Raw genomic sequence first — 56,418 nt, forward strand, 5'->3', positions numbered from 1 at the left:
CTCAGCTCAGCTGAGCTGAGCCATTGCCGGATAACTCATGTGCTACTGAGTTGCCCTCAGTTTTTTTCTTCACCCTTGCTGGTCGCGGCCAAAGCGTTGGTCAATCTGATCACTGCGGCTTGGTCAGCTTCGCTGAGCGACCGCAGGTTCTGCAGAACGGTGAACTCGGCTTCTGACATCGCATCAGTGCTGCTTGCATGCCGCTCACCAGTAAGCACAAACATCACGTCGACACCTTCCGCCGCGATAGACGACAGGTAGTCAGAGTCGGGCGATCGATTGCCCTTTTCGTAATTCGCTTGGGAGTTGCGATTAACACCACCAAGCGCCCCGAAAGCCTCTTGATTTAGCTCCAAACGGTCTCGCTCCGCCCGCAGGCGCTCGCCAACTGAACTCATTTGCGAGCATCAACCCCTTGCATACTCATAATCGTGTGCATAACTGAATCTGTGTGAACTCAATTGAATGCTTTTGAACTATGCCAAACCTCAGAACACCAGAGCAAGCACGCGAGTGGCTTGATTCACTTGGCAAAACGGTCACCGATTTTGCCGCAGAGAATCAGCTGGATCTGCACACCACCTACCAGGTGCTCGCCGGCACCAAGAAAGGCCGACGTGGCAAAGCACACCAAGCGGCTGTTGCCCTGGGCATCAAACGGGGCACGGTAGAACCCTACCCCGCTGCTGCGGTAGAGGGGTAACAGAAGATGACCCGCGAAATTCTTGAAACCCGTCGCCAGGCGGTTAGCGCCATCACCCGCGCCTACCCCGGTGGGCGTGAGGGCGCAGCTGGCCGGCTTAGCTCGCCGGCAAAGGCGAAATAGTGACGTCAAGAGCGCAACTAAAGAGCCCAACACGACGCATCCAATCTGTCACTCCGCCGTCACAATAAGCTGCAACCATCAGGCTTCCCCACGCCCGAGTGCATCATGAGCGACGCGCAACACCAGATTCACCGTCACCTCCCCGAACACGCGCAGCTTGAACAGCTGCTGCATCAGGCGGCGCGGCATCTGCGGGTCAGTACGCCGCTACATGTACCCGTCAACGGGCTGTCCATTCCGGTACGGGTGATCGAGCTGGGCAGCCGCTCACCGCGGGCGCCGGTGATCGGCTTTTTTGGCGGGGTTCATGGCGTTGAGCGCATTGGCACGCAGGTGCTGATTTCCTGGCTGCACAGCCTGGTGCATCGGCTCGACTGGGACGATCAGTTGCGCGAGCAACTGGAGCGGGTACGCCTGCTGTTTATGCCGATGATCAACCCCGGCGGCATCTGGCATCACCGGCGCAGCAATCTCAACGGCGTAGACCTGATGCGCAACGCTCCGGTGGACGCCATGGGTCCGGTGCCCTGGCTGGTCAGCGGCCACCGCATCAGCCGGCGTCTGCCCTGGTACCGAGGCAAGCTGGGCGCACCCATGGAGGCCGAGGCGATGGCGGTGGTGAATACCGTACAGCAGCGCATGCAGTCCGCCCCCTTTGCCATGAGTGTGGATTGCCACAGCGGCTTTGGCCGCCGCGACCGGCTGTGGTGCAGTTATGCCCGCAGTCACAAGCCCATCGCGCATATCGCCGAGGTGCTGCGTCTCAAACAGCTGTTCGAGCAGACCTACCCGCACCACCATCCCTATATCATCGAGCCGCAGTCGATCAACTACACCACCCACGGTGATCTCTGGGACTACCTCTACGACCACAGCCAGGAGCACCAGCCCGACAACCTGTTCCTGCCCTTTACGCTGGAGATGGGCTCTTGGCTGTGGGTGCGCAAAAACCCCCGCCAGATGCTCGACTATTTCGGTTACTTCAACCCGGTCATCAGCCACCGCAAGCGCCGTGTGCTGCGCCAGCATCTGCCGCTGTTCGAGTTTCTGACCCATGCCACCCGCTGCTGGCGCACCTGGATACCTACTCCGCAAAACCGCGATGCACTGACCAGCGAAGCTATCGAGCTGTGGTTTGTCGACAAGCCGTAACCTCCCCGTCGTCCCCCTGTCACGCACGGCTGGCATAAGGAAGCGCTGACCAACACAATCAACAGGAGCAGTAACGTGGGCGGATTCAATCGGCGGGATTTTTTGCGTGCCTCGGCTTTGGCCTTCGGCAGCATCGTGGTATCCAGTGGCTTGCAGGGCTGTCTGTCGAGCAGTTCTTCCAGTGACGACGAAACAGTGCGCGGCCTGGCCTTCGAACATGGCGTTGCCAGCGGTGATCCGTTGACCGACCGCGTGCTGCTCTGGACCCGTATCACACCGACTGACGGCAACAACGCCGACGTACAGATCGGCTGGGAAATCGCCACCGACAGCGGCTTCACCGACCTGGTCCACAGCGGCACCGCCAGCACCAATGCCGCCCGAGACTTTACCCTCAAGGTCGACGCGCAGAACCTGCTGCCGGGCACCCGCTATTACTTCCGCTTCAAGGTAGCAGGCGTGACCTCTCCCGTCGGGCACTGCAAGACCTTGCCTGCCGGTAGCATCGAGCAGGTGCGCTTTGCCGTGCTGTCGTGCTCCAACTATCCCGCCGGCCTGTTCCATGTCTATGCCGCGGCTGCGGCCGAGTCAGAACTGGACGCTGTGCTGCACCTGGGCGACTACATCTACGAATACGGCAACGGCGGCTACGCCACCGAAGATGCCGCCGCCCTGGGCCGTCTGTTACCGGAAGACAACGCCAACGAGATCCTCTCGCTGGACGACTACCGCAAGCGCTATGCCCTGTACCGCACAGACACAGACCTGCAGTCGCTGCACGCCAGCGCGCCCTTCATTGCCGTGTGGGATGACCACGAAGTCGCCAACGACACCTGGCGCGACGGTGCCGAGAACCATAATGACGGCGAAGGTGACTTTACCGAACGCAAGCTCGCGGCCCTGCAGGCCTACTTCGAGTGGATGCCGGTGCGCCCGGCCAGCGACGACGATGAAGAAACCATCTACCGCCGCTTTGACTTTGGCGACCTGGTCAGTCTGCACATGCTCGACACCCGCATCATTGGTCGCGACGAGCAGCTCGACTTTGCCGACTACATTGGTGCCGGCGGTTTTGACGCCGCGCGTTTTACCGCCGACATCAGCGATACCAGCCGCACACTGCTGGGCCTCGCGCAACTCGACTGGCTGCAGACGCAACTGGCTACCTCCACCGCCACCTGGCAGGTTCTCGGCCAGCAGATTCTGATGGGGCGTATGTTGCTGCCGGCGGAAATGCTCACCGCGCTGCAGAACCCGGGCGCAACAGACCTCACGGCCATGCTCACCGAGCTGGTGACCATCAAGTTGCGCCAGCAGGCCGGCGACCCGACGCTGACGCCAGCCGAGATAGCCCGTATCGAAACCCTGATCCCCTACAACCTGGATGCCTGGGATGGCTACGCCTATGAGCGGGAGGTCGTGCTGGGCACCGCCCGCACCCTGAACAAGAATCTGATCGTGCTGGCTGGCGACACGCACAACGCCTGGGCCAACAACCTGACCACACAGGCTGGCGATGCGGTCGGCGTGGAGTTCGCGACCGCCTCGGTCAGCTCACCGGGCCTGGAGTCGTATCTGGGCCTGAGCGAAGCGCAGATCCCGGCCGCCGAGCAAGCCATTACCACGCTGGTGGATGGTCTGCAGTACCTGAACGCCAATCAGCGTGGCTATCTGCTGGTAACCTTTACCGCCGAGGAGGCCCGTGCAGACTGGCGCTACGTAAGCACCGTCAAGGCAGCCGACTACAGCATGGACACTGCGCGAGCTCGCAGCCTGCGTACCCTGCCCGGCGCTGGCAATCGCACACTGGTGCCAACGGTCTAAAGATCAACCTTGCCGCGTAGCTGCTTGGTCTGACCGCGCTTGACCTTGCCGTCCACCCGTTTGACCTGCGAACTGCGGGTCGGACGGGTCGGGCGCCGCTTCTTCTGTACCACACCGGCAGCCAGAATCATCTCGCGCAACCGGTTGATGGCATCCTCACGGTTCATTTCCTGGGTACGGTACTGCTGCGCCTTGATCACGATGACACCCTCACTGGTGATACGCGAGTCACGCAGTGCCAGCAGCCGTTCCTTGTAGAACGGCGGCAGGCTGGAGGTGTTGATGTCAAAACGCAGATGAATCGCGCTGGACACCTTGTTGACGTTCTGTCCGCCCGCACCTTGGGCGCGAACGGCGCTCATCTCGACTTCCCAGTCGCCGAGCTGAACCTGATTGGAGATAAAAATCATGGGCGCTCCCGCGCAGAATAAGGGTGCGGAGCAGGATACGCCGCTACCGGGCCCCAGGCAAAGCCTGCCCCTGTTGCAGGAAGTTGACGATCCAGTCAAACATCAGGTCGCTGTCCAGCTCCGCGTGCAGCGATGCCTTGCCGGCGCGGACCCGCGCGGGCGGTATGCTATGCGAGCGCATGTCCATCAGGTCGCGGGAGTAGGCCTTTTCAAACTCCGGGTGCCCCTGCACGCTGAGGAAGCAATCACCGTACTGCAGCAGGTAATGCGGGCAGAAGTCACTGCTGGCGATCACCTGGGCCTGGGCTGGCAGGTCGATAACCTGATCCTGATGACTGACGATCAGGTCAAGCGAGTCCTGTGCCGGCTGCATCCAGGGCTGCGGTTCTATCACCTGGTTAAAAGATACGCCCACGCCCCAGCCACGCTCAGACTTCTGTACATGACCGCCCATGGCGCGGGCCATCAGTTGGTGGCCAAAGCAGACACCCACCAGCGGCTTTTCTTCCGCCCAGAGGCTGCGCACAAAGCCTTCCAGCTCACGAATCCAGTCAAGATCGTCGTACACGCCATGCTTGCTACCGGTGGTCAGATAGACGTCGCACTCGTGCACATCGGCAGGCAACTCGCCGCGATGGGCCTGGTATACGCGATAGTGCATCTGCGGCAGGCGCTTGCGCAGCGCCTGTTCAAACATCTGCGGATAATTGCCATGCGCGCCCAGCAGCTCATCGGCGACATCATCACATTGCAACAGCCCTACTTTCATACCCTTCCACCTGCCTCAGTCATTTTCACAGCCCGGCACCCCTTGACGGATACGCCGGGAAAACGGCACATCGCTACCCTCATCCCGCGCCCGCTCGGTAATGCGACCCCGCTGGCGCAGCTCTGCCAGCGACAACCCCTTCTGCAGCCCGCCCTGGGCGTACACGTAACTGTCCAGGTAGCCGCTGAGCAGCAAGCGAATGTCACTGCGCAGGTCCGGGCGAATCCGCTGCATCAACGCGAACACCACATTGGTGCAGTTGGCCCGCACCGTATGATAAAAGCGTGGGCGTACCGCCAGCCGGTTGGCTGCTTCGACGTAACCCAGCAGCAACTGACGGCCGGCGGCCGGCGATAGCCGGGTGCGATACAAATACATGTCTTCGCCGCGGTGATTGCTGCGCACCTTGACGATATCGGTCTCATCACTGGCGACGATGTTCAGCTCAAAGTGCTTGAAGAACCCGGCGATGGCCGAGTATTCCTGATCACGCACACGACGGATTTCGACCGACCAGCTCAGGTAACGGCCGTCGGTAAAACCAAAGGAGATCAGCATGTGGGCAATGGACCGGTGCCCCCAGAACGAGGTCAGCATATCTACCGAGCGTAAGGCTGACAGCGAGTACTCGCGGCTCTCCCAGCAGATCTGATAGTCCGTGGCGCTGCGCCAGTCAAAACAGCGCACGCGCTGCAGGCGCAGGCTGTCACCGTCCACCACGCCGGTAGTGGTATAGGCCATGTCGTCAGCCCAATCGCAGTTGCCCTTGGGCATAACACCCCGCCACCACAACAGCAACGGCGCAAAACCGGCGAGGAAACACAGGCTCGCACGCAGGGGCTCATCCCGCATGGCGAGCACCACAACCAGAGACATCAGCAACAGCCAGAGAGCAAGAGGAAGATAACGCAGAGCAAGGCGACGGGGACGGTGATACCAGAGCGCCGGCAGCGCCCACAGCGACACCAGCAGCACCACCAATACCTGCAAACACAACAGCATGACGCCTCCTCAACGGACCGCCGTTGAATACAGCGTTTCCACCAAGGCGCAGTCTACACCCTTGCACGCCGGGTGCCATCCACCAGACGGGCTATACTGCGGCTATGGGGCAAGGGGCTGGATTGCAGCCCTGCGGGGCTTACTTCCCGCTGAGGAGCCAGACAACATGAGCAGAGTCCATCTTGCCGTACTGTTGTTACCCGCCATCGCCTGCGCGCAAACCGTGCCCATTGACGACACCGACCTCGCACCCTGGGCCGTTGAGACCATCACACCGGTGCACGACCGCGTCACCCGCTGGGTCGACAGCACTGCGCGCAACCTCGACGGTTTCTTTGGCACGCTGGACAGCGACCAGGTAGAGAACGAGTCCTACCTGCGCCTGAGCAGCGACGTTGACTGGGCCGAATCTGAAGACTTTGAGATAGACCCCGGCATTCGTTTCAAGCTCGACCTGCCGACCACCCGCGAGCGCCTGCGCCTGATCATCGAGAGCGACCCGGAAGAGTCCCGCGGTACCCTGGGCGAGCAAGGCGCTGAACCCCTGCGCCCGCAAAATGACAGCCTGAGCAACACGGTCGTGGGTCTCGCCGGCCTGGGTAACGAGGACCCGTCGACGGGCTGGAAAACCCGCCTGGGTGCCGGCGTTAAAGTCCGCTGGCCGCTCAACCCGTATGCCCGCGCCAGTGCCGAACGGCTGTGGCAACTGGGCGATACCCCCTGGCAGCTGTCCAACTACAACCGTGCGTCCTGGTTTGAGGACGACGGCTATTCCGCACGCACGCAATGGGATATCGGCCGCCCGCTGGACAGCACACGACACCTGCGCTTTATCAGCCAACTGCAATGGCAAGAGGACTACGACACCCTGGAGTTCTCTCAGAGCGCGCAGATCAACCAGGTACTGGGCCACCGCAGCGCCATCCGCTATGCCGGCGTGATGGTCGGTGACAGCGCCTCCCATCCACGGATCAATGACTACTATCTGCTCGCCGACTACCGCCGTGACGTGCATCGGCAAATGCTGTACGTGGACATCGTGCCCGAGCTGCATTTCCCACGTGAATCGGACTTTCAACCGCGTTGGGCAATCAGTCTGCGCATCGAAATGCTGTTTAGGGGGCAGCTGTCGCGCTACTAGGATCTGTTGCCGTTTCGTTCGCCCGCCTGTTGCAGCCTGTAAAGCCGCCAATCAAGGAGCGAGGAGCGTAGGTTGTTCAACGCATCCCTGCGTTTCACCCCTGCGAGGCTGGCGCGCAAAAACGCTCCCGGCGTTTTTGTGGTCAGTCCACGTGAGCGACGCCAAGTGGTGGCTTTACAGGCGCAACCTCGGCGGCCCCACCCGGAGGGCCGGGGCCATTTTTAGGCCATGCTGCGTCGTCGGTCGCTTATGTAGAGCGACTAGACTGCACTCCCTCCGCCTTGCCTGGCCGGAAAATGGCCTCCGGCAGGCGGATGAACCAAACGGCAACAGACCCTAGGGAAGCATAAACTGCCGCAGCACCTATACTGCCGCGTAGGAATGGAAGCTGAAGGAACAACAACCATGACGCCAGGTACGCAGCACGGCAAAACCTTGCTTCTGTACTTTCTCGCGATCTGGCTGCCACCCGCGCTGCTGATTGCCATCGTCACCGCCTTGCTGGTCAACGATCAGCGCAAGCAGGCGATGCACGCAGCCGTCATGGAGCAGCAAGCCGAGGTACAAACCGCAGAGAAAATACTCAGCGAACGCCTGTCCGGCGTACAGACTGACATTGTCTACCTGGCAGATCAGTTGCAACAGCTAGACTCGATACCCCAGACCACAGGATTGTTCGACACTTTTCAACGCCACCACCGGCAGTACTACCAGATCCGCCTGATCGACGCGGCAGGCCAGGAACGCGTCCGGGTCGAGTGGCGCGAGGACCGCCCCCAGGCCCTGCCCCGGCAGGCACTGCAGGACAAAAGCTATCGATACTATGTACAGCAAGGCTTGCAACTGCCGCTTGGCAGCGTCTACCTGTCACCCTTTGACCTGAACGTCGAGCATGGCCAGGTCGAGACGCCACTTCGCCCCACCATTCGCGTTGTTACCAGCACCGGCAGCAACCACAGGAGGTGCTGATACCCGCCGAGGTCGCCACACGTCATGTGGCCCACCGCGAAGGCTACGCCCGCGCGGCACAGCCCAGACCCATGGGCATGGGATTGAGCCTGAGCGGGAGACGCAAGGACGGCAGCCAGTTGCCGGTCGAAATCAGCCTCAGCCCCATCAACACCGCCGAGGCCCGGCTGATTTTCTGCGCCGTGCGCGACGCCACCGAGCGCCGCGCCACCGAACGTCAGATTCGCCGCCTGAATGAAGGATTGGAGCGCCAGAATACGGAGCTGCAAGCGGTCAACAACGAGCTGGAAGCCTTCAGCTACTCCGTCTCCCATGACTTGCGCGCGCCGCTCAGGGCCATCGACGGCTTCAGCAAGATACTGCAGAGCAGCCTTGAGGGCAGTCTCAGCGAGCGCGACAGCGACTACTTCAACCGCATCCGCAAAGCCGCGCAGAACATGAGCAAGCTGATCGACGACCTGCTCACCCTGGCGCGCGTCACCCGCGCTGACGTCAAGCTGGCCAGCCTTAACCTCAGCCGTCTGGCCACCGCCGTCGCGGATCGCCTGCTGGAGAACCAGCCCGAGCGCAATGTTACCCTGCAGATAGCGCCTGACATAAAGGTGCTGGCCGACCCCGCGCTGCTGCAGGTTGCCATGGAGAACCTGTTGGGCAACGCCTTCAAGTTCACCTCCACCAAGGAAAAGGCCCTTATCGAGGTAGGCTGCATGAGCAAGGATGGCGAGACGGTGGTTTTCGTCCGTGACAACGGTGTCGGCTTTGATATGAACTATGCTGACAAATTGTTCACCCCGTTCCAGCGCTTGCACAGCGCCAGCGAATTTCCCGGCACAGGCATAGGCCTGGCCTCGATCAAACGGGTCATGAGCAAACTCGGCGGCCGTATCTGGGCAGAATCCAGCGTCGGCGAGGGCGCCACCTTCTATCTCCAATTCGCCCGTATCGGAGCAGAGCAATGAACAGACAGAGTATCCTGCTCGTCGAAGATAACCCGGACGATATCGCCCTGATGCTGCACGCCCTGAGCGACAACCAGATCGCCAACCCCGTGGTGGTTGTCGAGGATGGCGAGCAGGCCCTGCAAACCCTGTTCGGCGCAGCCGGACAAGCAGAACGTGGCGTCCCTGCGCTCATTCTGCTGGACCTCAACCTGCCCAAGCGCAATGGCCTGGAGGTACTGCGCGAGCTGCGCAACCACCCGAACACCCGTCTGGTGCCGGTGGTAATACTGACCTCCTCGCTGGAGCCCAGCGACCGCCTGAACGCCTATCAGGCCGGCGCCAACAGCTATTTGCGCAAGCCAGTGGACTTCGACGAGTTTGTTCATGTGGCACAGCAGGTCGGCAGCTACTGGCTCCGCCTCAACCAGCCAGCAGTGGACAACTGAACGGAGCGACACCATGAGTCCGGACGACCAAAGCAACCACTGGAATGTCCTCATGCTGGAGGACAACGAAGACGACGCGCTGCTGATCATCAACCACCTTGAGACCCACGGGTGCGACATCAGCTGGACGCGTATCGAAACCGAGCCTGATCTGCGCAAACATCTGGCAAACGACGAATGGGATGTCGTGCTGTCAGACTACAGCATGCCCCTGTTCGACGGCGTCAGTGCGCTGCGGGTGGTCCGCGAACTGGACCCGGACATGCCCTTCGTCTTTGTATCCGGCACCCTGGGAGAAAAGGCTGCCGTTGCGGCCATCAAGGGCGGCGCCCAGGACTACGTGGTCAAGCATGATCTCAGCCGCCTGGCGCCGGTGGTCGAACGCGCCATCGCCGACCAGGCGCTGCAAAAAAGGCATCGGCTGGCCCAGGATGTGCTTCGCAAATTGTCACAGGCGGTCGAGCAGGCCGCCGACAGCATATTTATCACCAATTGCCAGGGCGAGTTCGAGTACGTCAACCCCGCCTTCGAGAAGATGACCGGCTACCGGGCAGAAGCGATTGCCGGGCGCACGCCGTCGGTACTCAAGGCGACGCAGCAGAACCCCGCCGCCTACTCCGAGCTGTGGGAAACCGTGTTGGGCAAGCAGACCTATCGCGGCACCCTGGTCAACCGCAAGCACGATGGCGCAACCTTCTATGAAGAAAAAGTCATTACGCCGCTGGTTAACCAGGCAGGGCAAATCACCCACTTTGTCTCGACCGGTCGTGACATCAGCGACCGGGTCAAGGCGGACGAGGACCGCGCGCGTCTCAATGCCATTCTCGAGGCAACTACCGACATCGTCGCCATTGCCGATGCCACCGGCGCCGTGATCTATGTGAACAAGGCCGGTCACAGCCTGCTGGCCGAGATCAAACCGGACAGCAGTGCGACCCAGGCGGCCGGTGAACTGATCGGCAACGCACTCGGACAGGCCGAAAAGCACGGCGTCTGGGGCGCGAGTCGGTACTGTCGGGCGGTGACGGCCAGACCATATACCTGCACCAGGTGATCATGTCGCACCGTGATCAGAACGGGAACATCGCCTACTTTTCCACCATTGCCCGCAACATCAGTGAGCGCAAGCAGTTCGAGGCAGAGTTACAGCATCAGGCCACTCACGACGTGCTGACCGGCCTGGCCAACCGCGTATTGCTGGCCGAGCAACTGCAAACCGAGATGAATCGCTCGCAACGGCGCAACAGCGTGACCGCGGTGGTGTTCCTGGACATGGACAATTTCAAGCGGGTCAACGACAGCCTGGGACACGGCATCGGGGATCAGTTGCTGCAGCAGGTCAGTGTGCGACTGGGCCGACATATCCGGCCTAACGATATTCTCGCCCGCTACGGCGGCGACGAATTTGTCATTGTTGCCAGCGACCTGGAGAACGCCGATGCCATTACCGCCATCTTGGACAAACTGAACCGCGCCTTCGAACACCCCGTTCACGTCGCCAGACAGGATATCTTTGTCAGTTTCAGCGCCGGTATCGCCGTGTACCCGGATGACGGCGGTGACGCAGACACCCTGCTGCGCAACGCCGACTCGGCCATGTATCAGAGCAAGGCCGATGGTGGTCGCGCCTTTCGCTTCTATGCCCCGGCCATGAACGAGCGCCAGCAACGCTTGCTGGCCATGGAGTCAGAGTTGCATCGGGCGCTGGTGCGTAACGAGTTTGTTGTGTACTACCAGCCGCAGGCCGAGCTGGCCAGCGGCCAGGTGACGGGTGCCGAAGCACTCATCCGCTGGCGGCACCCGCAGCGTGGGCTGGTGCCGCCAGACGAGTTCATTCCGTTGCTGGAAGAAACTGGCCTGATCAATGAGGTGGGGCTATGGGTGTTGCGGCGCGCGTGCCTTGACATGACAACCTATACCCAGACCCACGGCCTGTGCCCTCGCGTCTCGGTAAACCTGTCGGCCCGGCAGTTCGCCTCTGGCGAGCTGGTGCAACAGGTCGCACAAGTGCTGGAGGAAACCGGCTTCCCGCCGGACCGGCTGGAGCTGGAAATAACCGAGCAAATTCTGATCAGCGACTTGCAGGCATCCAAGGCTATCCTCGGGGCCCTGCACGATATGGGTGTGAGCGTGGCGATTGACGACTTTGGCACCGGCTACTGTTCGCTGGCCTATCTCAAACGTCTGCCACTGCATGTATTGAAAGTAGACCGCACCTTCGTCGCGGGCCTGCCGGCCGACCACAACGACCTGGCCATCGTGGAGGCGATCATCCTGCTTGCGCACAAGCTGGATCTGCAGGTGGTTGCCGAGGGCGTAGAAACCCTCGGGCAACTCGAGACCCTGCGCTCACTGGGCTGCGACATGGTACAGGGGTACTACCTCGGCAAGCCCGCACCACTGCAAGCCCTGGCAGAGACAGGCGCTTTGGCGCACTGAGCGCCTGGGCACTCAGTCGTCGTCGCGCAGCGTACGGCACACCTCGCCAGCGTCCAGCTCGTTCAATTCTTCGCTTTCAATCGGGCCTTCCCACTGATCATGCGGCGGGTCCAATTCCGGCAATGGCAGGTGCGGCATGTTGTTTTCACCCGGATGTTTCTGATCAAACGACATGACAATCTCCTGTTAGGGGTTCACAGCCTTAGTCAAGCAGAGCGCCGGGCAGGTTCAAGCCGATTGGACGAGCGGCACGTCAGGGCCTGGCCAGCAGCCACCCCCGCCCAACCCACAGGACCTTGGGCAGACGACAAGCACAACAGCAACAATCCTGACGGAAATTTGCACAAACTTTACAATTGAGAAGCTTTCTCAAATGCTGCATAACCGCTAGGCTAGCGCCTTCGTTTTTTTACGTATGCGGCATCATGAAATTACCTTTTCGTTTCGGCACCCTGCGCCAGTGGCACTGGATCAGCTCAGCCATCTGCCTGGCTGCCCTGCTGCTGTTTTCCGTGACTGGCATAACGCTCAACCATGCGCACCAGATAGAGTCCCGGGCCAAGGTCACGGAAATCGAAGCGACCCTGCCTGCCCCGCTGCAGGCCCATTTGCAACGCCGTCCGCCGGAGGACGGCAGTCTTCCGGCCGAGCTGGCCGGCTGGCTGGAGCAAACCCTGCCGATCAAGCTGGCCGGCACCACCCCGGAGTGGGATGGCGGGGAGCTGTACATGGGCTTTCCGCGCCCCGGTGGCGACGCCTGGCTGAGCCTGGATCTGGACAGCGGCGAACTGTTGTTTGAAGACAGCGACCGGGGCTGGATCGCCTATCTGAATGACCTGCACAAGGGCCGGCACACGTCCGTTGCCTGGAGCTGGTTTATCGATCTGACCGCCGTGGCCTGTCTGCTGTTTGCCCTGACCGGACTGGTCCTGCTGTACCGCCAGGCCAGCCACCGCCGCACCACCTGGCCGCTCACCACACTGGGGCTGCTTGTCCCGATACTGATTCTGCTACTGAGCATGCATTGAGAAAGGAGACCACAATGAAACCGCACCTGGCCTTTGCCCTGAGTGCCCTGCTGGGCAGCAGTGCTCTGCAGGCCGCCGAGGCACAACTCACCGTGCAGATTCCACGTCTGGATGTCGCCGAATACCACCGCCCCTACGTCGCCATCTGGCTGGAAAACGACGCCGGTCATGTCGCCGACCTGACCGTCTGGTACGACACCGAACTGCGGGATGATGAGGGCGAGAAATGGCTGAAGGACCTGCGCCAATGGTGGCGGCGCAGTGGCCGTGGGCTGGACCTGCCTATCGACGGTATCAGCGCCGCGACTCGCCCGCCCGGTAGCCATGACCTTGCGCTGCAAGACCTGCCGGCTTTCAAGGAACTGGCCCCCGGCGACTACGAGCTGGTGGTTGAAGCAGCTCGCGAAGTGGGCGGCCGTGAACTGCTGAAGGTGCCTTTCAGCTGGCCCGTCACCAGCGCTGCCGACCTCCAGGCCCAAGGCAGCCGCGAGCTGGGCCAGGTTCGCCTGCAACTGACTCCCTGAACAACAAGGACACAACCATGAAACTGCTCAAACGACTCTCTGTACTGGCGGTTGCCGCCACCCTGCCGCTGACCGCCGATGCCCACCGCGCCTGGATGGTGCCGTCTTCCACGGTGTTGTCTGGCGAAGCACCCTGGGTCACCGTCGATGCTGCCGCCGGCAATGGCATTTTCTACTTCGACCACTTCCCCATCATGCTGGAGGGCGTTGGTACACCGCCAGCCAACAGCAATCGCCAACCCGCCCCGCTCACCATCACCGCCCCCGATGGCAGCGAGGCTGAACCGCAAAACGGCCACCTGGGCCGCCTGCGCAGCAGCTTTGATCTGCAGCTCGAGCAGAAAGGCACCTACAAGATCGCTATCGCCAACAGCGGCCGGGTCATGGGCATGTACGAGCTTAACGGCGAGCGCAAGCGGGTCATGGGCAGTCTGGATGAGATCGTCAAGCAGATTCCGGCGGACGCCGAGAAGGTCAATATCATTCGCAGCGACTCGCGCATGGAGCTGTTTGTCACCTCCGGCAACCCGACCGAAGAGGTGCTGAAGGCAACCGGCCAGGGTCTGGAGCTGCAACCCGTGACACACCCCAATGACCTCTACGCCGACGAGGCCGCCGAATTCGTCTTTCTGCTCGATGGCCAACCGGCGCCCGGGCTGGAAATCGCCCTGATCCCGGCCGGCTCCCGCTACCGCGACAGCGAGCAAGCCCGCGAACTGACCACCGACGCCGACGGCAAGGTCAGCATTGAATGGGGTCAGGCTGGCCTGTTCTGGCTGGAAGCCGAATACAAGCAGACCGAAGGTCTGGAAGCGCCGGTAACCCAGCGCCGCGCCAGTTACAGCACCACCTTTGAAGTGCTTGCACCCTGATGAGCAGCACCGCCTGGGCGCTGGCGGCCAGCCTGCTCTGGCTGGCCGCCACCTGCTACTGGCTGCGCCCGTTGTGGCGCCGCCAACAGACCACTGGCGAGCACCAGACCCTGGTGGTCTGGGCCAGCCAGACCGGTCAGGCTGAACGCCTGGGCAGACAGGCGCTGCACGCACTACAAGCCGCCGGCCAGCCGGCCGCGGGCTTGCCGCTGGGGCGTTTGACCCCAGCCCATCTTCTTGCCTGTCGACAGCTCTGGCTGGTGGCAAGCACCTACGGCGACGGCCAGGCGCCAGACAGCGCGCAGGCCTTTGAACATCGCCTGATGCCGCAAGGCCCAGCGTTACCGGAACTGAGTTTCGCTTTGCTCGGGCTGGGCGACAGCCAATACCCGCATTTCTGCGCCTTCGCCAAACGGCTGGAAAGCTGGCTGCGCGACAAAGGCGCCCAGCCCTTGCAGGACAGCATCTACCTGGATAATCAGGACCCGGACGGCCTGGTGCGCTGGCGCGCCAGCCTGGCCCAGCACACCGGCCTGCACGAACTGCCGGAGGATGACGAGCAACCATGGCAGCCCGTGACCCTGCTCAGCCGCCGCGCGCTGAACCCCGGCAGTCCAGGGCTCACCGCCTGGCACCTGAGCTTGCAGGCTGATGCTCTGGGACGATGGCAGGCTGGCGATCTGCTGGAGTTGCAGCACGCCGGGCAGCGCCGCCTGTATTCGATTGCCAATCGGGGCGATAGCAGGCAGGTGGAGCTGCTGGTCCGCCATGTCATGAAAGACGATGGCAGCCAGGGGCTGATGTCCGGCTGGCTGTGCCAGCAGGCAGCCCCCGGTAGCCTGGTCGAGGCGCGGGTGCATCACAATCCGTCATTCGCGCTACCCGACCGTCGCGCACCGGTCATTCTGATTGGCAGCGGCACGGGGCTGGCCGGCCTACGTGCTCTGCTGCAAGAACAGCTGCAGCGCGGGCAACCCACCTGGCTGCTGTTTGGTGAACGCAGCCCGGAGCATGACTGCTGGCTGGCCAATGAGCTGGATCACCTGCCAGCTGAGCAGCTATTGGTACAGCGCTGCTTCTCACGTGCGCCGACATCCGCTGCAGCGGGTTACGTACAGGACCTGCTACGCGAGCAACCAGAACGCCTGCATGACTGGATCGATCGCGGCGCCAGCATTCGCGTCTGCGGCAGCATGGCCATGGGTCAGGCGGTAGACAGCGTGCTGCAGGGGTTGCTCGGCGCCAGCGCCATCAAGCAGATGGCGGCTGACGGCCGCTACCGTCGCGACATCTACTAGGGAAGCGCTAATTAGTTCCACACGCCCTCTGCGGGTGCTCAAGCGTGCAGCAGCCCGGCCGGATGCGGCCCAGCCTGAACGCCAGAGGGCATGCGGAATCAATCAGTGCTTCCCTAACCACTCAGAGCCAATTCCAGGAAAACCCGGCGTACACGCCAAAACCTTCGCCGGGCGTCAGGCGCGCCGCCTCTACGCCGTTATCGTTGTAGCCGGGCGTCACGGTGGCCGCGTAATGCTCATCGGTCAGGTTGCGCAGCTCAAGCCATGTCTGCCAATCGCGCTTCGGCGCGTCATAACCGACAACCGCGCCGAAAATCGTGTAGGAATCCGCATTCCAGGAGTTGGCGTAGTCCACCGGCACCTTGGAGGCATACTGGGTATTCAACCCAACGTAGACGCCGGCCGGATGCTGGTAACGTACCTCACCCTGATAGTAATGCCGTGGCAGGCCGGGCAGCGCGTTGCTGCCAAAGGTGTCGTCGTCCCGGTAATGGAAGTCGCTGAAGGTATAGGCCTGACGCAGCGCCAGCGCGCCCAACTCATCGCCCTGCCACAGGGTGCTGGTCAAACCGGCTTCTATACCCTGATGCACGGTGGCGCTGGCGTTGGACTCGTACCGGTCTCCCGGCTCGATCTCAACGGTCAGCAGCTCGTGATTAACCCGCGAGTAGTACCAAGCCAAGTCCCACAAACCAACGACCGAATCGCCACGCGCGCCGACTTCAAAGGTCGTCGCAGTCTGGTTATCCAGGCTGACCGGCGTGCTTTGACGTCTACTCCAGGGCTGAGTGCTCCGATCGAACCGCGTCGGCGAGCCCCAGATCATCGACCACGGGTGCGGCGGTTCAACCGAGCGGGACAAGTTACCGTACACCTCGGTGCCGGATTCCAGCTGATAACGCAGGCCCAGGCGCGGCGCGTAATCCCAGGTGCCCTCATCCAGACGCTCATTGGTCTCCGGCCAGGTGACCTCGACCTCGCGCTGGGTGTAGATCAGTGCCAGTCCGCTGCTCAGCCACAGGCGTGGGGCCAGCTCCAGCTGGTTACTGATATGCAGCACGTTATCCGAGCCCTGATGCTCATATTTGCGCATCAGCGTGCCAACCGGGTAGACCGTGCCATTGGCGTTGAGCGGCTGGTAGGCGGTTTCCTTCGAATCGCTGCTGGGCAGATTGGTGGTCGTCCGCCAGCCGACGGTGGTATTCGAATTCAGTCCGAACAGCTGGTGCTCATGCTTATAGTTGAGCGTGGCGCTGATGTCGCTGTAATCCACCCGGATGCGGTACGGGCTTTCCATCAGGTCCATCGGGTAATGGTGATAAACCAGCCCCATCTCCAGCGTGCTGACGTCGTCCAGACGCAATGTGGTCTTGTTGGCCAGCCAGGTGCTGCCCGGCTGCTCGCGCTTGGCGTCGCGGGCAATGTTGGCCGGGTTGGCCTGGGTCGGGTCGTCGTCGATCTGCGACTGGGTCAAACGCCCCGGGCTCTGGTGTTCGGTCTCGCGATAACGCAGGTAGAAACGGGTTTCCAGATCCGGAGTCAGCTGCAGGCCGACGTTGGCGACCACACCCTTGCCACTGCCGGCGGCGTGATCCTGCTGGCCGTCGTAGTGCAGGTCGGTGATACCCACGTAATAATCCAGATCACCGATTACCTGACCGGATGCGATATGGCGCTTTAGGTAACCGTCGCTGCCCGCCTCCATGCGCAGCTGCAGACGCGGCGCATCAAAACCGCTGCGGGTGATGTAATCGACCGCCCCGCCCAGCGCCAGCGCACCGCGCTCAAAGCCGTTGGCCCCGCGCAGCACCTCCGCGCGACTGAGCCACAGCGGCTCCAGCAGCTCATAGGGCGTACCGCCCGAACCGGTCAATGGCAGGCCATCGAGCAGAATATGGTTACCGGAGGCATGGGCACCGGGGCCACGGTTGATACCCGAACCACGGATGCTGATCTTCACACCCTCGTTGCCGGGAGACTGGGCATACACGCCCGGCTGATAAGCCAGCACATCAGCGACGCCAGCGACCCGCCCCTGCTCAACCTGCTGCATATCAACCAGATTGGTACCGCCGGGCACCTCGTTCAGCGCCTCACGAGCCTTGGCGACCTCATCGTACTTCTGCCCCGCAACGGTAATCGCGTCCAGTTGGGCAACGTCATCGGCCTGGGCGAACGCGGGTGATGCCATCAGACAGGCAAGAAACAACGGCGCCAGACGTTCCGGCGGGGAGATCAGGTTGGACATGCAGTGACTCCGGCAACAGACAGGGAAAATGCGAACGGCGCATTTTACTGGTTTCCCCCGCCCGAACAACCAAGCGCCAATGCCGTACAGCGAACGTATGGTCAAGGGCGATCCGGGTGCCGATTGGTGACGGCGGCGGTGCCGCCACCTGGGGTGCATGCCACTATTCGCAAGGCGACCTTCCCCGACTACGACAGCACGGCTCCCAAGCCTGATCAGAAGCTGTAACGCGCCGCCATCCCCAGCGTCATCGGCGCACCCACATCAAGCAGGTTGTCGCTCTGGTTGTTGGTGATGTAACGCTCGTCGAACAGGTTGCGCACATAACCACTGACCGTCAGATCGCCTATCGGATATTCCGCATTCAGATTGACCAGCACCACGCTGTCGTTGTGGCGCTCGCCCGTCACCTCACGCGCCGCGTTGGTGTTGAAGTTGGAAATGCTCTTGCCCTGGTAGACCGTATCCACACCCAGCATCAGCCCATTGCCGAAGGTGTAGTTGGCGCCGAGGTTAGCCATGGTCTTGGGCGCGAAGACAAACTCGCGGCCGCTGAGGTCGACGCCGTCGCGGACAAAGTCCTCGTACTTGGTGTCGTTGTAGGCAAATCCCGCGTTGAGCAGCCACTGGGCGTTGAGCAGATACTCGGCCGACAGCTCCAGGCCGATCATACGGCTGCTGGCCGCGTTGGCCACCTGCACGGTGTTGTCACTGAGGTTGAGGAAGGACACCTGCTGGTCCTTCCAGTCGGTGTGATAAAGATTGGCGCTGGTGCGCAGACGGCGATCCAGCCAGCTGGCGCGCCAGGCCAGTTCAAAGGTGCTGGTGAACTCGGGGTCGTAGCTGTCATGCGCCGCCCGGGTGCGGACGTTGACACCGCCGCTGCGATAACCGCGTTGCCAGGTCAGGCCAATCAGCTGGGTGTCGGACAGGTCATGGCTGATGCCGATCTTGGGCAGCAAGACACTGGAGCTGAGCTTTTCATCAGCCACCGGATCGGTGGCAATGCCCAAGGCATCTACCGGGTAGACGATCTCGGTGTGGTTCTTCTCATGGTCCCACCGCAGGCCGGAGATCAGCTCCCAGTCCTCGACGAAGCGCCAGTTCACTTCGGTGAACAGCGCCTGACTGTTGATGGTGGTATCGCCCTGCTGATCCAGCAGCACGGTACCGTTGTTGACCAGTTGGTCGTCGATCTTGCCGCTGGAGCGCCCCAGATACAGGCCGACCAGTCCATCCAGTTGATCGGACGAGTAGCCCAAACGCAGCTCCTGGCTGGCCAGGCTTTGTTCGTGGTGGCGCGGTGATATCTGAGTAACGGTCGGCAACCGGTCAAAATCCAGCACCGAGTGATACTCGGACCAAGTGCCTGAGGTGACGCTGGTCAGCACCAGGCTGTCGGACAGGTCGTAGTCCAGTCGGGCCGTTGCGGTGGTCTGCTCCAGCGTGTTGTGGGTCTCGGTATTTTCGTAAAGCTTGAAATAGTCCGGCTTGCCGGCCGTCGCAGCCACGGCGTTAACGCCACTGCGCTGCTCGGTGCGCGCCAGCGTCAGCAGCAGCTCGGCCTCATCTGACGGCAGAATCAGCAACTTGCCGCGCACATTGCTGGTACGCAGCAGGTTGGCGTCCTTGTTCAGCGTAGCATTGTCGATGTAACCGTCCTGGGTCTGGTAATCAACGGCGATACGGCCGGCCATTACGCCATCAACCAGCGCGCCATTGGCCATCGCGGACGCGCCCTGCTCGCCGTAGTTGCCGACGTTGCCGCGCACGGCGAACTCCGGATCAAAATGCGGATTGCGCGTCTGCATGACGATGGCACCGGCCAGCGAGTTGCGCCCCTGCGTGGTGGACTGCGCCCCACGGTAGATCTCTATCTGCTCCACATCCCAAAGCGGCAGCGGGTTAAGTGTCAGCAGCCGGTTTACCTGCAGGGCGTCGTCCACATACACCGAGACGGCACCATTCATCGCCGCCGGGCCTTGATCGTCAAAGCCGGTGACCGGAATACCGCGGATGCCCCAGTTCTCGTTGCCCGACTGGGCATACACACCGGACGTGCGCTCAAACACGCTCTGCAGGTCAACGTCGCCGTGATCGCGCAAATCGTCAGCCGTCACCACCGCGACACTGGAGAGTGTGCGCTCGGCGGTACGCTCTATCTTCTCGCCGGTAACCACGATCGAGTCCAGATACAGAGTCTGCACCTGCTCGTCATCAGCTGCAGCAGCTGACGTCGCCGTGATCGCGCCCAAGGTAACCGCTACCGCCAGGCTGGTACGCGTGAACTGCTTCATCCGCGCATGACTCCTTTCCTGAACATGACTGACGACACGGCCAATTCGGTGGGTGCAAAATATTATCAATTGCAATCGTATTTGCAAGATTTACTTGCTGGCCGCCCGCCGCCAGCAAGCCCATGATGGCGCGATCTGCACTTGTTCAGCGGGATCGTGCTAGCGACACTGGGCGCTGTCCATCGCGCCCAGGTCTCCCCCTCATGCCACAACCAGCGCCGTCCGCCTCCGCCGAGCACTTCGAGAAGGTCCTCAAGGGTCTGCGTGCCTGTGTGCCGAGCGATCCGCTGGAGGCCGCGCTAGTACGCCATCAGCTGCGCGGCATGTCTGCCAGAGAGCGGGTTCCGCTGGTAGCAATCCGGCAGCTGGTAGAGGAGCTGGCCCAGCAGCAGCAAGACCCATGGCTGCTGGTACGCGCGTTCAGTCATCTGGATTATTCGGCTGCGTTTTTGGCGACAACCTACCTGGGCAACGCGCGCACCCTGCGCGATGCTATCCAGCTGAGCCAGCGCTATCTGGACCAGAACAGTGGTCTCGCCACCCTGTCGCTTGAACAAAGCGGGCCGTTGGCGAGCATCATCGTCACCCCCAATGCCCAGGTGAGTGCGAGCGATCAGCAGTTGGTTGCCATGCTGTATGGCGTGCTGCGCACGTGCCAGGGGCTCGGTTTACAGCAGGCGTCGGCCGGCATCGCCGCCATGCCGGAGCAGGCGCTTGCAGCATGCCGCCAGCTGCTGCGCATACCAGTCACGCGGCTGGACGGTGCCCTGCGGGTGGAGCTGCACTTTCCGGCGCTGGAGCTGGCGCGCGCACTGAACGCCAACCAGCCAAACATCGCGCGACTGGCCAGACGAGAGCGCCAACTGATTCGCAACCGCGCCAACCACCGTTGGAGTGAATCCGTTCAGCTGCTGCTCGGCGCGCTGTTGCCACGAGGCGAAACGCGCCTGTCGCGCTGCGCCAGTCTGCTGGCCGTGGCGCCCCGCACATTGCAACGACACCTGACCGCAGAGCAGCAACCGTTCAACGAGCTGCTCAGCACCGTTCGCCGGCAACTCTGCCTGGAGTACCTGCGCGACGGGCATCGCGACGACACCCTGGCGTTGCTGCTGGGCTACCGCCAAACCAGCCAGTTTTACCGTCAGTTTCGCCTGTGGTTCGACTGCTCACCGAGCCAGCTGCGCACCCGCCTTGCACCTGAAACACCCACAACAACCACAACAAGAGGACGCATCCATGCGCCGCCGCACCCTGCTCCCTACCCTGCTCCTGCCCTTGGCTCTCACCGCGAACGCTGCTGAGTACACGCTCGACGAACGCCTGGCCCGCAGCGCCGAGGCAATCCAGCCAAAAGCCATCGCCTGGCGCCACGACATCCACCAGCATCCTGAGTTGGGTAATCAGGAGCACCGCACTGCTGCGCTGGTCGCCGAACACTTGCGCCATTTGGGGATGGAGGTAGAAACCGGCGTTGGCACCACTGGCGTCGTCGGCTTGTTGAAAGGCGGTAGACCCGGCCCGGTCGTCGCCCTGCGCGCCGACATGGATGCCCTACCCGTACTGGAGGCCACCGGCCTGCCCTTCGCGTCCCAAGTCCGTCAACAGTACCAGGGCGAAGAGCGTCCGGTGATGCACGCCTGTGGCCACGACGCCCACGTCGCCATCCTGATGGCTACCGCCGAGGTGCTGGCGGGCCTGAAGGACGAGCTCCCGGGGAGCGTGAAGTTTATCTTCCAACCTGCCGAGGAAGGTCCCAGCGACTACGTCTACGATGGCCAACGGCACTTTGGCGCGCGGCAGCTGGTTGAGGCTGGCGTGATGGAGAACCCAGACGTTGCTGCGGTGTTTGGCCTGCACGTGACTGCCTCCATGCCAACCGGGCTGATCGGTTATCGCAGTGGGCCGGTGATGGCCAGTTCGGGTGATCTGCATATCCGCGTGCAGGGCAAACAGACCCACGGTGCCCAGCCCTGGGACGGGGTCGACCCGATCGTTACCAGCGCCCAGATCATCAACGGCTTGCAGACCATCGTCAGTCGACAGACCAACATCATGCCGGCACCGGCTGTGGTCACCATCGGCACCATCAACGGCGGCAGCCGTCACAACATCATTCCGGATGAAGTCGTCATGACCGGTACCGTGCGCACCTTCGGCGACCAGGTGCAGCAGCAGGTCAACGAGCGAATAGAGCGCACTGCCAGGGGCATTGCCGAGGCTGCGGGTGCCAGCGCCGATGTAAGGATCGTGGATAACTACCTCACCACCACCAACCACCCGACGCTGACCGAGCAAATGGTGCCGACCCTGCAGCGGGCGGCGCATGAACGCGTGGTGGTTTCACCGATGGTGACGGGCTCAGAGGACTTTTCCTACTACGCCAATGAAGCGCCGGGCCTGTTCGTGTTTCTCGGGGTGACCCCGATGGCCCGGATGGGCAAGGCAGCGCCCAATCATGCTCCAGGCTTCATCATCGACGATGCCGCCCTGCTGACCGGCGTCAGAACACTGAGCATGCTGGCCAGCGATTACCTGCAGCAGGCCCGCTCTGCGGAGTGAACGGCAACGTCCCGGCACCGCGCTAGCGGCGCCGGGCAAAGTGACGACGCGTATCGCCTGATCGAATGGCCTCCGCTTGATGTACAACACAGAACCAGCGGCTAGGGTCTGTTGCCGTTTCGTTCGCCCGCCTGTTGCAGCCTGTAAAGCCGCCAACCAAGGAGCGAGAAGCGCAGTGTGGTCATTCCACATAAGCGACCGACAACGCAGCATGGCCGAAAAATGGCCTCCGGCAGGCGGATGAACGAAACGGCAACAGGCCCTAACCCTTCGGCCAGATCCCGGTCCGCTTCAACGCCGGAGAGAAGGTCCCAAACTCCCAGCGCAGACGCGACCCGCCTGGACGCCAGACCGCCTGTTCAACCTGCAGATGCCACAGGTGCTCGACACCCTCGAAGCCGCCTGCATCAGGTATGTCCCACTCAAGCTCCACGCTGCCAGAGACCTGCAACAGGTCACCGCCGGCAAAGTCGACAAACAACAGTCCCGCACGCGGGTTAAGCAACAGGTTGCCAAGCGTGTTGAAGAAGCGATTGCCGGAAAATTCCGGCATGGTGAGGCGGTTGCCTTGCACTTTTACGAAACCGGGCCAGCCGCCGCGATGGGACACATCAACAGCAGGTTCGCGTCCCTCCTGCGGGACGCAACTGGCAACAAAACAGGTATCGGCCAAAGCGATCAGCGCCCGCATCTGCTCGGTCAGGGTCGCCGAGTGGACGGCTGGTGAGCCGCCTGCAGACGGCCCGACAGCGGCGGTGAGCTGGCGCTGTTGAATAAACTGCGGACAGTTGCCGAAAGCCTGCGTTACCTGCACGCTCATGCCGGCGTGGTCGATCGCGTCAACGCGTCCGGACAAGCGGTTGCGCCGACGCGTCTGCAGATCGATACCCAGCAGACCCAGTGTACGGGTTTGCGCCACAGCAACCGCGCACGGATCCTGTTCGCTGAACAACGCGTCCAGTCGCAGCACGGAGGGATCAGGAGACCAGGCAAACCCTGGCTCACCTTCCAGCAGGCCAGCCCAGAGATCGCCCTGCGTCGATACCGTACCCGCCACCACAAAGCGCAGCAGCGGATAGAACGCCCGATGCTGCTCGGGTAGCACCGGGCTCAGTACGCGCGGGCCCACTTCAGCCATGCGCTCGGCCACGCCGAGGCGGCGCTGCAGTTCCCGCTCACCCGCGTGCCATACAGACTGTTCAGGCTTGCTCATGAGGCTGCTCTCCCCACGTGACCAGCAACGCCCTTATGCACTCTGCAGCCCCACCGCCGATCGCGCCATCGGCACAAACCCCGGCAGATCTTCAATCTGCGCCAACCAGGCTTGCACGCGCGGATAGTGGGTGAGCGACACGTTGCCTTCGGGTGCATGGGCTACATAGCTGTACAGCGCGATATCGGCGATGGTGACCTGCTCGCCGGCGAGATAGCGGCTGGCAGTCAGCGTGCTCTCCAGCAAACGCAGCAGCTCATGCGCGGCAGTGATGGTGCTCGGCGCATCGAAGGGGGCGCCAAACAGCGTAATCAGGCGCGCCCGCGCAGGCCCGGCTGCCAACTCACCGGCAGCAACCGACAACCAGCGCTGCACGCGCGCCGCCCCGACAGCATCACATGGCAACCAGCGATCAGTCGGGTCGTACTGGCTGGCCAGGTAAACCAGAATAGCGTTCGAGTCGCTCAGCACCGCGCCGCGATCTTCGATCACCGGCACCTGGCCAAAGCTGTTGAGAGCCAAAAAGGCCGGCTGCTTGTGCGCACCAGCGGCAAGGTCGACGAAGACGGTTTCGTAGGGAAGGTTCAACAGCGACAGCATCAACTCGACGCGATGCGCGTGACCAGACAACGGATAGCGATAAAACGTGATCGAATGTGACATGGAAGACTCCAATAATAGCGTGATGCACAACGGGTAAATGCGCCTGCCGCAGATGCCCTAGGGAGTCTTATCTTGATACCCCACACGGATGTGCGGAATAACCACAAACTGCAATCCTTTATTGCGACTTATGAAATTAGCTACCGTTCAGCGCCGGGTGAACCCGCAAGCGCGCAACCGCAAGGTCAACAAAGCTGCGCACCCGCGCAGCAGCCCGGCGCCCCTCGCGGTAGACCACATGGACCGGCAGCACCGGCAGTGCGAAGTCCTGCAGCACCGGTTGCAATCGTCCCTGCGCCAGCGACTCGTGCACCTGATAGCTCATGCACCGCACCAGCCCGGCGCCCCGCTCGGCGGCGGCAATCGCCGCATGATTAGTCGCGCAACTCAAGCGCGGCAACAGGGCATAACGCTTGACGCTACCTTGCTGGACAAACTGCCACTCCGGCGTGCGCGAGTCGGCGGATGAATGCACGATCTGATGATCAATCAATTGCTCGGGGTGCGACGGCACTCCATGCCGAGCAAGATACGCCGGGCTGGCGCAGATAATCCGGCTGACCTCACCCACCTTGGCGGCGAACAGGGTTGAGTCAGGCAACGCGCCGACCTGAATCGCGACCTCAATACCTTCTTCATGCAGGTTGGGTACCCGATCCTGATAGACACCAAACACCTCAACCCGCGGATGCGCCTGCAGATACTCCAGCAGGATGGGCGTCATCAACGACTGGCCAAACAGCAGCGGCATGGATAGCTGCAGCCGCCCCTGCGGAGAGGTGTGCAAACCGCTGGCCGAGCGATCAGCATCGGACACCTCAGCCAGGATACGCCGGCAGTCCGCCAGAAACCGCTCGCCCGCCTCAGTAAGCCCCACACCCCGCGTGCTGCGCTGCAGTAGCTTGACGCCAAGGCGCTGCTCCAGCGCATCAATGCCCCGGGTGACGGTCGGTGGCGACAGAGACAAGCGGCGCGCGGCGGCGGCCAGGCTGAGCTCATCCGCGACGGCCTCGAATACGGTCATTTCTTGAAACCGGTCCATCAGCCGTTCTCCTTGCCCTGCAGGGCGCGGTCAGCTGCCAACTGGGCGACGCAGAAGTCGACAAACTCGCGCACCTTGGCGGGGATTCGGCGGCCACCTTGATGCACAACATGAATCGGTAAGGGCTCAAGTTCGAAGTCTTCGAGCAACAGCTCCAGCGCGCCGCTCTGAACAGCCTCTGCAACCTGATACGACAGCACGCGCGTGATGCCCCAGCCCAGCTTGGCTGCGTTAATGGCCGCCTGGTTGGCCGTGACCACCAGGCGAGGCTGTGGGATCACCTGAATACGGCCCTGCGGCCCGCTGAACTCCCACTCGGTCAGCAGCGAACTGCTGGCCGACATGACCACCGACGCGGCCTCCAGCTCGCTCGGGTGAGATGGTCGCCCATGCCGTGCCAGATAACCTGGTGACGCGCAGACTACACGGCGAACCTCACCCACGCGGATGCAATTGAGGTTGCCGTCCGGCAGATCACCGATGCGCACCGCCACATCGATCCCCTCATCAAGCATGTTGACGACACGGTCAACCAGCAATGCCTTGATCTGCACCGCCGGATGATTGGCCAGATAGTCGACCATGACCGGCGTGACGAACAGCTCACCAAACAACACCGGCGCCGTGACCGTCAGCAGGCCGCGGGCCTGCGCGTGCACACCACCCGCCGACTCCTCGGCTTCGTCCAGCTCTGCCAGGATGCGACGGCAGTCCTCGACATAGCGCTGACCGGATTCGGTGACATGCACACTGCGCGTGGTACGCGCCAGCAGCAGGGTGCCGAGGCGTTGCTCCAGCGCAGCCACCGCCCGGGTGACACTGGGCGCAGACATGCCGAGCTTGCGCGCTGCCGAGGCAAAATTCTGCTCCTCCGCAACGGCCTGAAATATCTGCATTTCCTTGAATCTATCCATGTTCCGCTCCCGTCAGGTGCGGATCAGGTTAGACCAATAACTTCATTTTTAACAATAGTCACTTTCTAAATAAGGCTGTTCTTTAATTTTTTGAATGCACTTACAGTTCGAACCGTCGCTGCACAGCAGCACATAACACTGACTGAAATCGCATCAATCGAGGAGCTATACCATGAAACTGAAAAACGCTTTTATCGCCAGTTCGCTGGCCGTTGCTCTGGGCTTTGGCGGCGCGGCACTGCTGACGGCTACCAGTACCTACGCCTACGACGAAACCTCTACATCGGCGATCAACGTTGATGAGCAACGCGTCATCCTCAAGGGCTACGACACGGTGTCCTATTTCCAGGGCGCCCCGGCTGAGGGCAACAGCCGCTTTGCGGTCGAGCATGACGGCGCGCTGTACTACTTCGCCAACGCTGAAAACATGAAGACCTTCCAGGCCAACCCCACTGCCTATGTGCCGCAATACGGCGGTTACTGCGCGATGGGCGCGGCGCTGGGCAAGAAGCTGGATGTCGACCCGAGCCAGTACAAGGTGGTCGACGGCAAGCTCTACCTCAACGTCAACGCAGACGTGTTCCAGAAGTGGGCTGAAGACGTACCGGGCAACATTGCCAAAGCCGACAGCAACTGGCCGCTGATCAAGGATCTGGCGCCGAATGCCCTGTAAACCGGCACTGCGGTGGCAGTCACGCTGCCACCGCGGCCATCGGTGGCCCTTTCCAACGAGGTAATCATCATGCTCTCCCTCTCTGCATACCGATCCTTGCAGGCTCCGCTGCAAGATGTCCTGTTGCTGGCCGCACGCGTGTTCCCTGGCGCCGTGTTCTGGCAGTCAGGACGCACCAAGGTCGATGGCTGGCAGCTCAACGATACTGCGCTGTTCCTGTTTCAGGAGGAATACCAGTTGCCCTTGATCGACCCGGCAGCCGCCGCTGCGTTGGCAACCCTCGGCGAACACCTGCTGCCAGTCATGCTGCTGATGGGCTTGGCAACCCGGCTCGGCGCAGCCGGGCTGCTGATCATGACGCTGGTCATTCAACTGCTGGTGTATCCGTCAGCCTGGGCGACCCACGGCACCTGGGCGGTACCGCTGTTGCTGCTGATGCTGCAAGGCGGCGGCCGGCTGTCGCTCGACCACCTTTTCACGCGCTGGCGAGCACCAACCCCGACGCCCCTGTGCACGGCGCCTTGAGCGTCGGTCAGCAGCGTAACCACCTTATCTCCATCCAAGAGGACTGAATCATGGATCGTCGACACTTCAATACCGTTCTCGCGGCGTCTCTGCTGGGCGCCGTCATCGCCGGCAGCACACAGGCAAACGCCGCTGGCATCAACGCAGGCAAGGAAAAGTGCTATGGCATCTCGCTGGCAGGTCAGAACGACTGCGCTGCCGGCCCCGGCACCTCCTGCGCCGGCACGTCCAAGATCGACTACCAGGGCGATGCCTGGACGCTGGTGCCCTCCGGCACCTGCACCAGCATTGAAACCCCGCACGGACTTGGCTCGCTGACGCCGATCCAGCGGCCCTAGGAGTCTGTGATGCACACCGCCCCCTTGAGCCGAGGTATCGGCGTAGCCTTCAAACCGCAGCACTTTGCAGCACTGATCGCCGATATCAGCGGTATCGACCTGCTGGAGATTCATGCGGAGAACTACTTTGGCGACGGGGGGCTGCTGCACCACCAACTGGAGCGCCTGTGCGCGCGGCTGCCGTTGTCGATCCACGGGGTCGGTCTGTCACTGGGCGGCGCGGCGCCCCTCAACCCGCAGCACCTGCAGAAGCTGAAACAGCTGTGTGACCGCTACTCTCCAGCGCTGGTGTCAGAGCATCTGGCCTGGGCCGGCGACGGTCAGCAGTTTCTTGCCGATCTGCTGCCGGTCGCCTACACCACGAACACCCTGAACCGCAGCGTAGACCACGTCGCCCAGCTGCAGGACGTGCTGGGGCGCCGGGTGCTGATCGAAAATCCGGCCAGCTATCTGAGACTGAAAGACAGCCATCTGCGCGAAGCCGACTTTCTCGCCGAGCTGTCAGCTCGCAGCGGCTGCGGGCTGTTGCTGGACCTTAACAACCTGCTGATCAACTGCCACAACAACGGCGGGACGGCAGATCAGTATCTGCGCGCACTGCCACTGCACAGCATAGGTGAGGTGCATCTTGCCGGCCACGCCCAACACCGCCTCAACAACGGTCGCACCCTGCTGATCGATGATCACGGCAGCGCCGTCACCGAGCCCACGCTGCGTCTTTATCAACGCCTGCTGCGCCTGGCCGGCAGCCGCCCGACGATTATCGAGTGGGACCGCCAGGTGCCCTCCTGGACCCGACTGCTGCAGGAGGTAACCCGCGCCCGGCAATACCAGCGAGGACAGGTCAATGACACCTGATCAGCAGCAGCAATTCAGTCAGGCGCTCTCGCTCCCCGCAGAACCAGCGCCCCTGCATCTGTTTGCCGGCGCGCCGGAAGAATGCGAGCAACGTTTTCAGGTCTATCGCAACAACGTCAGCAGCGCGCGAGTGGATGCATTACGCCAGACGTTTCCGGTGCTGGAACGACTGCTTGGCGCAGCTTACTTTAGCGCCGTGGCAGCGCTGTTCGTCCGCACCGCGCCGCCGCCCTCTCCCACACTGCACGAGTACGGTGACGGCTTTGGCCATTTCCTGCGTCAACTACCGGCCTTGTCGGGCATGCCGTGGCTGAGTGAGGTGGCACAGATCGAGCGCGCTCGGGTGCGCGCCTTCCACGCGGCAGATCGGCAGGCTTTCAACATGGCAACATCCATTGCTGCCCCGGCACAGCTGCTGGCGGTGCCACTCGCCTGGCACCCGTCAGTGAGCCTGATACGAGCAGCCTCTCCAGCCTATTCGCTGTGGCACAGCCAACGACGCTCATTGCCACCACCGCCAGCAGCGCAGTGGCAGCCAGAGGACGTACTGGTCTGGCGCCGGGAGTTTGACCTGCAGACCGCGCAGGTGTCTGGCGAACAGTGCACCCTGCTCAACCAGCTACGCCAAGGCCTGTCGCTCGCCGACGCAGCGGCCGCAACCGGCCGTGCCCCGGCAGAACTGGCTGCAGATTTGTCGCTTTTATTGGCCTGGGGCTGTCTCTGCCCAGCCTGACAGCAGCCGGCGGCCGGCTGCACGCGCTCGCTGCCGACGGGCACGGCATTGGAGCCACCGACCAAGCTCGGGCACAATCACGTTGATGTACCCGCTATTGGCGGCAGTATCCTGCCATGGACGGTGCAGCTATTTATTCAGCGGCGAGCAAGGCTCAAAGGGACATGATGGACGGACTGAACTGGATCTGGTTACACGCGGCAACCCTGGCAGGAATCGGCACCCTGCTTGCCTTGCTGATCACGCTGACGGTCTGGATTCGTCTGCTGCGTCATCGCGCTCGACCGTTCCAGATCAGCGCCGCCGACGTTCATCCTTCGCTGCTGCCCGGTGACTGGACGACCTATATCCGCATCAGAAACCGCAGCGACCAGCCGCTGACCATTCAGCGCATCGAAATCTGGGGCCCACGTCGTCACTATTTGCGCAACCAGAACGGTGAGCTGATCGAAGGCAGAAACCTGCCTGCGGTGCTGAGCGTGTTCAGCCAGGACAGCGCCACCCTGGCCCCCGGCGCCACCTTCTCAACCTCCAATCACGACCTCGATCACGATACGGCAGGGGAACTGTTCGCCAGCGCCAACCAGTTGGGCGTGATCACCGATCGCGGCGACTATGCCCTCACACTGCCCAGACTGCAGGTACACAAGATCACCGCCGCCGGGCCGGACTTTCAGCTCGAAACCGGCAACCGCTGGATGCATCAATTCAACAGGGTACGAGTATGGGCAGCAGGTAAAACCCAACAGCCAGCGCTAAGGCGCTGGCTGTTGGGGATGAGCGAATAACGCCAGACTGCTGCGTTACAACTTGACGTTGAGCGACAGATAGGCCGAGCGGCCGGGGGCCGGTGAGAACATCGGCTGGTCATCGCCGCCCCAAAAGAAGTTGTCGTACCAGACATACTCGTACTCATAGTCGGTCAGGTTCTTCACCTGCAGATCGACACTGAGTGTGGGCGACACCATATATTCGGCACTGACATCCAGCACCGCGAAACCGCCGTATTTGCCCTGCTCGTTCTGCTCATCAATGTAATAGTCACCCTGGGCTCGCGCCTGCAGGCCCAGACGCCAGTCCGGGGTCAACTGGTAGTCGGTTCCCAGGTTGGAGATATAGCGCGGCGTGGAGAACACCTCATTGCCGGCCAACGATGTGCCGGACGCGGTGTAAGCGCTCTTCACCTTGGCTTCCTGGTAGGCATGCGACGCCCAGACACTACAGCGGTTGTTGATGCGCGCATTGATCTGCAGATCAACACCTCGACGCCGTGTCTCGCCCAGGCCCTCCGTGGTGCCGGTGCTGGGCATGTTGGCTACCTCGTCGGTCGCATCCTGCTGCCAGATGGCGATGCGCGCCTCGGTCCCCGCCAGCGGGCTGAACTTGATACCCAGCTCCTTGCCGGTGTTGATTGACGGCGCAAAGCTGGTCTGCCCGGCGGTCATGTACGCTGGTGCGCCTGAACCGGTCAGAATCTGAAAGGTGCGTCCCCAGTTGGCATAGATATTGGCATCCGGCGTCAGGCTGTACACCACACTGAGCTTGGGCTGCAGAATCGAGCCGTAGTCCTGCAGGTCCGCTTCTATGCCACCGGGCAGATCCGTTTCGCCATAGAACCGGTCGACCCGATAGGCAGGAATGATCTTCAGCGAATCGGTTGGCTCAATCACCGCCTGCAGATACACACCCACATTGTCGAGGGTATAGGCGTCATCGTTCTGGACGCGGGCCGGCGTGGCGTCAAAATCAGTCGGCACGCTGTAGTTGAAGCGCGTCCGGCGATACTCGTTATCCTGATGCTCGGCGTTGAGGCCGCCCTCCAGTGTCAACCAGTCGTTGGCAGTCCAGCTCAGGCTGCTGAGCATGCCGGTCTGGCGCTCATCCCACTGGCGACGTTGACGCGGCGCATTACCCGGCTGATAGTCGGTAAAGGTGATCTGCCGATCGTCGTCATAGCGGTTGTAGTAGAGCTTGCTGTTGAGATTGAGCGTTTCGCTCGGCTGCCAGTCCAGATGCAGCGCAGCCTGATGCAGGTCGCGGTCGTCGCCGTCGTTGGCGTTTTTCGGGTCGGAGCCCGTGCGACTGGCTGCCAATTCTTCACGGGTCATGAAACCGGACTCTTCGGCTTCATGATGGTAGACACGGGTCACCAGCCCCAGGCTGAAATCACCGTCGTCATTGGTGTAGAACCACTTGCCACCCAGGGAGTATTTGTCCGAGTCCGAGTGATCACGAAACCCGTCTGACTGCTGCTTGGCAAGGAAATAGTTCTGCGCAAAGTTCAGCGACTCGCGACCGATCGCCAGCTGCAGCTCGCGGGTATTAAAGCTGCCGTAGGTAAGCCGGGCGTCCGTGTAGTGACCGCCCTGACGGGTGACAAAGTTGATGTTGCCACCAATGTTATGCAGGCCGTACCGGGCGTCGTTGGTACCGCGCACAACCTCGATGTACTCCAGATCCAGCGGAAAGACCATGTCAGTAAAGCGCTGATTGCCACTATTGACGTTGCTGGGCACGCCATCAATCAGCGTTTTGATGCCATTGATGTAGCCTTCGCCATTGAAGGCGCGCAGCGTCGCCTTGCCTGACTCCGCGCCCTGGCCGGTTTCTGTCAGCTGGATGCCGGGCATCTGCCCCAACAGCTCCCAGCTGGTGGACACGTTCTGCTGCTCGATTCTGTCAGCGCCCAGCACATCCACTGAGGTGAGCACGCGACTGCTGCCTGCCATCGCCGACTTGTTGGCATTACCCACCACGGAAATCTCACCGAGGGTAATAGTCGATTCACCACTGGGGGCGGCATGCACAGCGGTACTGCCGAGCGCCACGGCAAAAGCCAGGGGACGGAGTGCGTAGTTCATTGGGGAGTCCTTGATTCGAAGCAGGGTTCAGTCGGAGATCAGGCTGGCGCGCCAGCGGGGCATAACGTTATACTATTACGCCAAATGTTGACACCCCCTCTCGACAAGAAAATGCCCCCTACGCAAAACACCCGTCTCCAGTCCATCGATGCCCTGCGCGGGCTGGTGATCCTCTTCATGCTGCTGGACCATGTCCGGGAAACCTTTTACCTGCACATGCAAGTCAGCGATCCGATGGACGTGATCCACACCGACCCGGCGCTGTTCTTCAGTCGCACGCTGGCGCACCTGTGCGCCAGCGTCTTTGTGCTGCTGACCGGCCTGGCCGTTTTCTTGTACGGCGCCAAGCACGACAGCCGTGCGGCGGTATCGGGTTTTCTGTTCAAACGTGGGCTGTTCCTGGTGGTGCTGGAGGTGACACTGGTCAACTTCGCCTGGACCTTCCAGTTTCCGCCAACGGTCATCTACCTGCAGGTGATCTGGGCCATTGGCTTGAGCATGCTCGCACTCGCTGCGCTGGTTTGGCTGCCTCGCTGGCAGCTGGTCACGCTGGGGCTGGTGCTGGTGGCCGGGCACAACCTGCTCGATAGCGTGCATTTTGTCCCGGGTGACTGGGGCTACGTACCCTGGGCTATCCTGCATGACCGCGGCTGGCTTGAAGTCAGTGATCAGCTGCGACTGCGGACTTCCTATCCGCTGCTGCCCTGGATTGGTGTGATCGCGCTGGGCTACGCGATGGGGCCCTGGTTTGCCGGCAGTACCAGCGCAAGCCAGCGGCAGAGCTGGCTGCTGGGCAGCGCACTGGGCGCCCTGGGCGCCTTTGCACTGCTGCGCCTGCTCAACGGTTATGGTGAAGCGCCCTGGGCAGTGCAGGATACGGCGCTGCGCACCCTGATGAGCCTGCTCAACATCACCAAGTACCCGCCGTCACTGCTGTTTCTGGCGTTGTCGCTGGGCGTCGGCTTGCTGCTATTGCGTCTGTTTGAGCGTATCGACAGCAGCCGCCTGATTGGCTGGCTGGCCGTCTTCGGTGCCGCGCCTATGTTCTTCTATTTGCTGCACCTGTATGTGCTCAAGTTACTTTACCTGGCCAGTGTCGGCGTCTGGGGCACCAACCAGGGACAGTACTTTGGCTTCGACAACATCTGGGCCATCTGGCTTTGCGCTCTGGTGCTGAGTGTTGCCCTCTACCCGCCCGTGCGCTGGTTTGCCCACCTGAAGGCCCGGCGCCGAGATATCAGCTGGCTGAAGTACTTCTAGGCGGCTTCATCCGCCGCGCACGGCGACGTTATCGGCCACGGTCGACTTCTGATTTTGCATCGGTGTATTGAACGGGAGCCTTTGGCGCAACGCCATCGGCCCCTTTGCTCGCTCTATCAAGCGCGGAAGCGCCCGACCAGACCGTGCAACTGCTCGGAGAGCTGTGCCAGTTCCTGCGAATCGCGGTGTGCTGACTGAGCAAGATTTTCCACCAGCAGCGCGTCGTCCTGAATCTGGGCGATGTGCCGGTTGATATCCTCCGCGACCTGGTGCTGCTCCTCCGCCGCTGCCGCAATCTGGGTATTCTGGTCGCGAATGTTATCCACGGCACCCCGAATCTGCTCGAAGCTCTGACTGGCACGGCCGATGCGTTCAACGCTGGCCTGTGACATTTCCAGACTGTGTTGCATCTGCGCCGTGACTTCCTGCGTGCGTCGCGCCAGCCCGCCCAGCAGGCTATCAATTTCGCCGGTGGAGTCAGCGGTGCGCTTGGCAAGCGCACGCACCTCGTCAGCCACCACAGCAAAACCACGCCCCTGATCCCCTGCCCTCGCCGCCTCAATCGCCGCATTCAGGGCCAGCAGATTGGTCTGCTCGGCGATCGCCCGGATCGTCCCCAGAATGCTGTTGACGTTCTGGCTGTCCTGCTCCAGCGCCTCCAGTGCCAACGCCGACTCTTTGAGGTTCTCGCTAAGGCGGGTGACGCTGTCGGTCGCATCTTCAATCTCCCCCTAGCCCGCGTGTACCTGATGCTGACCGTCGTCGGCCGAGGTCGCCGCTGCGCTGCATGAACGCGCCACCTCGTTGGCCGTCGCAACCATTTCGTTGAAGGCGGTAGAGACCATTTCCACCGCACCACGCTGGCGCTCAGCCACGTTGTTCATATTGTCGGCAACCTGGGTCGAACCCTCAGAACGCTCGCGCAGCGCTGCTGATGCCTGGATGACGTTCTGTACCAGTTGGCGGATGCTCTCCAGAAACTGATTGAACCAGCGTGCCAACATCGCGGTTTCATCCTTGCCCTGCACCGCCAGGCTGCGCGTCAGATCGCCCTCGCCCTGCGCGATGCTCTCCAACCCGCCGGCCACACTGCGAATCGGGTTGACAATCAGCTTGGCGAATAGCATACCAACGACCGCAAACACCACACCCAGCACCAGCACGATAACTGCAAACTGCCAGGTCAACGCGTTAGCGCTGGCCATCACCTCATCACGCTCGATCAGGCCAATGAAGCGCCAGCCCAGCGTCTCGGACGACCAAATGTTGGCCATGTAATCAGTGCCGTCGATCTCAACCTCGAGCAAGCCCTCGGCGCCGGCCATTCTGGCGTACTCGCCACCCAGATCGGCAAGCGACTTGAAGTTGTGATCGGCGTTGCTTGGATCAACCAGCACATTGCCATTGGCCTCGACCAGCATCAGGTAGCCGGTGTCGCCAATCTTGATCTGTTTGACAAGATCAGTGAGCTGTTTAAGGGACACATCCAGCCCCACCACCCCGGCAACGTTGCCTCGTGCATCATTGACGGTGCGCACCGTACCAATAAGCACCGCATCGTCTTGCGCCCAGTAGTAGGCTCCCGTACGCAGCGTCTGGCCCGGCGACTCCATGGCTCTCTTGTACCAGGGCCGCACGCGCGGATCATAATTCTTCAACCCGGGGTCTCTGGGCCAGGTGGCGTACCCGCCATCCACTCGCCCATAGGAGAGGTACGCCGCGGTCGGATGCGCCTTGGCAAACTGCTCGAACAGGTCTTCCAACTCACGGTTAGCCTCGGGCAACGGCACGCTCGGCGCATTTTCCGAGGAATAATTCTTCAAGTCTGGCGCGGCAACCAGCGGCGGCAGCGCCGCGACATAATCGACGCTCTCGCTGATGCCCTTGAAGAACATGTTCATGGCATTTTCGATCTGACGAATCTCTCGCGAGCTGCCATCAAGAAAGGTTGCCTCCGCCTGCGCCCGCAGGTTGTAGATCACCACCGCTGCTACCAGGAGAATCGGCAGACACGCGATAGCGACAAATGCCCAGGTCAGCTTCTGCTTAATATTCATTCGACGCTCTCTTAAGAGTAGGACAACTCGGTCCGGCACGGCGCCGCACAAGAACAACCTGAAAAGGTTATCGGCCTCGCGGCGAGGCGCTTGAGATACACACGTAAATATAGTCTCGGAGGGGCAAACTGCAGCAACCAAGTCGGGCGGCCATGTCACCAAAGAGATGGCGGAGGGCTATCGGCGGGATAATGCGGAAATGGTATGGGCTGACGCGGTATCCGACTTGGATATCGCTAAGATCACTGGCTGAGTTTTGCGCGCATTTTGCGCCAGCTTTGCGCCGTCCGGACGTAAAAAAAGGACCAAGCCGCTAAGTGCTTGATCCTTCTTTAAAATATGGTCGGGACGGAGTGATTCGAACACTCGACCCCTTGCACCCCATGCTATTATTTACCATATCTCACTGGACGCCAAAAAACCCCGGTAGACAGACTGAAGCCTAGTAGCTACGCTGCATACAGGCTATTCCATCATCCATACTGCTCCACCCAAATCCATGGTAAGCCACGAAATATCATGGGGTAAAAATGGGGTAAAAACGAAAGGCGCTGAATCTAAGGGCTGATAGATGAAAACGACGAGATGGACAATCAAGGAGCTGCAATCGCTCACCACCTCCGATGATGGCAAGGTAAGGCGTGAGCCGGATGGGATAGTTACCAAGGTGCGTGCAGGCAAACGCGGCATCACCGTAGCGTTTCGCTATGAGTGGTTTGCTGGGGGCAAGAAGCACGACTACTCCCTCGGGTCATGGCCCAAGAAAACATTGGCTGAGCTTCGAACAGAGCGTGATCTAGCGAAAGCCACCGTCTCCCAAGGTATCGACCCCGGAGCGGCCAAGAAAGCCGCCAGAATCGAAGCGCAGGCAGCCATAGCTGCAACCATTGCCGAGTCCGAACGTCAAGCCGCCGAGAACCTAACCGTCACTGATTTATTCGAAGCCTGGCTAATCGATGGCGTGCGCCGCGAGGATGCCAATGCAGAGCTGCGCCGAAGCTTCGCCAAGGATGTGCTACCCGTTATCGGTAAGAAGATGATTCGGGAGCTGTCCAAGCAAGACCTACTATCCGTTCTGCGCACTGCGAAGAAGCGCGGGCTGAACAGAACGCTGGTAATCCTGAACAATGACATGCGTCAGATGCTGCGCTGGGCTGAGAAGCACAAGCCTTGGCGCGGTCTAATGGCGGACGGCAACCCCGCCGACCTGATGACACCGAAGGTATTGGATGACCTCAAGCTGCTAGACGCGGATTACAACGAAGTACGCGACCGCACGTTATCGCCCGCTGAAGTTCGAGAGCTGCGCGACATATTCGCCAAACTGGAGAGCGATTATAAGGCCCTTCCCAAGGGGCAAAAGTATTCCGGCATTCGCCCGGTAAATCAGCATGTGCAATGCGCCGTCTGGATCTGCCTGAGCACCCTTTGCCGTATCGGCGAACTGCTTATGTCCGAGTGGCAGCACATCGATCTGGAGGCCGGGACGTGGTTCATTCCTGCAGCTAACACCAAAGGTCGGCACCGCAAACGTAAAGATAACAACGTCACCCTGTCACCCTTTGCCCGGCGTCAGTTCGAAGTGTTGCACAAGTTGACCGGCGCAACGCCCTTTGTGTTCCCCAACACGAAAGGTGACAGCCACGTCTACACCAAGACAGTCAGCAAGCTGATAGGCGACCGGCAATGCCGGTTCAAGAACCGCAGTAAGCCACTGTCAGGCCGCCAGCATAACGACACACTGGTGTTGGCAGGCGGGGCAAATGGAGAGTGGACGCCGCACGACCTGCGCCGAACTGGCTCGACAATGATGCAATCACTTGGGGTTGTGCCCGACATTATCGACTTATGCCAAGGCCATGTTATTGAAGCCCCCAAGGTTCGCGGCACCTACCAACACTACGACTACGCCAAGGAGAAGGCCGAAGCCTGGCATCTGTTGGGGGAGCGAATCGAGGCGTTGTTGACTGCCGACAACGTGCAGGAGTTCCGCCGCGCCTAACCGAGTTACCGGCTGACCTAGAGTCGCCCCGAAAAGCGGACATCTCATCTTCCCCAGTCCACCTATCTATTCATAAGTGGGAACGCTTGGATCGCTGAGGTTGTATAAACGCTGCTTGAGTAGCATCACAAGGACAGTTCCAACTGTCCAGTTCAATTAGTCAGGTAACCTTCAGCCCCCCACCGGCAAACAAATAACCAGGCCGAAAGGCCGGTAGCCGGCGTCGTTACCCTCCCCGGCCCAGACCACGTCGACACTGCCTCCGATCTCGGTCAGGCTACTGCGCACTGCATCCATACCCACCCCACGGCCAGACACCATGGACACTTGCCCAGCGGTGCTCAGGCCCGAGTGGAACATCAATGCAGCAATCTCGTCGTCGCTGACAACCTCATCATCCCGCAACAGCCCTGCCCCGATAGCTTTGCTACGCAGGCGTTGCAAAGCCAGGCCCCGGCCATCGTCGCTGATACGCAAAGTGATGTGCTTTCCATCTGCGCCTCCATCGATATGGATGGTGCCCGCGCCAGGTTTGCCCAGTGCCAGGCGCTCGTCGGCCGGCTCGATACCATGATCGAGGCAGTTGCGCAGTATATGCACCATGGCGTCATTCAGGTGTTGGGCTTGTTCGCTGCTCAGGTGACAATCAGCCAGTGCCGGGGTGATGAGCAGTTGCGGTACGGGCTTGCCCAGTTCATCGGCCACTCCGCCGAGGTTCTCGCCCAATGTGCTCAGCATGGTATTGAGATTGGTACCGCTGGCCTGTTGCAGCAGCGTCTGTAGTTCTCTGTCCGGGCGCTGGCTGGCCAGTTGTTGCAACTGCTGCCACAGGGTGTTGCTGACAATCTGCGTATCCCGGTCGCGGCCAAACCCTTGCAGGCGGCTGGTATAGAGCAGGTGGTACTGGCTGAAGTCATGGCTGACCTGATGCAAGGCTTGTTGCAGCGCGCTGACTGACACCTCAGTCCCCGAATCCCGGCCGGTCTGGAGTACCTGTTCGGCATCATGCAGGCTGTCGGTTACCGCCATTAGCCCCAGTGTTCGGGCATTGCCTTTGAGGGTGTGCAGTTGGCGGTACAGGATGGTCAGGACTTCCTCTGCAATCACGCTCTGGCTGCTTTCGAGCAATTGCCGACAAACAGCCAGTTGCTGCTCACTGGCGTCCATGAAGGCGGTGAAGCGTGACTCTCCAGCAGCGAGGATTTCACTCAGCAGTTGCAACTCATGCTGCTGTTGTTCGGCCTGCCGTTGCAGTTCGCGCATGCGGCTGAGGTCGCGCACGACCAGCATCAGGCGGCTGACTTCGTCCTGCTCGTTGAGCATCGGGTTCCAGTGCAATTCGAGAATCTTGCGCTGGCCGGCCAGCGTGACCGTGACTTCTGTCGGCAGCAGATGGGCGTTGCAGTCGAACATGAAGGCATCCTGTTCAAGCACTGCCATCAACGCCGCTTCAATCTGTTGCAGAGCGTCGGGGCCAAGTTCGCTGTGCTTGAACAAGGTGTCCATCAGCGCAGCCCCTGCCAGCTCCTCCTGCTCCAGGATACTGGACAGGTGCGCGGAGAAGTCGGCGTGCAGGGTCAGGTCCGGCAGAATGGTACAGATGCCCTGGCGCATGTTCTGCAAGACAGCCTGGATCTCGCGGTTCTTCTGATCCAGCTCGGCGTTATGCTGACGAATGATCTCCATCTGCTGCTCATGCGCCATTTCCACCAGCGCCGATGCGCGAATGAAACCGATATAACGGCCACCTGAAGTAATCAGCACCCCTTCCGTGCCGGGTACAGCGTGGGCAGCCTGCAATACCTGCTCGATAGTGGCGTCGATCTCCGCGCTTGGGCATGGGGTCAGAAAGCTGTCCAGTTGCCGCGACTGCCCGCGGTTGGACAGCAGTGCCATACCGTAACGGGAGTAGACATAGCTCTTCAGGCTGCGCTCGCGGATCAGACCCAGTGGGGTTCCGGCCAGGTCCAGGACTGGGAAAAAGTGTTCCTGCTGATGGCCACGAAACACTTCCAGCACCTGCAGCATGTCAGTCTCGATGGACACCGGTCGAATGATTTCCAGCGCCCGGTGGATCGATGCCGTGCCGTACCCCTGCAGCTCTTGCAGGAGATCTTCCGGTGTGTAGAAGCGGCGCTCTTCAGTCGTATGTTCATTCGTGCCCGGCGTCGTGCCATCCGGGCTGTGGGGATTGCTCAGTGCGGCGGTATTGGTGGTCATTTCCGGGCTACCAGGTCATGTGCTTGATGGCATAGTAATGCCACTACATTTCCGCCACGTGACAAGCTAATAGAGAAATATTGGCCATAAGCCATCATTTTGACCTCGAAGTCATCAAAGTGACATCACCCGCTATTTAGCATGACGACCTGTCAGATTCCCTGATCATTGCATGAGGTGCCGGCTGTGTTTCTCGTAACCCTGCTGCTGTTGCAGACCGTATTGTTGGCTGGAGCGGGTTGGTATTACTACCAGCAGCGTCGGAGCCTGATCACTCTGACGGACAAGCAACGCACCACCCAGGCAGAGCTGACATTGCTGGAGGCCAGCAATCGCGAGCAGACCGCGCAGTTGCAGTCGCTGCAGGCCCGGGAGCAGCAACTGTTGCAGCAGATCGACACTCAACAGCAGGATCACGACCTACAACTGTCAGCCCTTCGCGAGGAACGAGATAACGTTCATGGCTGGCAGGACAGCCGTTATCAGGCCGTGCAGGAGCAGTATCAGCAGGCGCAGCAACTCAATCGGAAGTGGCTTGATCTGGCTGACGATATAGATCGGCTCGGACAGATTGTGCATACCTTTGATCGATGGAATGACCGACTGGATGAGCTCATGACACACAACCGGGCCATGCAGAGCGAAAGCCAGGAGTTCACCGGTATCGTCAAACAGACCATTCTGCTGGCACTGAACGCCAGCATCGAAGCGGCACGGGCTGGTGAAAATGGGCGCGGGTTTGCCATTGTCGCCGATGAGGTTCGGATACTGGCACACCGCTCTGAAGCGTTGAATGACGGCTATCGCCAAAGCCTGCTGCAAAATGCGGTGATCACCACTGGTACCTTCCAGGATATCCAGGCCGCCAGCCGCATGATACATACCGCGATTCAGGATATCAGGCAGAACCTGGAGAGTCTGAGTGAACAGTCGCGGCAGCAACCCTCTTCCCTGGCCGCTTGAGTATCGCTCCCATGATCAGCGCACAGACCAGCGAACAGCTACTTTCCCTACTCAGCACCAGTGTATCGGGCTCCGTCACCAGCCTGAGCGGCGTGCATCCGGTATCCATCGACGACTGGATCTCCCAGCAGCACTGTGAGAATGCCCAACTGATCATGTTGACCTTGAGCGGTTACAACTTTCGCAGCCTGATCTGTCTCTTGGCGGACAACACCCAGGCCACCACCGCGATGGATGATGATCACCTTCAGGAATTGGCCAATAACCTGTGTGGCACCTTCAAGCGCCAGCTGAGTCAGAGTCTTCCCGAACTGGGCATGTCGACCCCCAGCGCTCTACCGTCAGGCTGCGTGGCCTATTTGCAGGAGGACGGCTCTCCGGCTCTGGCGGTACGTTGTGTCGATGCCAACGGCATCGTACTGCATGCCTGCCTGGTGCTGCTGCAGGTCGATGAGACATGGAGCCTGTCGTCATTGGAGTTGAACACGCCTGAGCCCGAGGCCCTGGGCGAACTTGAATTATTCTAGGCCGTCACCGGCCAACAGCAGTATTTGGATTCACTCAGCGCATTCACAGGAGAATGTCATGTCACTTGTTCTGGTTGTCGATGATTCAGCCACCGTGCGCAACGATGTTGCGGGCTTCCTCCAGCAAAACGGTTTGCAGGTGGTCACTGCTCAGGATGGCCGAGAGGGACTTGAGCAGTTGAAGCGCCATCAGGGTATCCGCCTGGTGATCTGCGACGTCAACATGCCGAATATGGATGGCCTGACTATGGCCGAAAAATCCCGCAGCGAACTGCGCAACTCGGCCCCTATCATCATGCTGACGACCGAAAGCTGTCCCAAAATGAAGGAACGTGGCAAAGCTGCTGGCGTCAAAGGCTGGATCGTCAAACCCTTCAATGGGCCGAGCACCATCGGAGCCATCCGCAAGCTGGCGTCAGCCTGATATCCAGAGGCGGCCAGTGGTGACCGGACCACTTGGCCAGCCCTCAGGCAGAACTTTATGTCAGGAAAACGATAGCTGTTCACTCGACCAAGACAAGACTCGTGGCACACACCAACATCGGTACGCCTTGGTTATGGGGTATCAACAGCAGGATCCTCAGAGCATCAATTCAGCCGCCCGCTTCCCAACAGCCGCAATAATCTGATCGCGTTCTGGCGCAGCGATCGTGTCTGTTTCCAGATAGACTGACACTATCACGGGCGAACCGCTGGGCGCCTGGATAAAACCCACATCATTCGCACCGAGTCCGGCAGTGCCCGTTTTCTCTCCAACTATCCAGCTCGGCGGAACACCCGCCCGCAATCGCCTATCCCCTGTGGTGTTAGCCATGAGCCACGACTGAAGCAACTGCCGTGATTCGGGCTTGAGAGCACTGCCAAGCAGCAAGGTGTTGAGCGTATTGCTCATGGCATTTGGGCTGGTGGTATCCATCGGTTCGACTGAATGCGACTGGTTGAGCTCGGGCTCATAGCGGTCATGTCTAGTAATGGTATCTCCCAGACTACGGATGAATTGGGTCAATGCTTGAGGGCCACCATAGCTGCGGAGTATCAGATTGGCCGCCGTGTTATCGCTGGTGGTAATAGTGGCGTGACACAGCTCGGCCAAAGTCATTCCTCGCGGCCCGATGTGTCGTCGCGTTACAGGCGCGTACTCCAGCATATCCTCCTCGGTAATCGATATGCGCCGGCTCAATTGATCTATGCCCTGATCCGACCGTGCCAGGACGTAAGCAGCGGCCAATGTCTTGAACGAGCTCAGCATTAAAAACCGTTCGTCGCCCCGATAGCTCGCGACTTGCCCGCTCCCCCTATCAAGCAGACTGACTCCCAAACGTCCTTGGCTGGCTCGCTCCAGTTCGGCCAGCGCCAGATTCAGCGCCGTTACGTCAGCCGGTGCCCATCGCTCCTTCTTATCAGGCAAATTCTTTGCCACTGCGGCCAGTGTGGTCGCGGCTACACAGCTCGCAATAAAATGCCTTCTGCTGATCACGGAACGCTCCCTTAGAAAACCGAAACCCAGTAGCGCTGGGTGTTGTAACCGGCTTCTGGCTAGTCGCTCTATAGTGCCTGTTTTTTCTCCATTATGTAAAAGCAGCTTACTCAGGCTGGTGATGCGGGATTTGTTCAGCCCCCCCTTAAGGCAACTTGGCTATGACCTTGATCTCAAAGTCATAGCCATAGAGCCAGGTTACACCCACGACGGTTAGCGTCGGATAGGGCGAGTCGCCCCAATAGTTGGGCACCACCGACCAGATATCCTCGACCTTGGACGCGGGATCCACCATGAATATGGTCACATCCACCACATCATCAAAGCTGCAGTCGGCTTCTGCCAAGATAGCGTTCAAGTTGTCGAAAGCCTGGCGAACCTGTGCCTTCAGCCCTTGCTGCGGCGAGCCATCCTCCAGACTCCCGACCTGCCCTGACACAAACAGAAAACCGTTTGATCGGATCGCCGGAGAGTAGCGATTTTTCTCGTAGAGCGCCTGACGTTTGGGTGGGAAAATAACCTCACGAGTTGCCATAGGGTTTCCTCCATGTTTAGCAAATCGACCCCGGCTGGGGATCAGAATAACCAAGACTTTAGAGATCCTTTCTTTAGGGATAAACTGGCAATCTAGGTCAACATTGTTTGTTAAACTCAAACAATTAGCTGTTTTTAAGGAGCATCATGGATCGCTTCGATGCCATGCAGGCTTTCGCCCGCGTTGTGGAAACCGGCAGTTTCACCAAAGCCGCCGAGACCCTCCATATGAGCCGGACCACCGTGACACAGCTTGTACAGCAATTGGAGGCTCGGCTGCGGGTCAAGCTGCTCAATAGGACGACCCGTAAGGTGAATGTGACCGCAGATGGCGCCGTCTACTACGAACGAGTGGTGCGGTTATTGGCCGATATGGACGATGCCGAAACCAGCCTGTCCAGCGCCCTTGCGTCTCCCCGCGGAAGATTGCGGGTAGACGTGCCCAGTCCGTTTGCCAGCACGATGCTGATTCCGGCTCTGTCGAAATTCTATGTCAGATATCCCGATATCCAGTTGCACCTGGGAGTCAGCGATCGAGTGATCGACCTGATTGATGAGAATGTGGATTGCGTGGTGTGCGGTGGCGAGGTCACAAATCAGTCGCTGGTGGCGCGGCACGTTGGTGACCTACCATTGGGTGTTTATGCCTCGCCTGATTATCTGGCGGAAATGGGCACCCCCGCTCACCCCAAGGAACTCGGAGCTCCCTCTCACCGTGTCATCGGTTTTTTTGGGGCCCGCTCCCGACGAGTCTTTGCACCCACTATGCATCGCAGTAATGAACGTCTTATCGTGCATGGCAATCACCCGCTGGTGGTGGACGATGGCAACGCATATCTGTCAGCAGGTATGGCAGGACTGGGAGCGCTATGGCTACCCACCTACATGGCCCTGCCACACGTTGAGCGTGGTGACTTGATTCCACTATTTGTGGATTGGCGAATGGATCCCATGCCGATGTATATCGCATTTCAATCCAATCGGCATGTCAGTGCGAAACTACGTGTATTTATTGATTGGGTTGCCGCGTTAATTGAGCAGCAACATCCTGTCGGGTCGAGGCCGTCTCACAGCGCCGAAACCATGCTTGAATGATCGTCATAAAGGACTCGCATCGATTACAGCGACGCCTCAAGGAAATGTCGCTTTGCAATCTCAATAAAAGCACGAACGTTCGGATGCCCCTTGCGCCCGCTCTGGAACAGCAACGAAATAGGCAGAGCGGGGGTTGCGTCATCGGTCAGTATGCACTCGAGTTTGTTCGCAGCTACATGGTCAGTGATTTGATAAGAAAGCGTTCGAACCACACCGTGCCCAGCGGCTGCCGCAGCAATGGCCGCATCCATGTTATTGACCAATAGTCGCGCCGAATATGCAGATCGCCTGACAAAGTCCGGCCCCCATCCATGATGCGACCCAGTCTCGTCCTCTACCCAGATGACATCGTGATCACGCAGATCGGTCAGCGATGTGGGCCTGCCGTGCACAGCCAAATAAGCGGGGCTTGCGCTGAACACAGGCCGCACTTCACCCACTCGCAACATATGAAGCGAGCTGTCCGGAAGGTCGGCAATGCGTATGGCAACATCTACCCCTTCGTCGACCATACGCACGAGCCGATCCAGCAATAGCAGCCTGACCTGGAGGTCGGGATACTGTCGCAATAACTCGAGAACGATTGGCAGCACATGCAGGCGGCCAAACATGACCGGAGCCGTCACTGTCAGAGTGCCTCGCGGTACTGAACGGCCAGCTCGGGCGGTATCGAATGCCATATCGATATCTGCAATCCCTGATTGGCATCGGCTCAAGAACTCGGCACCTTCGTCGGTCAGTCGAACACTGCGTGTTGTGCGTCTTAACAACTGAACACCCAGGTCAGCCTCCAGTGCCGCGATTGCACGCGAGACGGTGGTCGGTGACATGTTCATCTGCCGTCCCGCTTCAGCAAAGCTGGCGTGCTCAGCCACGCAGATGAATGTTCTTAGGGTTCGCAGCTTGTCCATCACTTCTCCGTTGGACGAGGACATTGCATGTAGAAATAGCAACAATGAAATGCAGAATCAACAGATTATCGCGCTCTAAGATGATAGACATAATGGGCTCATCATTAACAACAGGATGAATGTCATGAAGCTTTACCACTACCCTTTGTCAGGACATGCCCATCGCGCCGCCCTTTTTCTCTCACTAGCAGGCATTGATCACGAGCTGATTGAAGTCGATCTGGCTGCCGGCGCTCACCGACAACTGGCGTTTCTTGAACTGAATGCTTTTGGCGAGGTTCCGGTACTTGATGACGATGGCATCATCATCGCAGATTCACTCGCCATTCTTGTTTATGCCGCACGCAAAGTTGGGCCGTCTCATTGGCTACCCACTGATCCTGTCGTTGAAGCCAATGTACAGCGATGGCTTTCAGTCGCGGCCGGCAAGATTGCTTATGGTGCTTGTGCCGCACGGCTCATCACTGTTTTTAGCGCCCCCTTCGATCCACAGGAGGTGATTGAACGTGCACATGCAACTCTGGTTGTCATGGAGCAAACACTGAAAGATCAGCGCTGGATCGCCGGAACTGACGACCCCAGCATTGCCGACATCGCGCTTTACAGCTACGTGGAACGAGCACCTGAAGGAAATGTAGATATATCCGGCTACCCCAGGGTACTCACCTGGTTGCGGCAGGTTGAAGCGCTGCCTGGTTTTACGCCTTTTCAACGCACCCGTGCCGGCCTCGAAAGCTGAGCTGAGTTTCTATCATCGTACTTGATACAACTATTCAATCAGGAGCCTCAACATGCGCTTTGACACCCTGCGTCTGGATCATATTGGTATTCGTGTTACCGATCTTGCCATCGCGGAAGCCTTTTATGCGAAGCTGGGATTTACCCGTGCCCCCGAGGAGCTCGATCCTGCCGCGAGGGCCTGCGGCCTGGTTCACCCAACCGGATTGCGGATCCATCTTATCTACAATGGCGAGCCAGCCAAAGAAGGCAATGTGCTTCTTGACGCACCGATCAAGCGGCCTGGCTATACACACGCAGCCTTCATTGTTGACAGCATGGAAAAGCTAGTCACGTGGCTCGCACAAGAAAATATCAGCATAAGCGAGGGGCCGGTCGTAATGGGCCACGGACGCCGCAACGTCTGCTTCATCCGAGATCCCGATCTGAATGTGCTGGAATTCAACGAAATACTCAGTGCAACCAGCTAATGATCTGCTGCAACGCGGCATAGTAGAAACTACCTGAGTGAGGAGGCGGAGCACATTGTCTTGAAGGTTGAGGGACTCTATACCCAGCTCCCAGCTATCAATTGCCGCTGCGAGTAACGCTCTCGAACCATGCCGCCATTTCCTCCTGAATGTCTTTATCCAGGGGTGATGGTAATCCTACCTCCAGCTTCATTTCCTTGGCTTTCAATACGGCACGCTGTCTAGAAAGCTCGCTCCGCTGCTCAGCAAAAACGGGGGACAGCACCTCCACAGGGATGTCACATCCTTCCCTTTCATTCATCTGTCGGCGCAAACGCTTGAACTGTTCTGGGTCTGGCGGGCTTTCGAGCAATCGATCCATATCGCTTGCATATACCCCATGCTCTTGCGCCCAGAACGCCACTGCCTCTTCCCAAACCTGAGAATAAGGTTCAGAAAAAGTGAATAGCCGTGCTGGCTGGCGAGGGGCTGTGCCGGAGTGAAATCGATCTACCTTGAAGCAGGCCCGCCATTGCCCCCTGCCCCGGCGAGTAAACGCAGCGGTAATGCCATGCACCCCTACCCCGCACTCGGGTTGCGTATTGGGTGCGTTCTCCGATACGAAGCGCTCGTAGTGATAATGCAGGCTATCCCGTTCCCACTCCAGGTTCTGTAGTTCTGCCTCCAGACGACGAAACAAGAAGTACACATCTGCATCAGACTGCTCTGTTGCAGAATAGGTATTGAAATGACGCTGATAGAAGTTATCACCGAATTCAGCTGTCACATGGAAACCGACAAAACCGTCCGGATGCTCACCCGGCGCGTAATAAGCTACTGCCATGTAATGTCCTGCTCAATTACTCAACTCAAACACCGCGCACCGCCAAGTCTCGCCCTACAATTTACCGGCTGAAGTAAAAACAATCATAATTGACTCGCATGCCGCCATGCTTCTGTCAGGGCCGTGAGGGGATACATCGTAGCCGAAAGCTATATCTATGCAGACGTCCGTCGCTCAATTGCCATCATCCGGCAGCGCTGTTTATCCGCTTGGATCGCTTCGCGAAAGCATTCCCCGCTACTTTACGGTTTCCAGTACATACTCAATAAACGCTGCCAGCTGCGGTGATGGTTTAGTCGCGGGTGTCAGCAAATAGGTCGTAAGCGCGGAGCATTCAATATCCAGCGAGCGTACCACAACCTGCGGATGATTTGATATTTCCAGATGAGAGAGTGGAACCAGGCCAAGCCCATACCCCGCTGCGACTAGCGTCAACAACATATCCATCGAGGTCACATGCTCAGCTACTGATAGCTCTGTATCTGCACTGCGCAAGATATGCCTGACTTGCTGATTGTACCCAGCGTGAAGTTCGGGATGGGACATCACTAACGGGTAGTGCAGTAATTCGTTTAAAGGAATCTTTTGGTAGGCCAGCAGCGGATGACGCGCTGGCAACGTTGCCACCAGTGAGTCACGCCAGATCGGCTTTGCAATAATTGAGTCACCAACATCCTTTGAACGCGATAAGCCAACATCAAAAACTTCATTTCGCAAGCCGAGCAACTGCTCAAATAAAGGCACCTCAGTGGCCCTTATCACAATATCTGGTAAATCTGCTCGGAAATGAGCAAGAATCGCCGCCAGATGTGGCACCGCTGCGCCATCGGACAGAGCAATTCGCAGCGTACTGCGATAACCGGAAGCTGCGGCTTGTACGCTCTGCCTTGCATTGTCGAGTGTCACAAACACACGCTTTACCTCGGTGAGGAAGACCGTGCCAGGATAAGTCAAACAAGTACCCCTACGGTCTCGCTTGAAAAGCAAAACCCCCAACTCGGACTCAAGTTCCTTTATTGTCCTCGAAAGCGGTGATGGCTCAATATGCAATCTTTCCGCCGCACGCGTAAAATTCAGCTCCTCTGCCAAGACTAAAAAGCATTTGAGGTGCCGTATATTCATCACGCCTTCACTTTTATTATTGACACGTTGATTTTTGTCTTGGGAACACGCGTGAATTCAGGGCTCTCGGCCATGCCCAAAATATGGCGAAGATGGCATAGCGTAATACGCCTGCTTCAGATACGAGACGCCTCAGAGCGGCGCATCTCCACAATCGCCACCCCGAGCCCAGCTGTGATTATGCAAAACAACGCCAGGCTCCATAGCTCGTAGGGAATCCCCAACAGGTCAACGGCGCCTTCGGCGCAGCCGGCACGTGGGGCTAACACTGCGGGCATCAGTCGATCCAAGGCCAAGCCAGAAATGATTCGGTCAGCCAAGGTCAAGCTGCACGAAAATGCGTTGTTCGCCACAAAATGCTGCCACAACGCCGCCGCCATTCCCGCCAACGACAACAGTAAGGCCAGAATGCTTAATAGCAGCTGCAATGCTGGGCGACGCATCATGAGCGCCAAACCACATACGAAAGCAATGGCAAGGAACTGTGCCCTTTGCAGAACACACCATGCGCATGGCTCCATGCCGAAGAGATACTGCGATAGCAAAGCCACCGCCACGGCGGCCAAGGAACATATTACGGTCGCAAGCAGAACCCTGCGACCACCTGACATCTGTTGTTTTTGGCTCCTGAAAAGGGCCCGGTTGTAGCGCCTCACATCGGCCCCCTCCCTTTTGCAAATAACGAAGCCGAGAGGTATCGACCTACCCGGCTATGCGATGATTATCAAACCCTCTCTAATACAGTCGTTTGGGAGAGCTTGTAAGCGAACCCTATTCCCAGGTTTATTTTCAAACATGTGTTTTGTTTAATTGCTCCAGACCTAGAGGAGCTGCGGAACCGATTCCATACTCGAAGGCGCCCGTTCAGCACTCGTTCAGAGGACTAGCCTCATCAGCCAGTGTGATATAGGGGTTACTGGGTGGCAGGCTCTCGAGTACCAGCGAAGGCTCGGACAGCAGGTAGCCATGCAGTTTGCGTGTTTTACGTGGCCCCATGACCCGGCAGGTCCATATATTCAGTCCGCTGGCATGTTTACGGTGAAGTTGCAGCTTCTCAAAACGCCTTTGCACCCACCGCCATTCAGGCAATCCTTCCTGCCTGGCGTGGACCGCTATCTGTGGATGCTCCTGAGCGTAACGCTGAAATATGCCGGGACTGACGAGGTACACAGTTTCAGCCACAGTATGTATCAGTGCCTTGGCGTCGTTGATAATGAGCCGACGGGACAGGACACCTTTTTTGAGCCAGACCATGAAGTCCTCTGGTACAGGCGGCTCGACTGGTCGGCCCACTGAAACGGCCTGGAGGACTGGTTCAGCCGGTACTATCTGAACGCTTCGGCCCTTCCCTTCGTCATCTACACCTTCTGATCTCGCTACCGAATCCGCATTGGCCGAATCTTGCGTGATTGGAATATCCGTCAGCATCTCCAACAGCTCATCCATCGCATCCGGTAGTCCATCGTTGTCAGAGTCGGTATCAGGATCGCCGGTAGCAGGTTTTATGGTATCGGGTGGGCCACGTTGGAAGGTTTGCTCTACCTCACAAGCGGCGGTGGCCAAGGCCTTAACGGATGTATCGTTTGACTCACCTACCTGCTCTGTAGAATCGACAATGACGTTTCCAGCAAAAACAGCAGGACGCTCATCCGCTTCCCAGATCAGTGCGGGAGCCAAACGCAACAAGGTAAATGAATGCGACCAACCCGTGTCACTGGTGACCGTGGCCTTCCAGATGGCCTTGCCTTCGGGTGTGGGCTGGAGCAGGCTGTGGTCCTGCAACACATTGAAAACCGCAGTGTTGTTGGCGGGTATGCCGTCGACGCCTTGGGATAATAGATGAGCACGCAGCTTGTCGGAGACGGTCTTGCTGACCAGCCACACCCCATCCTCAGTAAACCAGCCATCCGAGGCTTGGGGCTGGTTAAGTTTCAGTTCCTCGCGCAGCAGGTAACGCAAACCCTCGAGCAGTTTGCGTTGCAATGCATGCTTAGGTGCAGCCATAGCCCTGGCCGGATCACCGCCCAATGCCTGGGCTACAGACGCTTGGTCGGCCTTCGTCACCAGCTCGCCCAAGATCCCGGCATGCTCATATTGGCCGGCCAGCAGGTATAATAAGGCCGACCAGAGTTCCGGGTAACTGCTCAGCCAGTCCAGAACCTCTCGACTCAGTACGGAGGTATAGAGTAGCCCCGAGGCGGCGCCATGCAGACGGTATTCACGCCCATTGCGATAGCGAAAACGATACGGTCGCTGCAACGGTCCGTGCCATGGGTGCCAGACTTGACCATCGGCATATTCAACATGCAGATCCACAGCAATCTTGCCAATGTCGTGAAGCAAGGCTGCATAGGCGATGGCAGCAGTCCAAGCCTCGGCTTGAGCTGATTGATCTTCTGGCGTTGCGCCCACTGGCAGAAGGTAGGACTGCTTCAACTTCAGCGCGTAGGCCACAATCTCCAGCCCGTGATCCAGCATACCGCCGTGGTAGGAATGATGATGAGACTCGGACGCCGGAAACTGCTGGACGAGTTCGGCATAGCGCTCCAGAGGAGCCCGGTATAACCGTGCGAACTGCTTGCGAGATAGCGAGGTGCGCTGCCATATATGATCCAGCAACCGTTGTCTGCGAGCGGTTGCCAGCAGCGCTGCGGCCGACTCCGGCCTCGTAGGGGCATCCAACCGCTCAGTAACAGGAATTATTTCAGCGTGTCTGCAAGACGATGGCCGTTTACGCTGAAACAGCGAGAGCATGGCAGCTCCTCATGGCTAGCAAGAATGGAGACCTCTCATATAACGACGCTCTCCGGCGAGCAACCATCATCAATGCGGTATGGGCTAGCCCATGAACCCTCCAGTAAGTCCCCTGTGGCTACCTAGCGATAAATAGTTCTGCAAGAGTCAGCTCGTTTGAGCTGCTATATGCTTTACCGATTGCAGACGTTAAGTAAGCGGATACCACCGCCATGTTAGCTTCTATACTGGATTGCGCATGGGCAGCTCGAACGATAAGAACATTGATGACCAATAGCTTCCGGTGGTAAAAGTCCGCTGTCGATCGATTTGATACGCAGCGAGGAGTTGCTCTATGTCGGCATGAGCAGGGCGAAGTCCTTGCTGGTGGTTGTCGGGACGGCATCGACCTGTACGAGTTTCAGAGGGGTAGTCCAGCAATGATTTCCCTCAGGATCCCACTGCTCTGCGGTGTGACGTTTTTATGGCGCACGACGCACGGCAGTTAATGAACTCATGCGCATCGGGGGGAAGACCACACAAAGACCAAGCCATCTACATAAAGGTGAATTGCTCCGGGCTTCATAGACCGTCTGAAACAGGCCAGAAGCGGACGATCACCGACCTTACGTTTTAGCCGAATCGACGCCCCAGCCCGTTACCGGCACAGCCTGATGCAGCGCAGTTCGATGGGATACGAACGGAGTTCGATCTTATTAAACGCAATGACCTAAACTTCACCATCCGAGAGCTGGGTGCCAACTGGTAATCAGCTCCAATACCTGATTTTTCATCGGGACTGACGAACGGGTGACTAATCAACTCTCAGAGTTATACGAGGCCGGTGCGGTCGACGGCTAAAACTTGAAAGATTTACGAATTTGTCCATGAGATCAGTAGGTGGTTGAAAGTTTAACCTTCACGTGATAGACAGATTGCTCACTCACTCGCAACTACTCAATCCAATCTAGATACAAAGGCCGCTGTAAATTTTCACACGCTAAAGGTAATGATAAATCAAAATGGGCAAAGAGCAAAAAATTGACATGATCGCGGTAAGCAAGCGGCTTGAACAACTGATCCCTAAATACCTGGAGTCCCTCGCCAATGAGGGAAGCGAAGATTATCAGGGTTCGTTCGAGGTGTTTGAGTTTGACGAGCAACTGCTCAAAGCGCTGACTAAGACCACATACGCCGCTGAGCATTTAGATTACGATTTTTTCATGGGTCTCATTCACGCAATCATTGTGAATAATGGTGTTCATGATCCTCAGGAAGCCGCCAGGAAAATTAACGAATATATTGAAACTACCAACGCTCGCAGGGATTGGGTCGCAATTTTCCCCTTTACGTTTAACGAACTTTTTCACCATTTTCCCTTCCAGAAAGCCAAGGATGAGAACCTAAAGATTGGCGCATTCACAGTTAAGACAATTCCATATGATTTCGATAGTCTATCATCGACATTAAAGTCCGAGTTTAATCTTGAAGACCTTTCGAAAACGGACCACGGGCACCAGACCTACCAAGGTAGCGGCTCGATTGAAAAATGTCCGATTATCCTTCTCGAAGTGCACGGTGCCCAAGAGGCAGCTTTCCATTATGCAAAAAAGAAAGTCAAATATCTGACCAATCTGTTCGAAGTCTATGGCGTCCTAGCTGGTCGCAAAAATGATAGCTGGCCCGTTAACGGAATAACTGCGAGTCATGCTTTTCTTGCTAGCAAAGCCACCGGCGAAATAGAGCGTTCCCCGCTTTTCTCGCCGACCCGAATCAACATTAACCCCGACGCTGATTTTTATGCGTCGATAGACAAAGAATTTAGCACGTACGCCAACATGGTTATTAATCACAATGACAGATTGTTTGCAAGGCTCAAAAGTGCGTTAAACTTTTTCTCGCGCGCGATCAACGGAGCAGACAAAGTTCTAGGTTTCATCTCCTACGTCATTGCTATCGAGGCCATCTTCTCTCGGGACAAACATACGCCGATCAGGATCACCCTTGCTGAGTACATTGCGCTACTTTGCTATCCGCCAGAAGAACGGGTTGACATCTATAAAACCGTGAAGAAGATCTATGACGCCAGATCAGCGCTCGTACACACAGGTAAGATCGATATCGACCACGATCTGATCGAGCAAACCGAGAAGATTGCCGCAAAAACAATCTTGCACACCTTTAAACTCTATCATCGTTTGAATTCATCAGGTGAAGGGAAAATCGAGGATAGATTTTTCGATCATTTGCGTGACTTGCGACTCGGTGTTTCTATGGACGGATGAGCCCTCACGCTATCGCCTGTGCGTGGTTGCACGGATAGTCAAAGCCTTAACTAATCCAGGCGCAGCGCGCGCTCAATCCCCTTTTCCTGGTATAAAGGGTGTGAAGTTGCGGGCAGCGCTGAGCGGCCTATCCTCAAGCTCCAGAAAATACCTGATATAGATGTGCTCCTAGAATAACCTGATAGCCTCACCCAGTTACGCACTTGGTTGTACCGGACATACGGCTCAGTGGGGTCCGCATTCGAGTAGTTGAAAGCGACCTAAACATTTTCGATGCCTGGGGTTCTACCCCCTTGGGCTTCCACGAATGGCTGCTATTGGCCGGTTTCTGCCTGTTGCGTCTCTGCTGCCCACTGGCCAAGTCGGATGCACGCGGTGGTCAGTACCAATGCAATTGACTGGTCAAATGGGTGCAATTGCGCAGGTATGGACTTCAAGCCCCAATTTCCTGGAAAAGAGGTTCTTTCTATGGACATCCGACATCAGAGATTGAGTAGCGGAATGTCTGAGCTGAAGTCATGTCCATGGCTGTTCTTCTTTCCTTTAGATCGATGAGGCTTTTGCAGATATGACAGGCATTGCGGCCCGGGAGCAATTGAGCCGACATATACGTGCTCAAGTTCTACAGAGAACAGGCATCCCCACCGGCGTCGGCATCGCATCTACAAAAACACTGGCGAAACTTGCCAACTATGCTGCAAAACGCTGGCAGCACCAAACCGGCGGTGTGGTGGACATATGCAGCCCTGCCCGCCGAGACAAGCTGCTACAGGTAGCACCAGTGAGTGAGATATGGGGCATCGGGCGCAGGATGACCGAGCACCTTCAGGCCATGGGCATCAAAACTGCTTGGGATCTAGCTCGAGCTGATGCCTGGACGCTGCGCAAGCAATTCAGCGTTGTCGTCGAAAAAACGGCCCGAGAGCTACGAGGTACGCCATGCCTTGAGCTTGATGACGCCCCCCCGCCAAAGCAGGAAATATGCAGTAGCCGAACATTTGGGCAGCGACTCCATAAGATCGAACCTATCCGCGAAGCCGTAGCCAGCTATGCGGCCAAGGCATGCGAAAAGATGCGGGTGCAAGGTTCGCTGTGCAAGAAAGTAAGAGTCAGTATCCGTACCGGCATGTTCAACCCAGAGGAAGCCAAACTTGCCAAGGGTATTGTCTGCGAGCTGCCCTACCCTACCGATGACACTCGCCTGGTTATAAAAGCTGTACAGGCTGGCTTGGATGCGATATTCCGCGAAGGATACGCCTACGCCAAAGCTGAGATCCTGCTAATGGAGCTTAGGCAGAAAGGGGAGTACACCGACGATTTGTTTGCAGACACCCAGCCAGCTGCTACAGAGCGGGTTATGGAAGTACTGGATCAGATCAATAGCCGATGGGGTAAAGGGACGCTGCGTCCTGCTAGAGTCCCCCACCTGTCCGGTTGGGCGATGCGTCGGGAAATGAAGAGCCCAAGCTATACGACACGGTGGGATGAATTGTGGAGGGTGGCCTGCAGATAATAACGCTCTGCACAGTTCGAGGTGTAAATTGTTGGATAGGCTCTGCATCGCGCTCCAAGTGAGGGGATCTGGTATGTCTTTGTGCCGGGAAGCTCTACACTCTGGGAGCGACACGGCTGTCAACGTGCTATTGTTGATGTCGGCCTAGCACAACGCGCGGTGGGTTGACGAGCGGCCAACTGGAGGGTAACACGCCAAAAGCGCCGTCCCGTTAATAGTAGAATATAATTGCATTTAATCTTTTCCCCGCCGAAGCAGAGTCGTCAAAACCAGCATCATGGTTTGATCTTTCATATTCTTTCTTAACAGATAGTACTCAGATTGGGATTTCAAGGACAGTTCATGGCTAAGCACCCATCCTTAACAGCACTAAAAGCTTTCGAGGCCGCTGCTAGACATCAGTCTCTTACTATTGCTGCTGACGAGCTCTCAGTCTCTCAAAGTGCAGTCAGTAAGCATGTCCAACTGGTAGAAAGTCACTTTGGTCGTCGTCTTTTTGAGCGCAAGGGACCAAAGCTCATTCTTACCTCTGAGGGGATGAAGTTTTGTAAAGAATTAGGTACTGCATTCAAAATGTTAGAAGCTGCATGTCTGAATGTCTCGCGCAACGACGTGCTGCTCCGGCTTAAAGCGCCCACGTCTGTTTCAATTAGATGGTTACTGGGAGCCGTTACTGACTACCATAAAAAAAACTCGCCAGGACTGGTTAAGCTAGAAAGTGCTTGGATGGATATTGAGCTGATTGACTTCTCCAAAGAACCTTATGACTGCGCGGTTCAATATGGAAGTGGTAAATTTCCTTCTCATTGGGAGTCAATAAAGCTTTTTAGTGAAAACTTAATACCTATGCGCTCTCCAGCGTACCCATATGATCCGATGGCAGGGAACGAGGTAACCCTTCTACACGCTTCTCATGAGAAACATGACTGGGATATCTGGTGCAGGTTAACGACAGAAGAGCCGCAGTTATCCATTGGAGACGAGCAAGTGTTCGATACAATGGACTTGGCATTGACCGCTGCCTCCCGAGGCTTCGGCGTAACCATAGGTGATACCCAGCTCGCAAAAGCTGACTTGGAAGCAGGTGTCCTGACAACAATTTCAGGAAACCCCATACCAAGCG

At 59.0% G+C, this 56,418-nt stretch carries 52 protein-coding genes and 2 pseudogenes (1 of these 54 only partly in view); 32 read left to right on the forward strand and 22 right to left on the reverse strand.

All coding sequences use genetic code 11. The annotated features are described in order from the left end of the window. Positions 1-56: 56 nt before the first annotated feature. Positions 57-398, reverse strand: a complete 342-nt coding sequence (locus CNQ84_RS13310; protein WP_096005346.1) for a helix-turn-helix domain-containing protein — start codon at positions 396-398, stop codon at positions 57-59. A gap of 80 nt (positions 399-478) precedes the next feature. Between CNQ84_RS13310 and CNQ84_RS13315 the strand changes: the two genes are divergently transcribed. The 3 genes from CNQ84_RS13315 to CNQ84_RS13325 all read left to right on the forward strand — a co-directional run bounded on the left by CNQ84_RS13315 (position 479) and on the right by CNQ84_RS13325 (position 3,802). Next, complete coding sequence (locus CNQ84_RS13315) at positions 479-703, forward strand: DNA-binding protein (RefSeq protein ID WP_096005347.1); 225 nt, start codon at positions 479-481, stop codon at positions 701-703. Positions 704-931: 228 nt separating this feature from the next. Continuing rightward, positions 932-1,978, forward strand: a complete 1,047-nt coding sequence (locus CNQ84_RS13320) for a DUF2817 domain-containing protein (protein WP_096005348.1) — start codon at positions 932-934, stop codon at positions 1,976-1,978. 75 nt (positions 1,979-2,053) lie between these two features. Then, the gene (locus CNQ84_RS13325; protein ID WP_096005349.1) at positions 2,054-3,802 is read left to right on the forward strand and encodes an alkaline phosphatase D family protein; all 1,749 of its coding nucleotides are present in this window, start codon (positions 2,054-2,056) and stop codon (positions 3,800-3,802) included. Here the strand turns inward: CNQ84_RS13325 and arfB are convergent. Genes arfB through CNQ84_RS13340 form a run of 3 tightly spaced genes read right to left on the reverse strand, consistent with a single transcriptional unit; the run spans position 3,799 to position 5,983 of the window. Then, positions 3,799-4,212 carry an alternative ribosome rescue aminoacyl-tRNA hydrolase ArfB gene (gene arfB, locus CNQ84_RS13330; RefSeq protein WP_096005350.1) on the reverse strand — a complete coding sequence of 138 codons (414 nt, stop codon included), beginning with the start codon at positions 4,210-4,212 and terminating at the stop codon, positions 3,799-3,801. The two genes, CNQ84_RS13325 and arfB, sit on opposite strands and share 4 nt — an antisense overlap. Positions 4,213-4,255: 43 nt before the next feature. Beyond that, positions 4,256-4,981 (reverse strand): glutamine amidotransferase-related protein, encoded by a 726-nt coding sequence (locus CNQ84_RS13335; RefSeq protein ID WP_096005351.1) that lies wholly within the window; start codon positions 4,979-4,981, stop codon positions 4,256-4,258. 15 nt (positions 4,982-4,996) lie between these two features. Then, positions 4,997-5,983, reverse strand: a complete 987-nt coding sequence (locus CNQ84_RS13340; RefSeq protein ID WP_096005352.1) for an Lnb N-terminal periplasmic domain-containing protein — start codon at positions 5,981-5,983, stop codon at positions 4,997-4,999. A 166-nt stretch (positions 5,984-6,149) separates the two neighbouring features. On the opposite strand from CNQ84_RS13340, the gene CNQ84_RS13345 reads away from it, so the two are divergent. The 6 genes from CNQ84_RS13345 (at position 6,150) to CNQ84_RS13370 (ending at position 11,919) form a co-directional block, all read left to right on the forward strand. Then, a complete protein-coding gene (locus CNQ84_RS13345; protein ID WP_096005353.1) occupies positions 6,150-7,124 on the forward strand; it encodes a hypothetical protein in 975 nt (324 codons plus the stop codon). A gap of 405 nt (positions 7,125-7,529) precedes the next feature. Further along, positions 7,530-8,093, forward strand: a complete 564-nt coding sequence (locus tag CNQ84_RS13350; protein ID WP_096005354.1) for a hypothetical protein — start codon at positions 7,530-7,532, stop codon at positions 8,091-8,093. Further along, the gene (locus tag CNQ84_RS13355) at positions 8,087-9,052 is read left to right on the forward strand and encodes a sensor histidine kinase (RefSeq protein ID WP_096005355.1); all 966 of its coding nucleotides are present in this window, start codon (positions 8,087-8,089) and stop codon (positions 9,050-9,052) included. Before CNQ84_RS13350 ends, CNQ84_RS13355 begins: the two co-directional genes overlap by 7 nt. Further along, positions 9,049-9,480 (forward strand): response regulator, encoded by a 432-nt coding sequence (locus CNQ84_RS13360; RefSeq protein ID WP_096005356.1) that lies wholly within the window; start codon positions 9,049-9,051, stop codon positions 9,478-9,480. The genes CNQ84_RS13355 and CNQ84_RS13360 overlap by 4 nt, the downstream gene beginning before the upstream one ends. Positions 9,481-9,493: 13 nt before the next feature. Further along, entirely contained in the window at positions 9,494-10,534 is a 1,041-nt protein-coding gene (locus CNQ84_RS13365; RefSeq protein WP_165771294.1) for a PAS domain-containing response regulator, read from the forward strand. 2 nt (positions 10,535-10,536) lie between these two features. Further along, positions 10,537-11,919, forward strand: a complete 1,383-nt coding sequence (locus tag CNQ84_RS13370; RefSeq protein ID WP_096005358.1) for a putative bifunctional diguanylate cyclase/phosphodiesterase — start codon at positions 10,537-10,539, stop codon at positions 11,917-11,919. 12 nt (positions 11,920-11,931) lie between these two features. Here the strand turns inward: CNQ84_RS13370 and CNQ84_RS20510 are convergent, their stop codons facing one another. Then, on the reverse strand, positions 11,932-12,093 hold the full coding sequence (locus CNQ84_RS20510) for a hypothetical protein (RefSeq protein WP_165771295.1): 162 nt from the start codon (positions 12,091-12,093) through the stop codon (positions 11,932-11,934). Positions 12,094-12,344: 251 nt separating this feature from the next. On the opposite strand from CNQ84_RS20510, the gene CNQ84_RS13375 reads away from it, so the two are divergent. The 4 genes from CNQ84_RS13375 to CNQ84_RS13390 are packed head-to-tail and all read left to right on the forward strand — an operon-like array spanning position 12,345 to position 15,641. Beyond that, entirely contained in the window at positions 12,345-12,947 is a 603-nt protein-coding gene (locus tag CNQ84_RS13375) for a PepSY-associated TM helix domain-containing protein (protein ID WP_096005359.1), read from the forward strand. A 14-nt stretch (positions 12,948-12,961) separates the two neighbouring features. Next, entirely contained in the window at positions 12,962-13,471 is a 510-nt protein-coding gene (locus CNQ84_RS13380) for a DUF2271 domain-containing protein (protein WP_096005360.1), read from the forward strand. Positions 13,472-13,488: 17 nt separating this feature from the next. Further along, a complete protein-coding gene (locus CNQ84_RS13385; RefSeq protein WP_096005361.1) occupies positions 13,489-14,343 on the forward strand; it encodes a DUF4198 domain-containing protein in 855 nt (284 codons plus the stop codon). Then, the gene (locus CNQ84_RS13390; protein ID WP_096005362.1) at positions 14,343-15,641 is read left to right on the forward strand and encodes an NADPH cytochrome P450 oxidoreductase family protein; all 1,299 of its coding nucleotides are present in this window, start codon (positions 14,343-14,345) and stop codon (positions 15,639-15,641) included. Before CNQ84_RS13385 ends, CNQ84_RS13390 begins: the two co-directional genes overlap by 1 nt. A 121-nt stretch (positions 15,642-15,762) precedes the next feature. Here the strand turns inward: CNQ84_RS13390 and CNQ84_RS13395 are convergent, their stop codons facing one another. Continuing rightward, a complete protein-coding gene (locus CNQ84_RS13395) occupies positions 15,763-17,889 on the reverse strand; it encodes a TonB-dependent receptor family protein (protein ID WP_096005363.1) in 2,127 nt (708 codons plus the stop codon). 215 nt (positions 17,890-18,104) lie between these two features. Beyond that, positions 18,105-20,186 (reverse strand): TonB-dependent receptor, encoded by a 2,082-nt coding sequence (locus tag CNQ84_RS13400; RefSeq protein WP_096005364.1) that lies wholly within the window; start codon positions 20,184-20,186, stop codon positions 18,105-18,107. Between the two features lie 203 nt (positions 20,187-20,389). Between CNQ84_RS13400 and CNQ84_RS13405 the strand changes: the two genes are divergently transcribed. Continuing rightward, the gene (locus tag CNQ84_RS13405; protein WP_165771296.1) at positions 20,390-21,487 is read left to right on the forward strand and encodes a helix-turn-helix domain-containing protein; all 1,098 of its coding nucleotides are present in this window, start codon (positions 20,390-20,392) and stop codon (positions 21,485-21,487) included. Further along, complete coding sequence (locus tag CNQ84_RS13410; protein WP_096005366.1) at positions 21,423-22,745, forward strand: amidohydrolase; 1,323 nt, start codon at positions 21,423-21,425, stop codon at positions 22,743-22,745. Before CNQ84_RS13405 ends, CNQ84_RS13410 begins: the two co-directional genes overlap by 65 nt. A gap of 262 nt (positions 22,746-23,007) precedes the next feature. On the opposite strand, the gene CNQ84_RS13415 is transcribed toward CNQ84_RS13410, so the two are convergent. From CNQ84_RS13415 to CNQ84_RS13430, 4 genes are all read right to left on the reverse strand, one after another. Continuing rightward, positions 23,008-23,958, reverse strand: a complete 951-nt coding sequence (locus CNQ84_RS13415) for a pyridoxamine 5'-phosphate oxidase family protein (protein WP_096005367.1) — start codon at positions 23,956-23,958, stop codon at positions 23,008-23,010. A 33-nt stretch (positions 23,959-23,991) separates the two neighbouring features. Next, positions 23,992-24,621, reverse strand: coding sequence for a glutathione S-transferase family protein (locus CNQ84_RS13420; RefSeq protein ID WP_096005368.1), 630 nt, complete (start codon positions 24,619-24,621; stop codon positions 23,992-23,994). 136 nt (positions 24,622-24,757) lie between these two features. Next, entirely contained in the window at positions 24,758-25,663 is a 906-nt protein-coding gene (locus tag CNQ84_RS13425) for a LysR family transcriptional regulator (RefSeq protein WP_096005369.1), read from the reverse strand. Further along, entirely contained in the window at positions 25,663-26,577 is a 915-nt protein-coding gene (locus CNQ84_RS13430; protein WP_096005370.1) for a LysR family transcriptional regulator, read from the reverse strand. Before CNQ84_RS13430 ends, CNQ84_RS13425 begins: the two co-directional genes overlap by 1 nt. A 172-nt stretch (positions 26,578-26,749) precedes the next feature. Here CNQ84_RS13430 and CNQ84_RS13435 point away from each other — a divergent pair, with 172 nt between their 5' ends. From CNQ84_RS13435 to CNQ84_RS13460, 6 genes are all read left to right on the forward strand, one after another. Then, a complete protein-coding gene (locus CNQ84_RS13435) occupies positions 26,750-27,250 on the forward strand; it encodes a YHS domain-containing (seleno)protein (protein WP_096005371.1) in 501 nt (166 codons plus the stop codon). Between the two features lie 69 nt (positions 27,251-27,319). Further along, positions 27,320-27,775 carry a DoxX family protein gene (locus CNQ84_RS13440; protein ID WP_096005470.1) on the forward strand — a complete coding sequence of 152 codons (456 nt, stop codon included), beginning with the start codon at positions 27,320-27,322 and terminating at the stop codon, positions 27,773-27,775. Positions 27,776-27,825: 50 nt separating this feature from the next. Next, complete coding sequence (locus CNQ84_RS13445) at positions 27,826-28,113, forward strand: BufA1 family periplasmic bufferin-type metallophore (RefSeq protein ID WP_096005372.1); 288 nt, start codon at positions 27,826-27,828, stop codon at positions 28,111-28,113. Between the two features lie 9 nt (positions 28,114-28,122). Next, positions 28,123-28,971: an MNIO family bufferin maturase gene (gene bufB, locus CNQ84_RS13450; protein WP_096005373.1), complete on the forward strand. Its 849-nt coding sequence runs from the start codon at positions 28,123-28,125 to the stop codon at positions 28,969-28,971. Further along, positions 28,961-29,704 carry an HvfC/BufC family peptide modification chaperone gene (locus CNQ84_RS13455; RefSeq protein ID WP_096005374.1) on the forward strand — a complete coding sequence of 248 codons (744 nt, stop codon included), beginning with the start codon at positions 28,961-28,963 and terminating at the stop codon, positions 29,702-29,704. The genes bufB and CNQ84_RS13455 overlap by 11 nt, the downstream gene beginning before the upstream one ends. A 164-nt stretch (positions 29,705-29,868) precedes the next feature. Beyond that, positions 29,869-30,492, forward strand: a complete 624-nt coding sequence (locus CNQ84_RS13460) for a hypothetical protein (protein WP_096005375.1) — start codon at positions 29,869-29,871, stop codon at positions 30,490-30,492. Between the two features lie 15 nt (positions 30,493-30,507). Here CNQ84_RS13460 and CNQ84_RS13465 read toward each other — a convergent pair whose 3' ends face one another. Continuing rightward, complete coding sequence (locus CNQ84_RS13465) at positions 30,508-32,565, reverse strand: TonB-dependent receptor (protein ID WP_096005376.1); 2,058 nt, start codon at positions 32,563-32,565, stop codon at positions 30,508-30,510. Positions 32,566-32,676: 111 nt separating this feature from the next. Between CNQ84_RS13465 and CNQ84_RS13470 the strand changes: the two genes are divergently transcribed. Next, positions 32,677-33,825, forward strand: a complete 1,149-nt coding sequence (locus tag CNQ84_RS13470) for an acetyltransferase domain-containing protein (protein ID WP_096005377.1) — start codon at positions 32,677-32,679, stop codon at positions 33,823-33,825. A gap of 116 nt (positions 33,826-33,941) precedes the next feature. Here CNQ84_RS13470 and CNQ84_RS21120 read toward each other — a convergent pair whose 3' ends face one another. Both CNQ84_RS21120 and CNQ84_RS13475 read right to left on the reverse strand, forming a co-directional pair. Then, the gene (locus tag CNQ84_RS21120) at positions 33,942-34,550 is read right to left on the reverse strand and encodes a methyl-accepting chemotaxis protein (protein WP_425439973.1); all 609 of its coding nucleotides are present in this window, start codon (positions 34,548-34,550) and stop codon (positions 33,942-33,944) included. Between the two features lie 6 nt (positions 34,551-34,556). Continuing rightward, positions 34,557-35,882: a methyl-accepting chemotaxis protein gene (locus CNQ84_RS13475; protein WP_425439970.1), complete on the reverse strand. Its 1,326-nt coding sequence runs from the start codon at positions 35,880-35,882 to the stop codon at positions 34,557-34,559. A gap of 571 nt (positions 35,883-36,453) precedes the next feature. Here CNQ84_RS13475 and CNQ84_RS13480 point away from each other — a divergent pair. Further along, complete coding sequence (locus tag CNQ84_RS13480) at positions 36,454-37,884, forward strand: tyrosine-type recombinase/integrase (protein ID WP_096005378.1); 1,431 nt, start codon at positions 36,454-36,456, stop codon at positions 37,882-37,884. A gap of 171 nt (positions 37,885-38,055) precedes the next feature. Here the strand turns inward: CNQ84_RS13480 and CNQ84_RS13485 are convergent, their stop codons facing one another. After that, complete coding sequence (locus tag CNQ84_RS13485) at positions 38,056-40,104, reverse strand: Hpt domain-containing protein (protein WP_096005379.1); 2,049 nt, start codon at positions 40,102-40,104, stop codon at positions 38,056-38,058. 660 nt (positions 40,105-40,764) lie between these two features. On the opposite strand from CNQ84_RS13485, the pseudogene CNQ84_RS21125 reads away from it, so the two are divergent. From CNQ84_RS21125 to CNQ84_RS13500, 3 genes and pseudogenes are all read left to right on the forward strand, one after another. Next, positions 40,765-41,067 (forward strand): annotated as a pseudogene (locus CNQ84_RS21125) (methyl-accepting chemotaxis protein); the annotation flags it as partial. 11 nt (positions 41,068-41,078) lie between these two features. Continuing rightward, entirely contained in the window at positions 41,079-41,594 is a 516-nt protein-coding gene (locus CNQ84_RS13495) for a hypothetical protein (protein ID WP_096005381.1), read from the forward strand. Positions 41,595-41,652: 58 nt separating this feature from the next. Further along, positions 41,653-42,018 carry a response regulator gene (locus CNQ84_RS13500; protein ID WP_096005382.1) on the forward strand — a complete coding sequence of 122 codons (366 nt, stop codon included), beginning with the start codon at positions 41,653-41,655 and terminating at the stop codon, positions 42,016-42,018. 156 nt (positions 42,019-42,174) lie between these two features. Here CNQ84_RS13500 and bla read toward each other — a convergent pair whose 3' ends face one another. Together bla and CNQ84_RS13510 are read right to left on the reverse strand one after the other, a co-directional pair. Further along, on the reverse strand, positions 42,175-43,071 hold the full coding sequence (gene bla / locus CNQ84_RS13505; RefSeq protein WP_096005383.1) for a class A beta-lactamase: 897 nt from the start codon (positions 43,069-43,071) through the stop codon (positions 42,175-42,177). A 145-nt stretch (positions 43,072-43,216) separates the two neighbouring features. Further along, positions 43,217-43,606, reverse strand: coding sequence for a RidA family protein (locus tag CNQ84_RS13510; RefSeq protein WP_096005384.1), 390 nt, complete (start codon positions 43,604-43,606; stop codon positions 43,217-43,219). A 146-nt stretch (positions 43,607-43,752) separates the two neighbouring features. Here CNQ84_RS13510 and CNQ84_RS13515 point away from each other — a divergent pair, with 146 nt between their 5' ends. After that, a complete protein-coding gene (locus CNQ84_RS13515) occupies positions 43,753-44,700 on the forward strand; it encodes a LysR family transcriptional regulator (RefSeq protein WP_096005385.1) in 948 nt (315 codons plus the stop codon). A 23-nt stretch (positions 44,701-44,723) separates the two neighbouring features. Here the strand turns inward: CNQ84_RS13515 and CNQ84_RS13520 are convergent, their stop codons facing one another. After that, positions 44,724-45,611, reverse strand: coding sequence for a LysR family transcriptional regulator (locus CNQ84_RS13520; protein WP_096005386.1), 888 nt, complete (start codon positions 45,609-45,611; stop codon positions 44,724-44,726). 115 nt (positions 45,612-45,726) lie between these two features. On the opposite strand from CNQ84_RS13520, the gene CNQ84_RS13525 reads away from it, so the two are divergent. Both CNQ84_RS13525 and CNQ84_RS13530 read left to right on the forward strand, forming a co-directional pair. Beyond that, the gene (locus CNQ84_RS13525; protein ID WP_217350099.1) at positions 45,727-46,350 is read left to right on the forward strand and encodes a glutathione S-transferase family protein; all 624 of its coding nucleotides are present in this window, start codon (positions 45,727-45,729) and stop codon (positions 46,348-46,350) included. A gap of 52 nt (positions 46,351-46,402) precedes the next feature. Beyond that, positions 46,403-46,819: a VOC family protein gene (locus CNQ84_RS13530; protein ID WP_096005388.1), complete on the forward strand. Its 417-nt coding sequence runs from the start codon at positions 46,403-46,405 to the stop codon at positions 46,817-46,819. A 97-nt stretch (positions 46,820-46,916) separates the two neighbouring features. Here the strand turns inward: CNQ84_RS13530 and CNQ84_RS13535 are convergent, their stop codons facing one another. The 4 genes from CNQ84_RS13535 to mobH form a co-directional block, all read right to left on the reverse strand. Then, the gene (locus CNQ84_RS13535) at positions 46,917-47,642 is read right to left on the reverse strand and encodes a hypothetical protein (RefSeq protein WP_096005389.1); all 726 of its coding nucleotides are present in this window, start codon (positions 47,640-47,642) and stop codon (positions 46,917-46,919) included. A gap of 237 nt (positions 47,643-47,879) precedes the next feature. Next, entirely contained in the window at positions 47,880-48,764 is an 885-nt protein-coding gene (locus CNQ84_RS13540; protein WP_096005390.1) for a LysR family transcriptional regulator, read from the reverse strand. Between the two features lie 116 nt (positions 48,765-48,880). Further along, complete coding sequence (locus CNQ84_RS13545) at positions 48,881-49,375, reverse strand: disulfide bond formation protein B (protein ID WP_036989863.1); 495 nt, start codon at positions 49,373-49,375, stop codon at positions 48,881-48,883. A gap of 253 nt (positions 49,376-49,628) precedes the next feature. Next, a complete protein-coding gene (mobH, locus tag CNQ84_RS13550) occupies positions 49,629-51,518 on the reverse strand; it encodes a MobH family relaxase (RefSeq protein ID WP_096005391.1) in 1,890 nt (629 codons plus the stop codon). A 1,001-nt stretch (positions 51,519-52,519) separates the two neighbouring features. Here mobH and CNQ84_RS13555 point away from each other — a divergent pair. From CNQ84_RS13555 to CNQ84_RS13565, 3 genes and pseudogenes are all read left to right on the forward strand, one after another. Further along, complete coding sequence (locus CNQ84_RS13555; protein WP_096005392.1) at positions 52,520-53,782, forward strand: HEPN domain-containing protein; 1,263 nt, start codon at positions 52,520-52,522, stop codon at positions 53,780-53,782. A 547-nt stretch (positions 53,783-54,329) separates the two neighbouring features. Then, a pseudogene (locus CNQ84_RS13560) lies at positions 54,330-55,295 on the forward strand (DUF4113 domain-containing protein); the annotation flags it as partial. Between the two features lie 342 nt (positions 55,296-55,637). Beyond that, a protein-coding gene (locus CNQ84_RS13565; RefSeq protein ID WP_096005394.1) for a LysR family transcriptional regulator crosses the window boundary here: on the forward strand, positions 55,638-56,418 show its 5' portion. Its footprint extends 122 nt past the window's final position; 781 of the gene's 903 nt are visible here — the first part of the coding sequence; the start codon lies at positions 55,638-55,640; the stop codon falls past the right edge of the window.

This window comes from Pseudomonas abyssi, assembly GCF_002307495.1.
GTDB classification, from domain to species: domain Bacteria; phylum Pseudomonadota; class Gammaproteobacteria; order Pseudomonadales; family Pseudomonadaceae; genus Halopseudomonas; species Halopseudomonas abyssi.

What these genes read in the sequence shown, in the direction of transcription:
- CNQ84_RS13310 (WP_096005346.1), bottom strand. Translation starts at nt 398, where the DNA reads ATGAGTTCAGTTGGCGAGCGCCTGCGGGCGGAGCGAGACCGTTTGGAG.
- CNQ84_RS13315 (WP_096005347.1), top strand. Translation starts at nt 479, where the DNA reads ATGCCAAACCTCAGAACACCAGAGCAAGCACGCGAGTGGCTTGATTCA.
- CNQ84_RS13320 (WP_096005348.1), top strand. Translation starts at nt 932, where the DNA reads ATGAGCGACGCGCAACACCAGATTCACCGTCACCTCCCCGAACACGCG.
- arfB (WP_096005350.1), bottom strand. Translation starts at nt 4,212, where the DNA reads ATGATTTTTATCTCCAATCAGGTTCAGCTCGGCGACTGGGAAGTCGAG.
- CNQ84_RS13335 (WP_096005351.1), bottom strand. Translation starts at nt 4,981, where the DNA reads ATGAAAGTAGGGCTGTTGCAATGTGATGATGTCGCCGATGAGCTGCTG.
- CNQ84_RS13340 (WP_096005352.1), bottom strand. Translation starts at nt 5,983, where the DNA reads ATGCTGTTGTGTTTGCAGGTATTGGTGGTGCTGCTGGTGTCGCTGTGG.
- CNQ84_RS13345 (WP_096005353.1), top strand. Translation starts at nt 6,150, where the DNA reads ATGAGCAGAGTCCATCTTGCCGTACTGTTGTTACCCGCCATCGCCTGC.
- CNQ84_RS13350 (WP_096005354.1), top strand. Translation starts at nt 7,530, where the DNA reads ATGACGCCAGGTACGCAGCACGGCAAAACCTTGCTTCTGTACTTTCTC.
- CNQ84_RS13360 (WP_096005356.1), top strand. Translation starts at nt 9,049, where the DNA reads ATGAACAGACAGAGTATCCTGCTCGTCGAAGATAACCCGGACGATATC.
- CNQ84_RS13365 (WP_165771294.1), top strand. Translation starts at nt 9,494, where the DNA reads ATGAGTCCGGACGACCAAAGCAACCACTGGAATGTCCTCATGCTGGAG.
- CNQ84_RS13370 (WP_096005358.1), top strand. Translation starts at nt 10,537, where the DNA reads ATGTCGCACCGTGATCAGAACGGGAACATCGCCTACTTTTCCACCATT.
- CNQ84_RS20510 (WP_165771295.1), bottom strand. Translation starts at nt 12,093, where the DNA reads ATGTCGTTTGATCAGAAACATCCGGGTGAAAACAACATGCCGCACCTG.
- CNQ84_RS13375 (WP_096005359.1), top strand. Translation starts at nt 12,345, where the DNA reads ATGAAATTACCTTTTCGTTTCGGCACCCTGCGCCAGTGGCACTGGATC.
- CNQ84_RS13380 (WP_096005360.1), top strand. Translation starts at nt 12,962, where the DNA reads ATGAAACCGCACCTGGCCTTTGCCCTGAGTGCCCTGCTGGGCAGCAGT.
- CNQ84_RS13385 (WP_096005361.1), top strand. Translation starts at nt 13,489, where the DNA reads ATGAAACTGCTCAAACGACTCTCTGTACTGGCGGTTGCCGCCACCCTG.
- CNQ84_RS13390 (WP_096005362.1), top strand. Translation starts at nt 14,343, where the DNA reads ATGAGCAGCACCGCCTGGGCGCTGGCGGCCAGCCTGCTCTGGCTGGCC.
- CNQ84_RS13395 (WP_096005363.1), bottom strand. Translation starts at nt 17,889, where the DNA reads ATGTCCAACCTGATCTCCCCGCCGGAACGTCTGGCGCCGTTGTTTCTT.
- CNQ84_RS13400 (WP_096005364.1), bottom strand. Translation starts at nt 20,186, where the DNA reads ATGAAGCAGTTCACGCGTACCAGCCTGGCGGTAGCGGTTACCTTGGGC.
- CNQ84_RS13405 (WP_165771296.1), top strand. Translation starts at nt 20,390, where the DNA reads ATGCCACAACCAGCGCCGTCCGCCTCCGCCGAGCACTTCGAGAAGGTC.
- CNQ84_RS13410 (WP_096005366.1), top strand. Translation starts at nt 21,423, where the DNA reads ATGCGCCGCCGCACCCTGCTCCCTACCCTGCTCCTGCCCTTGGCTCTC.
- CNQ84_RS13415 (WP_096005367.1), bottom strand. Translation starts at nt 23,958, where the DNA reads ATGAGCAAGCCTGAACAGTCTGTATGGCACGCGGGTGAGCGGGAACTG.
- CNQ84_RS13420 (WP_096005368.1), bottom strand. Translation starts at nt 24,621, where the DNA reads ATGTCACATTCGATCACGTTTTATCGCTATCCGTTGTCTGGTCACGCG.
- CNQ84_RS13425 (WP_096005369.1), bottom strand. Translation starts at nt 25,663, where the DNA reads ATGGACCGGTTTCAAGAAATGACCGTATTCGAGGCCGTCGCGGATGAG.
- CNQ84_RS13430 (WP_096005370.1), bottom strand. Translation starts at nt 26,577, where the DNA reads ATGGATAGATTCAAGGAAATGCAGATATTTCAGGCCGTTGCGGAGGAG.
- CNQ84_RS13435 (WP_096005371.1), top strand. Translation starts at nt 26,750, where the DNA reads ATGAAACTGAAAAACGCTTTTATCGCCAGTTCGCTGGCCGTTGCTCTG.
- CNQ84_RS13440 (WP_096005470.1), top strand. Translation starts at nt 27,320, where the DNA reads ATGCTCTCCCTCTCTGCATACCGATCCTTGCAGGCTCCGCTGCAAGAT.
- CNQ84_RS13445 (WP_096005372.1), top strand. Translation starts at nt 27,826, where the DNA reads ATGGATCGTCGACACTTCAATACCGTTCTCGCGGCGTCTCTGCTGGGC.
- bufB (WP_096005373.1), top strand. Translation starts at nt 28,123, where the DNA reads ATGCACACCGCCCCCTTGAGCCGAGGTATCGGCGTAGCCTTCAAACCG.
- CNQ84_RS13455 (WP_096005374.1), top strand. Translation starts at nt 28,961, where the DNA reads ATGACACCTGATCAGCAGCAGCAATTCAGTCAGGCGCTCTCGCTCCCC.
- CNQ84_RS13460 (WP_096005375.1), top strand. Translation starts at nt 29,869, where the DNA reads ATGATGGACGGACTGAACTGGATCTGGTTACACGCGGCAACCCTGGCA.
- CNQ84_RS13465 (WP_096005376.1), bottom strand. Translation starts at nt 32,565, where the DNA reads ATGAACTACGCACTCCGTCCCCTGGCTTTTGCCGTGGCGCTCGGCAGT.
- CNQ84_RS13470 (WP_096005377.1), top strand. Translation starts at nt 32,677, where the DNA reads ATGCCCCCTACGCAAAACACCCGTCTCCAGTCCATCGATGCCCTGCGC.
- CNQ84_RS13475 (WP_425439970.1), bottom strand. Translation starts at nt 35,882, where the DNA reads ATGAATATTAAGCAGAAGCTGACCTGGGCATTTGTCGCTATCGCGTGT.
- CNQ84_RS13480 (WP_096005378.1), top strand. Translation starts at nt 36,454, where the DNA reads ATGAAAACGACGAGATGGACAATCAAGGAGCTGCAATCGCTCACCACC.
- CNQ84_RS13485 (WP_096005379.1), bottom strand. Translation starts at nt 40,104, where the DNA reads ATGACCACCAATACCGCCGCACTGAGCAATCCCCACAGCCCGGATGGC.
- CNQ84_RS13495 (WP_096005381.1), top strand. Translation starts at nt 41,079, where the DNA reads ATGATCAGCGCACAGACCAGCGAACAGCTACTTTCCCTACTCAGCACC.
- CNQ84_RS13500 (WP_096005382.1), top strand. Translation starts at nt 41,653, where the DNA reads ATGTCACTTGTTCTGGTTGTCGATGATTCAGCCACCGTGCGCAACGAT.
- CNQ84_RS13510 (WP_096005384.1), bottom strand. Translation starts at nt 43,606, where the DNA reads ATGGCAACTCGTGAGGTTATTTTCCCACCCAAACGTCAGGCGCTCTAC.
- CNQ84_RS13515 (WP_096005385.1), top strand. Translation starts at nt 43,753, where the DNA reads ATGGATCGCTTCGATGCCATGCAGGCTTTCGCCCGCGTTGTGGAAACC.
- CNQ84_RS13520 (WP_096005386.1), bottom strand. Translation starts at nt 45,611, where the DNA reads ATGGACAAGCTGCGAACCCTAAGAACATTCATCTGCGTGGCTGAGCAC.
- CNQ84_RS13525 (WP_217350099.1), top strand. Translation starts at nt 45,727, where the DNA reads ATGAATGTCATGAAGCTTTACCACTACCCTTTGTCAGGACATGCCCAT.
- CNQ84_RS13530 (WP_096005388.1), top strand. Translation starts at nt 46,403, where the DNA reads ATGCGCTTTGACACCCTGCGTCTGGATCATATTGGTATTCGTGTTACC.
- CNQ84_RS13535 (WP_096005389.1), bottom strand. Translation starts at nt 47,642, where the DNA reads ATGGCAGTAGCTTATTACGCGCCGGGTGAGCATCCGGACGGTTTTGTC.
- CNQ84_RS13540 (WP_096005390.1), bottom strand. Translation starts at nt 48,764, where the DNA reads ATGAATATACGGCACCTCAAATGCTTTTTAGTCTTGGCAGAGGAGCTG.
- CNQ84_RS13545 (WP_036989863.1), bottom strand. Translation starts at nt 49,375, where the DNA reads ATGTCAGGTGGTCGCAGGGTTCTGCTTGCGACCGTAATATGTTCCTTG.
- mobH (WP_096005391.1), bottom strand. Translation starts at nt 51,518, where the DNA reads ATGCTCTCGCTGTTTCAGCGTAAACGGCCATCGTCTTGCAGACACGCT.
- CNQ84_RS13555 (WP_096005392.1), top strand. Translation starts at nt 52,520, where the DNA reads ATGGGCAAAGAGCAAAAAATTGACATGATCGCGGTAAGCAAGCGGCTT.